At 59.5% G+C, this 57194-nt stretch carries 52 protein-coding genes (1 of these 52 only partly in view); 22 read left to right on the forward strand and 30 right to left on the reverse strand.

Features of this window, described 5'->3' with window-relative positions:
• Positions 1 to 14: 14 nt before the first annotated feature.
• The 4 genes from lptE (at position 15) to FFS64_RS04340 (ending at position 3392) form a co-directional block, all read left to right on the forward strand.
• On the forward strand, positions 15 to 620 hold the full coding sequence (gene lptE, locus FFS64_RS04325) for an LPS assembly lipoprotein LptE (RefSeq protein ID WP_137804374.1): 606 nt from the start codon (positions 15 to 17) through the stop codon (positions 618 to 620).
• A 39-nt stretch (positions 621 to 659) separates the two neighbouring features.
• Entirely contained in the window at positions 660 to 1697 is a 1038-nt protein-coding gene (gene holA / locus FFS64_RS04330; RefSeq protein WP_137804375.1) for a DNA polymerase III subunit delta, read from the forward strand.
• 145 nt (positions 1698 to 1842) lie between these two features.
• Positions 1843 to 2007, forward strand: a complete 165-nt coding sequence (arfA, locus tag FFS64_RS04335; RefSeq protein WP_003176285.1) for an alternative ribosome rescue factor ArfA — start codon at positions 1843 to 1845, stop codon at positions 2005 to 2007.
• A 62-nt stretch (positions 2008 to 2069) separates the two neighbouring features.
• Positions 2070 to 3392: a lytic murein transglycosylase gene (locus FFS64_RS04340; RefSeq protein ID WP_137804376.1), complete on the forward strand. Its 1323-nt coding sequence runs from the start codon at positions 2070 to 2072 to the stop codon at positions 3390 to 3392.
• Between the two features lie 79 nt (positions 3393 to 3471).
• Here FFS64_RS04340 and FFS64_RS04345 read toward each other — a convergent pair whose 3' ends face one another.
• The 13 genes from FFS64_RS04345 to FFS64_RS04405 form a co-directional block, all read right to left on the reverse strand.
• Positions 3472 to 4422, reverse strand: coding sequence for an LD-carboxypeptidase (locus FFS64_RS04345; protein ID WP_137804377.1), 951 nt, complete (start codon positions 4420 to 4422; stop codon positions 3472 to 3474).
• 175 nt (positions 4423 to 4597) lie between these two features.
• Entirely contained in the window at positions 4598 to 5620 is a 1023-nt protein-coding gene (gene lipA, locus FFS64_RS04350) for a lipoyl synthase (RefSeq protein ID WP_095197246.1), read from the reverse strand.
• 1 nt (position 5621) lies between these two features.
• Positions 5622 to 6269, reverse strand: coding sequence for a lipoyl(octanoyl) transferase LipB (gene lipB / locus FFS64_RS04355; RefSeq protein WP_121105787.1), 648 nt, complete (start codon positions 6267 to 6269; stop codon positions 5622 to 5624).
• Complete coding sequence (locus FFS64_RS04360; protein ID WP_077045559.1) at positions 6269 to 6544, reverse strand: DUF493 domain-containing protein; 276 nt, start codon at positions 6542 to 6544, stop codon at positions 6269 to 6271. The genes lipB and FFS64_RS04360 overlap by 1 nt, the downstream gene beginning before the upstream one ends.
• A gap of 84 nt (positions 6545 to 6628) precedes the next feature.
• Positions 6629 to 7786: a D-alanyl-D-alanine carboxypeptidase family protein gene (locus FFS64_RS04365; RefSeq protein WP_095197244.1), complete on the reverse strand. Its 1158-nt coding sequence runs from the start codon at positions 7784 to 7786 to the stop codon at positions 6629 to 6631.
• A 184-nt stretch (positions 7787 to 7970) separates the two neighbouring features.
• Complete coding sequence (locus FFS64_RS04370; RefSeq protein ID WP_137804378.1) at positions 7971 to 8981, reverse strand: septal ring lytic transglycosylase RlpA family protein; 1011 nt, start codon at positions 8979 to 8981, stop codon at positions 7971 to 7973.
• On the reverse strand, positions 8981 to 9991 hold the full coding sequence (gene mltB, locus FFS64_RS04375) for a lytic murein transglycosylase B (RefSeq protein ID WP_137804379.1): 1011 nt from the start codon (positions 9989 to 9991) through the stop codon (positions 8981 to 8983). The genes FFS64_RS04370 and mltB overlap by 1 nt, the downstream gene beginning before the upstream one ends.
• Before the next feature lie 17 nt (positions 9992 to 10008).
• On the reverse strand, positions 10009 to 11112 hold the full coding sequence (rodA, locus tag FFS64_RS04380) for a rod shape-determining protein RodA (protein ID WP_170948762.1): 1104 nt from the start codon (positions 11110 to 11112) through the stop codon (positions 10009 to 10011).
• Positions 11113 to 11143: 31 nt separating this feature from the next.
• Positions 11144 to 13039: a penicillin-binding protein 2 gene (gene mrdA, locus FFS64_RS04385; protein ID WP_095197240.1), complete on the reverse strand. Its 1896-nt coding sequence runs from the start codon at positions 13037 to 13039 to the stop codon at positions 11144 to 11146.
• Between the two features lie 10 nt (positions 13040 to 13049).
• A complete protein-coding gene (rlmH, locus tag FFS64_RS04390; RefSeq protein WP_007937439.1) occupies positions 13050 to 13517 on the reverse strand; it encodes a 23S rRNA (pseudouridine(1915)-N(3))-methyltransferase RlmH in 468 nt (155 codons plus the stop codon).
• A 9-nt stretch (positions 13518 to 13526) separates the two neighbouring features.
• On the reverse strand, positions 13527 to 14021 hold the full coding sequence (gene rsfS, locus FFS64_RS04395; protein WP_008022922.1) for a ribosome silencing factor: 495 nt from the start codon (positions 14019 to 14021) through the stop codon (positions 13527 to 13529).
• 73 nt (positions 14022 to 14094) lie between these two features.
• Entirely contained in the window at positions 14095 to 14817 is a 723-nt protein-coding gene (nadD, locus tag FFS64_RS04400; RefSeq protein ID WP_137804380.1) for a nicotinate-nucleotide adenylyltransferase, read from the reverse strand.
• On the reverse strand, positions 14786 to 16057 hold the full coding sequence (locus FFS64_RS04405) for a glutamate-5-semialdehyde dehydrogenase (RefSeq protein WP_137804381.1): 1272 nt from the start codon (positions 16055 to 16057) through the stop codon (positions 14786 to 14788). The genes nadD and FFS64_RS04405 overlap by 32 nt, the downstream gene beginning before the upstream one ends.
• Before the next feature lie 189 nt (positions 16058 to 16246).
• Between FFS64_RS04405 and FFS64_RS04410 the strand changes: the two genes are divergently transcribed.
• Positions 16247 to 16945, forward strand: a complete 699-nt coding sequence (locus FFS64_RS04410; RefSeq protein ID WP_137804382.1) for a DNA-3-methyladenine glycosylase — start codon at positions 16247 to 16249, stop codon at positions 16943 to 16945.
• Between the two features lie 156 nt (positions 16946 to 17101).
• A complete protein-coding gene (locus FFS64_RS04415) occupies positions 17102 to 18418 on the forward strand; it encodes a bifunctional DedA family/phosphatase PAP2 family protein (protein ID WP_137804383.1) in 1317 nt (438 codons plus the stop codon).
• Between the two features lie 35 nt (positions 18419 to 18453).
• Here the strand turns inward: FFS64_RS04415 and FFS64_RS04420 are convergent, their stop codons facing one another.
• From FFS64_RS04420 to FFS64_RS04430, 3 genes are read right to left on the reverse strand one after another with little or no spacing between them, the layout of a single operon-like run.
• Complete coding sequence (locus FFS64_RS04420) at positions 18454 to 19044, reverse strand: LON peptidase substrate-binding domain-containing protein (RefSeq protein ID WP_137804384.1); 591 nt, start codon at positions 19042 to 19044, stop codon at positions 18454 to 18456.
• A gap of 11 nt (positions 19045 to 19055) precedes the next feature.
• Positions 19056 to 19772, reverse strand: coding sequence for an LrgB family protein (locus FFS64_RS04425; RefSeq protein WP_137804385.1), 717 nt, complete (start codon positions 19770 to 19772; stop codon positions 19056 to 19058).
• Positions 19769 to 20134, reverse strand: a complete 366-nt coding sequence (locus FFS64_RS04430; RefSeq protein WP_137804386.1) for a CidA/LrgA family protein — start codon at positions 20132 to 20134, stop codon at positions 19769 to 19771. Before FFS64_RS04430 ends, FFS64_RS04425 begins: the two co-directional genes overlap by 4 nt.
• Positions 20135 to 20327: 193 nt before the next feature.
• On the opposite strand from FFS64_RS04430, the gene FFS64_RS04435 reads away from it, so the two are divergent.
• The 3 genes from FFS64_RS04435 to FFS64_RS04445 all read left to right on the forward strand — a co-directional run bounded on the left by FFS64_RS04435 (position 20328) and on the right by FFS64_RS04445 (position 23285).
• The gene (locus FFS64_RS04435; protein ID WP_095197232.1) at positions 20328 to 20783 is read left to right on the forward strand and encodes a MaoC family dehydratase; all 456 of its coding nucleotides are present in this window, start codon (positions 20328 to 20330) and stop codon (positions 20781 to 20783) included.
• 115 nt (positions 20784 to 20898) lie between these two features.
• A complete protein-coding gene (locus tag FFS64_RS04440; RefSeq protein ID WP_137804387.1) occupies positions 20899 to 22617 on the forward strand; it encodes a C13 family peptidase in 1719 nt (572 codons plus the stop codon).
• Between the two features lie 26 nt (positions 22618 to 22643).
• Positions 22644 to 23285 (forward strand): oxidoreductase, encoded by a 642-nt coding sequence (locus tag FFS64_RS04445; protein ID WP_137804388.1) that lies wholly within the window; start codon positions 22644 to 22646, stop codon positions 23283 to 23285.
• Between the two features lie 47 nt (positions 23286 to 23332).
• On the opposite strand, the gene FFS64_RS04450 is transcribed toward FFS64_RS04445, so the two are convergent.
• The 4 genes from FFS64_RS04450 to FFS64_RS04465 form a co-directional block, all read right to left on the reverse strand.
• Complete coding sequence (locus FFS64_RS04450) at positions 23333 to 23617, reverse strand: YceK/YidQ family lipoprotein (RefSeq protein WP_137804389.1); 285 nt, start codon at positions 23615 to 23617, stop codon at positions 23333 to 23335.
• Entirely contained in the window at positions 23610 to 24242 is a 633-nt protein-coding gene (gene ubiX, locus FFS64_RS04455; protein WP_095197228.1) for a flavin prenyltransferase UbiX, read from the reverse strand. Before ubiX ends, FFS64_RS04450 begins: the two co-directional genes overlap by 8 nt.
• Complete coding sequence (gene mpl / locus FFS64_RS04460) at positions 24239 to 25588, reverse strand: UDP-N-acetylmuramate:L-alanyl-gamma-D-glutamyl-meso-diaminopimelate ligase (RefSeq protein WP_137804390.1); 1350 nt, start codon at positions 25586 to 25588, stop codon at positions 24239 to 24241. The genes ubiX and mpl overlap by 4 nt, the downstream gene beginning before the upstream one ends.
• Positions 25589 to 25776: 188 nt before the next feature.
• The gene (locus FFS64_RS04465; protein WP_137804391.1) at positions 25777 to 27687 is read right to left on the reverse strand and encodes a sigma-54-dependent Fis family transcriptional regulator; all 1911 of its coding nucleotides are present in this window, start codon (positions 27685 to 27687) and stop codon (positions 25777 to 25779) included.
• A gap of 299 nt (positions 27688 to 27986) precedes the next feature.
• Here FFS64_RS04465 and FFS64_RS04470 point away from each other — a divergent pair, with 299 nt between their 5' ends.
• The 10 genes from FFS64_RS04470 to FFS64_RS04515 all read left to right on the forward strand — a co-directional run bounded on the left by FFS64_RS04470 (position 27987) and on the right by FFS64_RS04515 (position 39777).
• Positions 27987 to 29507, forward strand: a complete 1521-nt coding sequence (locus FFS64_RS04470; protein ID WP_137804392.1) for an aldehyde dehydrogenase family protein — start codon at positions 27987 to 27989, stop codon at positions 29505 to 29507.
• Positions 29508 to 29760: 253 nt separating this feature from the next.
• The gene (gene eat / locus FFS64_RS04475) at positions 29761 to 31131 is read left to right on the forward strand and encodes an ethanolamine permease (RefSeq protein WP_137804393.1); all 1371 of its coding nucleotides are present in this window, start codon (positions 29761 to 29763) and stop codon (positions 31129 to 31131) included.
• Positions 31132 to 31238: 107 nt separating this feature from the next.
• Positions 31239 to 32633, forward strand: a complete 1395-nt coding sequence (locus tag FFS64_RS04480; protein WP_095197223.1) for an ethanolamine ammonia-lyase subunit EutB — start codon at positions 31239 to 31241, stop codon at positions 32631 to 32633.
• An 8-nt stretch (positions 32634 to 32641) separates the two neighbouring features.
• Positions 32642 to 33466, forward strand: a complete 825-nt coding sequence (gene eutC / locus FFS64_RS04485; RefSeq protein ID WP_137804394.1) for an ethanolamine ammonia-lyase subunit EutC — start codon at positions 32642 to 32644, stop codon at positions 33464 to 33466.
• Positions 33467 to 33580: 114 nt separating this feature from the next.
• Positions 33581 to 34042 (forward strand): N-acetyltransferase, encoded by a 462-nt coding sequence (locus tag FFS64_RS04490; RefSeq protein ID WP_095197221.1) that lies wholly within the window; start codon positions 33581 to 33583, stop codon positions 34040 to 34042.
• Positions 34043 to 34339: 297 nt separating this feature from the next.
• Positions 34340 to 34996 (forward strand): DedA family protein, encoded by a 657-nt coding sequence (locus FFS64_RS04495; RefSeq protein ID WP_095197219.1) that lies wholly within the window; start codon positions 34340 to 34342, stop codon positions 34994 to 34996.
• Positions 34997 to 35002: 6 nt separating this feature from the next.
• Positions 35003 to 35815, forward strand: a complete 813-nt coding sequence (locus FFS64_RS04500; RefSeq protein WP_137804395.1) for a zinc-dependent peptidase — start codon at positions 35003 to 35005, stop codon at positions 35813 to 35815.
• Between the two features lie 113 nt (positions 35816 to 35928).
• Entirely contained in the window at positions 35929 to 36456 is a 528-nt protein-coding gene (ppa, locus tag FFS64_RS04505) for an inorganic diphosphatase (RefSeq protein ID WP_007933577.1), read from the forward strand.
• 222 nt (positions 36457 to 36678) lie between these two features.
• Complete coding sequence (locus tag FFS64_RS04510; RefSeq protein WP_137804396.1) at positions 36679 to 37425, forward strand: S24 family peptidase; 747 nt, start codon at positions 36679 to 36681, stop codon at positions 37423 to 37425.
• An 885-nt stretch (positions 37426 to 38310) separates the two neighbouring features.
• Positions 38311 to 39777, forward strand: a complete 1467-nt coding sequence (locus tag FFS64_RS04515) for a DUF726 domain-containing protein (protein WP_137804397.1) — start codon at positions 38311 to 38313, stop codon at positions 39775 to 39777.
• 48 nt (positions 39778 to 39825) lie between these two features.
• On the opposite strand, the gene FFS64_RS04520 is transcribed toward FFS64_RS04515, so the two are convergent.
• The 4 genes from FFS64_RS04520 to FFS64_RS04540 form a co-directional block, all read right to left on the reverse strand.
• On the reverse strand, positions 39826 to 41571 hold the full coding sequence (locus FFS64_RS04520; RefSeq protein ID WP_137804398.1) for a LeoA/HP0731 family dynamin-like GTPase: 1746 nt from the start codon (positions 41569 to 41571) through the stop codon (positions 39826 to 39828).
• The gene (locus tag FFS64_RS04525; protein ID WP_137804399.1) at positions 41558 to 43189 is read right to left on the reverse strand and encodes a GTPase; all 1632 of its coding nucleotides are present in this window, start codon (positions 43187 to 43189) and stop codon (positions 41558 to 41560) included. Before FFS64_RS04525 ends, FFS64_RS04520 begins: the two co-directional genes overlap by 14 nt.
• Positions 43190 to 43241: 52 nt before the next feature.
• Complete coding sequence (locus FFS64_RS04530) at positions 43242 to 44117, reverse strand: hypothetical protein (protein ID WP_137804400.1); 876 nt, start codon at positions 44115 to 44117, stop codon at positions 43242 to 43244.
• A gap of 428 nt (positions 44118 to 44545) precedes the next feature.
• The gene (locus tag FFS64_RS04540) at positions 44546 to 44803 is read right to left on the reverse strand and encodes a hypothetical protein (RefSeq protein WP_137804402.1); all 258 of its coding nucleotides are present in this window, start codon (positions 44801 to 44803) and stop codon (positions 44546 to 44548) included.
• A gap of 119 nt (positions 44804 to 44922) precedes the next feature.
• Between FFS64_RS04540 and FFS64_RS04545 the strand changes: the two genes are divergently transcribed.
• Complete coding sequence (locus FFS64_RS04545) at positions 44923 to 45798, forward strand: WYL domain-containing protein (RefSeq protein WP_137804403.1); 876 nt, start codon at positions 44923 to 44925, stop codon at positions 45796 to 45798.
• Positions 45799 to 45884: 86 nt separating this feature from the next.
• On the opposite strand, the gene FFS64_RS04550 is transcribed toward FFS64_RS04545, so the two are convergent.
• The 6 genes from FFS64_RS04550 to FFS64_RS04575 are packed head-to-tail and all read right to left on the reverse strand — an operon-like array spanning position 45885 to position 56053.
• Positions 45885 to 46694 carry a YfaP family protein gene (locus FFS64_RS04550; protein WP_137804404.1) on the reverse strand — a complete coding sequence of 270 codons (810 nt, stop codon included), beginning with the start codon at positions 46692 to 46694 and terminating at the stop codon, positions 45885 to 45887.
• A 3-nt stretch (positions 46695 to 46697) separates the two neighbouring features.
• Complete coding sequence (locus FFS64_RS04555) at positions 46698 to 48314, reverse strand: DUF2300 domain-containing protein (protein WP_137804405.1); 1617 nt, start codon at positions 48312 to 48314, stop codon at positions 46698 to 46700.
• Position 48315: 1 nt separating this feature from the next.
• Positions 48316 to 52872, reverse strand: coding sequence for an alpha-2-macroglobulin (locus FFS64_RS04560; protein ID WP_137804406.1), 4557 nt, complete (start codon positions 52870 to 52872; stop codon positions 48316 to 48318).
• Positions 52869 to 53534, reverse strand: a complete 666-nt coding sequence (locus tag FFS64_RS04565; RefSeq protein WP_137804407.1) for a DUF1175 domain-containing protein — start codon at positions 53532 to 53534, stop codon at positions 52869 to 52871. The genes FFS64_RS04560 and FFS64_RS04565 overlap by 4 nt, the downstream gene beginning before the upstream one ends.
• Entirely contained in the window at positions 53504 to 55228 is a 1725-nt protein-coding gene (locus tag FFS64_RS04570; protein WP_137804408.1) for a DUF2138 domain-containing protein, read from the reverse strand. The genes FFS64_RS04565 and FFS64_RS04570 overlap by 31 nt, the downstream gene beginning before the upstream one ends.
• Positions 55229 to 55264: 36 nt before the next feature.
• Positions 55265 to 56053, reverse strand: coding sequence for a YfaP family protein (locus FFS64_RS04575; RefSeq protein WP_137804409.1), 789 nt, complete (start codon positions 56051 to 56053; stop codon positions 55265 to 55267).
• Positions 56054 to 56406: 353 nt separating this feature from the next.
• On the opposite strand from FFS64_RS04575, the gene FFS64_RS04580 reads away from it, so the two are divergent.
• Positions 56407 to 56649 carry an exodeoxyribonuclease VII small subunit gene (locus tag FFS64_RS04580; RefSeq protein WP_007894317.1) on the forward strand — a complete coding sequence of 81 codons (243 nt, stop codon included), beginning with the start codon at positions 56407 to 56409 and terminating at the stop codon, positions 56647 to 56649.
• Positions 56646 to 57194 carry the 5' portion of a (2E,6E)-farnesyl diphosphate synthase gene (ispA, locus tag FFS64_RS04585; protein WP_137804410.1) on the forward strand. It continues 339 nt past the right edge of the window, so the window shows 549 of its 888 coding nt (coding positions 1-549); its start codon is at positions 56646 to 56648; the stop codon falls past the right edge of the window. Before FFS64_RS04580 ends, ispA begins: the two co-directional genes overlap by 4 nt.

The raw sequence follows: 57194 nt of genomic DNA on the forward strand, positions 1-57194 counted from the left end.
AGGGGAGCAACACAATGATCAAACGCAACTTGCTGGTGATGGGCCTTGCGGTCCTGTTGAGCGCCTGCGGTTTCCAGCTGCGCGGCACCGGCACCACCGAACTGGCGATCAAGGAACTCGACGTCAGCGCCCGTAACTCCTATGGCGAAACCGTGACGCAACTGCGCCGGGTACTCGATAGCAGCGGCGTCAAGGTCTACACCGGTGCACCGTTCAAGCTTGTGTTAACGGATGAGCAGGAAACCCAGCGCATTCTCAGCTATGCAGGTGCAGGTCGTACCGGCGAATACCAACTGAGCACCGTACTCAGCTACAACATCCTCAGCCAGGGCAACCTGTCCCTGATGGCTGACAAGCTGGAAGTGCAGAAGGTCTTCATCCACGACGGCAACAACCTGGTGGGTTCGGACCAGGAAGCCGACGATGCGCGCAAGGAAATGCGTCGCGAACTGGTGCAACGCATGATGCTGCGCCTGCAGCAGATCTCGCCGACTCAGTTGGAACAGCTGCAACAGACCGCCGAAGCCAAAGCCAAGGCAGAAGCCGCGGCACTGGAAGCGGCGCAGAAGGCTGAAGCGCAAACGCCGCGTCAGTCGCCTATCGAACTGCCGCAGCAGTAAGACTTACGGGGCGTTCAGGCGCCCCGTTCGCCCTCTCTTATGAAACTCGCCCCCGCCCAACTCGCCAAACACCTGCAAGGTGCCCTCGCGCCGGTCTATGTCATCAGTGGCGATGATCCCTTGCTGTGTCAGGAAGCCGCCGATGCCATCCGCGCCGCTGCCCGCCAGCAGGGCTTCGACGAGCGCCAGGTCTTTGCCGCCGACGCCAGTTTCGACTGGGGCACGCTGCTACAGGCCGGGGCCAGCATGTCGTTGTTCGCCGAGAAGCGCCTGCTGGAGCTACGTCTGCCGTCCGGCAAACCCGGTGACAAGGGCGCCGCCGCGCTCATCGAGTACTGTTCACGACCGGCCGAAGACACGGTACTCCTGATCAGCCTGCCGAAGCTCGATGGCAGCGCGCAGAAGACCAAGTGGGGCAAGGCGCTGGTCGAAGGCCAGCAGACTCAGTTCATGCAGATCTGGCCGGTGGACGTCAGCCAGTTGCCGAGCTGGATCCGTCAGCGCTTGTCCCAGGCCGGACTCTCGGCCACCCAGGACGCCGTCGAGTTGATCGCTGCAAGGGTCGAGGGCAACCTGCTGGCCGCCGCCCAGGAAATCGAAAAGCTCAAGCTGATGGCCGAAGAGGGTCAAATCACCGTCGAAACCGTGCAGGCTGCGGTGGCCGACAGTGCGCGTTTCGATGTTTTCGGGCTGACCGATGCGATTCTCAACGGTGAAGCCGCCCACGCCCTGCGCATGCTTGAAGGGTTGCGCGGTGAGGGTGTCGAACCCCCGGTGATTCTCTGGGCCCTGGCCCGGGAGCTGCGCTTGCTGGCCAATATTTCCCTGCAATACAGTCAGGGCACACCGCTGGACAAAGCCTTCAGCCAGGCCCGGCCGCCCGTCTGGGACAAGCGCAAACCGCTGTTGAGCAAAGCCCTGCAGCGCTATTCGGCGCAACGCTGGGCACAGCTGCTGCTCGAAGCACAGCGCATAGACGCGCAGATCAAAGGCCAGGCGGCAGGGTCGCCGTGGATGAGCTTGAGTCGGTTGACGTTGTTGATGGCTGGCCAGCGGTTGTCGCTGCCCGCCGAGTAAGGCTTTCGAGCGCATAACGGCCATTCGCGATCCAACTTGCCCGCGAAGGCATCCGAAAGGTCCTACGCAACGCAGGGACTAGACAGAAGCCTCGCTTGAGCCGATGATTTGCCCCGCAAAATCCACTCACTTGCGAGAGCCCATCATGAGCAAAAAGCCATCCAAACATGGCCCCAACAAGGCCAAATCCATCATCGCCCAGCCCCTGTTCCGCAGCCGTCAGGAACGAGCCGGCAAGGGCAAAGGCAGCTACCGCCGCGAAGCCTTCCAGTCTAATAGCTGGGAGGCTTCTTACTTTCTGGCGGCCTGAAAGGCAAGCATCCGCTCAACATGTTAAGGTCTGCACCTGATCCGTTTTTCCTGGACCCGTGCATGCCCCTTTGTCTTTCCCGTCGTTGGCACCTGCGCCAATTGATTGCTGCCTCCAGCCTCGTTTTGCTCGTCGCCTGCGCGGAAAAACCAACCGCCGCCGACGCACAGCCACTTCAGCCCCTTCCCGTCGCCACCGCCCCGGCGATCATGGCACCCGTGGTGCCTAAAGGTGAAAACCTCGACATCCAGCCGACCCAGACCTTTGCCGAATGGCAGGCCGGTTTCCGCAGGGACGCGTTGGCCGCCGGTATCCGTGCCGATCTGTTTGATCGTGCCTTCGCCAATGTCAGCGTCGACCCCAGCGTGATTCGTGCCGACCGCAGCCAACCGGAATTCACCCGGCCGGTGTGGGAATACCTCGACGGTGCCCTGTCGCCGCTACGGGTACGCAGAGGTCAGGCGCTAGTCAGCGAAAACGCCGCTATCCTGCAAAGCATCGAACAGCGCTACGGCGTTGACCGTGAGGCCCTCGTCGCCGTATGGGGTATGGAAAGTAATTTCGGCCAGTTCCAGGGCAGCAAGTCAGTGATCAACTCGCTGGCCACCCTGGCCTACGAAGGCCGGCGCCCGGGTTTCGCCCACGCGCAATTGATCGCCGCGCTGCAGATTCTGCAACAGGGTGATATCGAACCCGAGAAAATGCTCGGTTCCTGGGCCGGAGCCATGGGCCAGACCCAGTTCATCCCGACCACCTACAACACCCACGCCGTGGACTTCGATGGCGATGGCCGTCGCGATATCTGGGGCAGCTCCACCGATGCCCTGGCCTCGACTGCGCACTACCTGCAAAGCTCCGGCTGGCAGAAAGGCCAGCCGTGGGGCTTTGAAGTGCAATTGCCGGGCGGCTTCAACTATGTGCTGGCCGATGGTGCCATTCGCAAGAGTGTCGCCGAATGGCGGCAACTGGGTGTCACCCTGCCCAATGGCGGCCAGGTTCCAGCAGGTTCCGAGTACTTGTCCGCGGCATTACTGCTGCCGGCCGGTTATCGCGGCCCGGCATTCCTGGTACTCGATAACTTCCGGGCGATCCTCAAGTACAACAACTCCTCTTCCTACGCATTGGCGGTAGGTCTGTTGTCCGAACGCTTCCATGGCGCAGGCCTGATCAGCGGCATGTGGCCCAAGGATGATTTACCGCTCAGCCGCACCGAGCGGATCGAGCTGCAAAATCTGCTGAGTGCCCAGAATTACGACGCGGGCGCCGCGGACGGGATTATCGGCGCCAATACCCGCAAGGCGATCCGCAGCGCGCAGCAGTCGTTTGGTTGGCCGGCGGATGGTTATCCGACGCACAAGTTGCTTGAAGGCCTTCGAAACCGCTAAAAGCTTTCGCGAGCAGGCTCGCTCCCACAGGGGGTACGCGATACCTGCTCGCAAAGGCTGACTATCAGGCGCCAACGATCTATCGCTTGACCACCACATCCTGTTCCAACGCCAACTCCTTGCTCCCCGCATCCAGTCTGACCAGCGCCCCCATGGGCAGTGTCAGGTTCGGATCGCAATGCCCGCTGCGCCACCCGGACAACACCGGAATCCGCAACGGCTCGAATGTCTGTTTGAGCAAACGCTCCAGCGCAGTCACCTCGACCCCCGCCACATCCCCCACCAGCACCCCGCGCAGCTTGCCCAAGGTTCCCGCCAGTCGCAGATGGGTCAGCAACCGGTCAACGCGATACAGCGGCTCGTTGATGTCTTCGATGAACAGAATGACACCCTCGGCATCGATCTCATAAGGCGTACCCATGGTCGCGGCGATTATCGACAGATTGCCCCCCAGCAAGCGCCCGTGGGCGATGCCAGGCTCGATCGTAGTCAACGGATAGGCCACGGGGTGCGCCAATACGCTGCCCGCCTTCACTTGCCCGCGCAGCATGTTGAAAAACGAAGGTTCGGTGGGCTTTTGCTTGTCACCCAGCAGATCCGCATTGAGCAGCGGGCCATGGAAGGTCACGAAGCCCGCATAACGACTGATCGCCAGATGCAGTGCGGTGATGTCGCTGTAACCGATGAACGGCTTGGCGTTGTTACGCAACAGTTCAAAATCGATGCGATCAAGCAACCTCGGCGTACCGTAACCACCGCGCAGGCAAATAATGGCATCGACCTCGGGGTCGGCGAACGCGGTATGCAGGTCATTGAGCCGCACCTCGTCACTTCCGGCCAGATAGCCATCCTTCGCGTAGACTCCGGGAAAAATCTTCAGCGAATAGCCTCGGGCGCGCATCCATTGCACGGCTTTATCGGTGTCCAACGGTGCAGGGCCGGCCGGCGCGATGACGCCGATCACCCCCTGCGACGGCAAGGCCGGAACCGGGGTATGAGGACAAAGGGTGTGGGTCGGTCGAACGGTCATCCATGAATCTCCCTGAGTGGAAACTTCAACACACAGTAGTCAGGAACGGGGACAAACAGAAGAGGGTTCATCGCCCCGCAGGTTGCAGGAAACGGCGGTCATTACTGTAGGCAAGGCAAAAAAACGCCCGCAAGGCTGAAAGCCTTGCGGGCCATTTTTCATGAGGGGTTGTCGATCAGGACGACATCAGCTCAGCCTTGACCAGCTTCGCTTGCTCGTCGGCATGGTACGAGGAACGGACCAGCGGACCGGAAGCGACGTTCTTGAAGCCCATTTTGTAACCTTCCTCGGCGAACCAGGCGAAAGTGTCCGGGTGCACGAAGCGCTGCACCGGCAAGTGGCTACGCGACGGTTGCAGGTACTGGCCCAGGGTCAGCATGTCGATGTCATGCTCGCGCATGCGCTTCATGACTTCGATGACTTCGTCGTCGGTCTCGCCCAGACCCAGCATCAGGCCGGACTTGGTCGGAATGTGCGGCATCATCTGCTTGAAGCGTTGCAGCAGGGTCAGCGACCACTGGTAGTCCGAACCTGGACGCGCAGCCTTGTACAGGCGTGGCACGGTTTCCAGGTTGTGGTTGAACACATCCGGTGGCTCGGCGGCGGTGATTTCCAGGGCGATGTCCATGCGGCCACGGTAGTCCGGCACCAGGGTTTCGAGTTGCACGTTCGGCGACAGCTTGCGGATCTCACGGATGCAGTCGGCAAAGTGCTGGGCACCGCCGTCGCGCAGGTCGTCGCGGTCTACCGAGGTGATCACCACGTACTTCAGGCGCAGGTCGGCAATGGCGATGGCCAGGCTTTCCGGTTCGTTGACGTCCAGTGGTTTCGGACGGCCGTGGCCGACGTCGCAGAACGGGCAGCGACGGGTGCAGATGTCGCCCATGATCATGAAAGTCGCGGTGCCACCGGAGAAGCATTCGCCCAGGTTCGGGCAGGATGCCTCTTCGCAGACGCTGTGCAGCTTGTGTTTGCGCAACAGGGCCTTGATGCGGTCGACTTCCGGAGATACCGGAATGCGCACACGAATCCAGTCAGGCTTTTTCGGCAGCTCGGTGGTCGGGATGATCTTTACCGGGATGCGTGCAACCTTCTCGGCGCCGCGCAGCTTTACGCCGGCTTCAACCTTGGCACGCGGGGCCGGACGCTCGGTGACATCCAGCGTCGGGATCATGGTTTGCACTGCATCAGTAGTCATATCAGTCGATTCCGCCCGTCAGGGTCGTCTGCTCAGCATAGTCGAGGTGTTTGACGAGCTGCGCGCGCAGCCGGGCACTTACCTCGGCAAATTCAATCGATCCTGCGTGATCGCTCAGCTGGGTCATCGCCAGCCCGGCGTAGCCGCAGGGATTAATCCGTCGAAACGGTTCCAGGTTCATGTCCACGTTCAGGGCCAGGCCATGAAAGGAACAACCGTGGCGGATCCGCAGACCCAGGGACGCGATTTTCGCGCCGTTGACATAGACACCCGGTGCATCGGGCTTGGCCGCCGCCGTCACACCGTAGCTGGCGAGCAGCTCGATCAGGCACGACTCCATGCGAGTCACCAGGTCACGCACGCCAAAACCCAGCTTGCGCACGTCCAGCAACAGGTAGGCCACCAGTTGCCCGGGACCGTGATACGTCACCTGGCCACCGCGATCGACCTGCACCACCGGAATGTCTCCCGGCAACAGCAAGTGTTCGGCCTTGCCGGCCTGGCCCTGGGTGAAGACCGGAGGATGCTCTACCAGCCAAATCTCGTCGGCGGCATCGCTGCCTCGCTCATTAGTGAAGCGCTGCATGGCATGCCAGACCGGCTCGTAAGCCATCTGGCCGAGCTCGCGAAAGCCCAGCGTGCCAGACATCACAGCACCATATGCACGAAGCCGGTAGCCCGCAGTTCGCTGTTGATGTTGTACAGCTGGTCCTGATCGGTGGCGACGATGTGCAACTGAATCGTGGTGTATTTACCGTTACTGCTTTGACGCTCATCCACACGCTCATCATTGATCTTTGCGTGTTTTCTGACGATGTCGATGATCTTGTCCTTGTTGCCCACACCCGTGTCGCTGATCACCTTAACCGGGTAATCATTGGCAGGGAATTCGATCTTAGGCGCCTTTACTTCGGTATCGGTCATGGCGTAACGGCCTCGTAAGCGTAAGCCGTGGCGACGGGCATAGCCCCGAGTCGGATCGGCGCGGGGCCATGCAGGTGCACACTATCAGTTGAACAAGCCGTAGAAGAATAGACGGATGCTATCCCACATGCGACGGAAGATACCACCCTCTTCGACGCCATCCAGAGCGATCAGGTCGGCGCTGTGCACCACCTTGTCCTCCAGTTTGACTTCGACTTTACCGATCACATCGCCCTTGGCGATTGGCGCAATCAGTTGCGGGTTCATGGTCATGCTGGCGGCGAGCTTTTTCAGCTGACCTTTAGGCAGGGTCATGGTCAGGTCTTGAGCCAGACCCGCCTTGATCTGGTTGGTGGAACCTTTCCAGACAGGCGCCTGGGCCAGTTCGGTGCCCTTCTGATAGAAGGTCTGGGTTTCGAAGAAACGGAAACCGTAAGTCAGCAGTTTCTGGGTTTCGGCGGCGCGAGCCACTTCGCTGTTGGTGCCGAACACCACGGCGATCAGACGCATGCCATCACGCACAGCCGAAGACACCATGCAGTAGCCCGCTTCATCGGTGTGACCGGTTTTCAGACCGTCGACGGTCTTGTCGCGCCACAGCAGCAGGTTGCGGTTCGGTTGCTTGATACCGTTCCAGAAGAACTCTTTCTGCGAGTAGATCGCGTAGTGAGCCGGGTCTTCGTGGATGATTGCGCGTGCCAGTACCGCCATGTCGTGAGCCGACGAGTAGTGCTCAGGGTTCGGCAGACCGGTCGGGTTCATGAAGTGGGTGTTGGTCATGCCCAGGTCGGCAACGGTTTTGTTCATCACGTCGGCGAACGCGTCTTCGCTGCCGGCGATGTGCTCGGCGAGCGCAACACTGGCGTCGTTGCCCGACTGGATGATGATGCCGTGCAGCAAGTCGCTGACGGTCACCTGCGAGCCGACCTTGATGAACATCCGCGAACCGCCGGTACGCCAGGCGTTTTCGCTGACGGTCACCGGATCGTTTTCACCGATCTGGCCACGACGGATTTCCAGGGTCGCGATGTACGCTGTCATCAGCTTGGTCAGGCTGGCTGGCGGCAGACGCTGGTCACCATTGTTTTCGACCAGCACGTTGCCGCTGCTGGCGTCCATGAGCACGTAGGCCTTGGCGGCCAGTTGCGGTGGCGACGGCATCATCTCGACCGCGAACGCGGCAGGTGAGAGGAGCAGCGGGACTAAAAGGCACAGGCGTTTGGCAAAGGTGGTGATGTTCATCCGTCTCTCGAAATCGCTAATGGAAACTTGCCCGAAGGCAAAAACTAATCAGACAGCTTCTTAAGGGCTGTCGCGTGTTCAGCTGCTCACTCTGTAACCCTTGCCGGGTTTTTGTTCTTAGACGAGCCAACAACCTGGTTCATCCCCCAAAACCGCAGATGAACCGTCAATCAAGTCCTACGTATTACTCAGTCACAACGCTCGGCGAACCCAGATTGGCCAGGCGCACACTGTTCTGCACTTGCTGGATTTCACCCGGCGAACCGATCGGCCCCAGGCGAACCCGATGCAGCGTCTGTTGATTGCGCACGATCGAGCTGATGAACACCGGAGCGCTCACCATCCCGCTGAGCTTCGACCTCAGGAGTTCTGCAGCGTCCGGGTTGGCGAACGCGCCCACCTGCAGATACTGGCCAGAGGCTGGTGCAGAAGCGTTTTTTTTTGCATCGGCAAGTTGTACCGGAACAACGGCGGCGGCGTGTTGCTGTGGCGGTGGCGTCCATTGCTCGACGGTACCGGCCGAAGCCGTAATCACCGGCGCGCTATTCTGCGCGACTTGCGGCTCGTTGAGCATTAAAGGCGCCGGACGGCCTTTGGCTGCCCACCACTGTTGCGGGTCGATACCTTCGACCTTGACGCGCGCGGTGCCGGTTTCGGCGTAGCCGAGCTTCTTGGCGGCCGCGTAGGAGAGGTCGATGATCCGGTCCGAATAGAACGGCCCGCGGTCGTTTACCCGCAGGATCACGGTCTTGTTGTTGTCCAGGTTGGTCACCCGGACGTAACTCGGCAGCGGCAAGGTCTTGTGCGCGGCACTCATGCCATACAAGTCATAGACCTCGCCGTTGGCTGTGTTCTGGCCATGGAACTTGGTGCCGTACCAGGACGCCGTGCCCGACTGCACGTAGGTCTTGGACTCTTGCAACGGAAAATAGGTTTTGCCCAGTACCGAGTAAGGGGCGGCCTTGTACGGGCCGGTGTGCAGGGTTGGTGTGGCGTCCGGGATGCGTGAAACGTCGACATCCCACCAGGGCGCGCCATCCTTGTGGGCACGATTGATGTCCAGCCCCGGCGTCGAGCGCACGGCGGTGGAAGGTTTCTGCGTCGGCGAGCGGCTGGTCGAGCAACTGGCGACCAGCACTGCCAGCGCGGCAAATGCCATCAGCTTCAGGGGTTTATTGATAGGCAATGCCCGCATTACTTGACGCCCCGTGCTTGGACCAGCTGCTCAGACAGTTGATGTACGGCCATGGCGTACATCACGCTGCGGTTATAACGCGTGATTGCGTAAAAATTCTTCAGGCCCATCCAGTATTCGGGGCCATTGTCGCCTTCCAGGCGAAAAGCGGTAACCGGCATATCATCGCGCAGCGCATCATGACTTGACCAGCCCAGGGCCCGCAACTCTCCGACGGCCTTGGTCGGCTCGATACCCGTGGTCAGACCTTCGTCCACCTGATCGCCGCGTACATCGGCCCGACTGACCACAGGTTCCCCGGCGACCCAGCCGTGACGCTTGAAATAACTGGCGACGCTGCCGATGGCATCGTCCGGGTTGTTCCAGATATTGATGTGGCCGTCACCGTCGAAATCCACAGCATAGGCGCGAAAGCTGCTAGGCATGAACTGCGGCAAGCCCATGGCGCCGGCGTAGGACCCCTTGAGGGTCAACGGATCGACCTGCTCTTCCCTGGCCAGCAACAGGAACTCGCGCAACTCCTTGCGGAAAAATTCGGCACGGGGAGGATAGTCGAAACCGAGGGTCGACAACGCATCGATCACACGGAAATTACCGGTGTTGCGACCAAAAAAGGTCTCAACACCGATGATCGAGACGATGACCTGCGCCGGCACGCCATAGTCTTGCTCGGCACGGGCCAGTACCGCCTCGTGCTGACGCCAGAAGTCCACGCCACGGGCGATGCGCGCATCGGTGATGAACATCGGGCGATATTCATTCCACTGCTTGACCCGTTCGGCGGGTTTCGAAATCGCGTCCAGAATCGACTGTTTGCGCTCGGCCTCGCGGAACACCCCCATCAGCTGCTCGCCGGCAAAACCGTAGTCGCGGGTCATTTCACCGACGAATTCAGCCACCTGGGGCGAGCCTTCGTAATCGCCGGCCAACGCTTCCTGCGCAGTGCCAAGGATGCTTACCAGGCCGACCCACGGCGCGTATCGAGTCGCCCAGCCACGCATTGCTTGCATTGAACTCTTCACCTTATTCAAACCTGCGCGATCCACTTGCGATGGGTATGGATCGACATCAAAACCCCAAACGCTGACAGCAGCGTCACCAGCGAAGTTCCTCCGTAGCTAATGAACGGCAACGGCACCCCCACCACCGGCAACAGGCCACTGACCATACCGATGTTGACGAAAACATATACAAAAAACGTCATGGTCAGGGCGCCCGCCAGCAACTTGCCGAACAACGTCTGGGCCTGGGCGGTAATCACCAGTCCACGACCGATCAACAGCAGGTAGATCAGCAACAGTGCGCAAATGCCTACCAGGCCGAACTCTTCGCCCATGACCGCAATAATGAAGTCGGTGTGGCTTTCCGGGAGGAAATCCAGGTGTGACTGGGTACCCAGCAGCCAACCCTTGCCAAATACGCCGCCGGACCCGATGGCAGCCTTGGACTGAATGATGTTCCAGCCGGTGCCCAATGGATCGCTTTCAGGGTCGAGGAACGTCAGCACTCGCTGCTTCTGGTAGTCATGCATGACGAAATACCACATGGCGATCGCCACCGGCACCGTTGCCGCCAGCACGCTGAGAATCCAGCGCCAGCGCAGGCCACCCATGAACAACACGAACGCGCCCCCGGCCAGAATCAGCAGCGAAGTGCCGAGGTCCGGTTGACGCACGATAAGAATGAACGGCACACCAATCAACATAAGGCTGATGCCCACATGCTTGAGCTGTGGCGGCAAGGTACGCTTGGAGAGGTACCAGGCAATGGTCGCCGGCATCAGGATCTTCATGAACTCCGATGGCTGGAAGCGGATGACACCGGGGATGTTGATCCAGCGCGTGGCACCCATGGCGTTGTGGCCCATGACGTCCACCACCACCAGCAACAGCACGCCAATGACATAGCCGACCGGCACCCAACGCGCCATGAAGCGCGGCTCGAACTGGGCAATGACGATCATCGACACCAGGCCAATGCCGAATGAAGTGGCCTGTTTGGCCAACAGATCCCAGCTTTTGCCACTGGCGGAATACAAGACGAACAGGCTGCCGGCAGCCAGTGTCAGGAGCAGGATCAGCAACACGCCATCGATATGCATTCGTTGCAACAGCGTCGCGCGACGCCGCATCACATCCTCGCTGGAGAGCATGCGATCGAAATTATTCTTCACGGGCCGTAGCCTCCGCGCTGATAGGGTTGGCGTACTCGGCCTTGAGGTGGCCATCCTGGTCCAGCAACCAGGCGTCCATGACCTGACGCACCACCGGCGCAGCCACGCCGGAGCCGGATTCGCCGTTCTCGACCATCACCGAGACCACGATCTTCGGGTCGTCGGCCGGTGCGAAGCCGACGAACAAGGCGTGGTCGCGATGGCGTTCCTGCACCTTGGAGCGGTCGTACTTCTCGCCCTGCTTGATCGCGACCACCTGGGCCGTACCACTCTTGCCGGCGATCCGGTATTGCGCACCGATCGAGGCCTTGCGCGCAGTACCACGGGCGCCATGCATGACCTGCTGCATGCCATGGTTCACCCGGGTCCAGTCCGCCGGATCGCGCAGGATGATGTCCGGCATCGGGTTCTGATCCACCGGTTTCTCGCCTTCGATGGTCTTGGCCAGATGCGGACGGTTCCAGATACCTTTGTTGGCCACCAGTGCCGTGGCCTGGGCCAACTGCAAAGGCGTTGACTGCATGTAGCCCTGACCAATCCCGAGAATCAGTGTCTCCCCCGGGAACCACGCCTGACGACGCGTCGCGCGCTTCCATTCCCGGGTCGGCATCAACCCAGGCGACTCTTCGAACATGTCCAGGGAGACTTTCTGACCGATACCGAACTTGGTCATGTAGGCCGACAACCGATCGATCCCCAGCTTGTGCGCCAGGTCATAGAAGTAGGTGTCGTTGGAACGCATGATCGCCGTATCGAGATCAACGAAGCCGTCACCGGTACGGTTCCAGTTGCGATATTTGTGATCGTAGTTGGGCAGCATGTAATAGCCCGGATCGAACACCCGGGACGAGGCCGTCACCACGCCCGCGTCCAGTCCGGCAATCGCCACCGCCGGCTTGATCGTCGAGCCCGGCGGATACAAACCACGCAGCACGCGGTTGAACAGCGGCCGGTCGATGGAGTCACGCAGTTCGGAATAGGCCTTGAAGCTAATGCCGGTGACAAACAGGTTCGGGTCGAAACTCGGCTGGCTGACCATCGCCAGTACCTCACCGGTTTTCGGGTCCAGCGCCACCACCGCGCCGCGGCGACCACCCAGTGCCGCTTCGGCGGCTTCCTGCAATTTGATGTCCAGGCTCAGGACGATGTCCTTGCCGGGGATCGGATCGGTACGCTTGAGTACCCGCAGAACGCGGCCCCGGGCGTTGGTTTCGACTTCCTCGTAACCCACCTGGCCGTGCAGCTCCGGTTCGTAGAACCGCTCAATGCCGGTTTTGCCGATGTGGTGGGTGCCGCTGTAATTGACCGGATCGAGGGACTTCAGCTCTTTCTCGTTGATCCGCCCCATGTACCCCACCGAGTGCGCAAAGTGCGCGCCCTGTGGATAGTGACGAACCAGTTGCGCGACCACTTCCACCCCCGGCAGCCGGAACTGGTTCACGGCGATCCGGGCAATCTGCTCTTCAGTCAGCTCGAACAGGATTGGCACCGGTTCGAACGGCCGGCGTCCCTGACGCATGCGCTTCTCGAATATCACCCGGTCCTCGGGTGTCAGCTCCAGCACCTCGACGATCACGTCGAGCACCTGCTGCCAGTTACCGGAACGCTCGCGGGTCATGCTCAGGCTGAAGCTCGGCCGGTTGTCGGCAATCACCACGCCGTTGCGATCGAAAATCAACCCGCGAGTCGGCGGAATCGGCTGCACATGGACGCGATTGTTTTCCGACAGGGTCGAGTGGTACTCGTACTGGATCACCTGCAGATAATACAGGCGCGCGATCAGCACACCGATCAGTGCCACCACCGCAATTGCCCCGAACACGACGCGGCCACGCACCAGACGGGCGTCTTTTTCGTGGTCCTTGATTCGGATCGGCTGGGACATGAGGGCAGAATTACTTGTGGTAAGGGTGGCCGGACAACACGGTCCAGGCACGATACAGCTGTTCGCCGATCAGAATGCGCACCAGCGGGTGCGGCAACGTCAATGGCGAGAGCGACCAGCGTTGATCGGCACGGGCACAGACTTCAGGCGCCAGCCCTTCGGGACCGCCGACCATGAAATTCACCGTGCGCGAGTCCAGCCGCCAGCGATCGAGCTCGACCGCCAGTTGCTCGGTACTCCAGGGCTTGCCGTGGACTTCGAGGGTGACAACGCGCTCGTTCGGCCCGACCTTGGCCAGCATGGCTTCGCCTTCCTGACGGATGAAGCGTGCCACGTCGGCATTCTTGCCACGGGTGTTGAGCGGTATTTCCACCAGTTCCAGCGCCAGCTCGGACGGAAGACGCTTGGCATATTCATGCCAGCCTTCTTCCACCCATTTGGGCATGCGTGAACCGACGGCGATCAGTCGCAGTCGCACAGCCGTTCCTTATTCCTGGTCTTTGTTGAGCTTGTTGAAATGCTCGTGACCAACTTCAGGGCTGTGGTGTTTGCCATCGGCGGCACGGCTCTGCTCGGCACCTTTCCACAGGCGCTCCAGGTCGTAGAACTGGCGGGCGTTGGAGGTCATCATGTGAACGATCACGTCGTCCATGTCCAGCAACACCCAGTCGCTGTCGCCCTTGCCTTCTTCACCCAGCGGCTTGATACCCAGGGCTTTGACGGCTTCGCGGACCTTGTCCAGCATCGCGCCGATCTGGCGGTTGGAGGTACCGGTGGCGATGATCATGTAGTCGGTGATGCTCTGCTTGTCGCGAACGTCGATGACCAGCACGTCCTGCGCCTTGACGTCTTCCAGGGCCGCGACGGCAATCTTGACCAGTTCGTCGCCTTTTGGCGGCTCGGCAGCGAGGACTTTCTCAGGCAGCGGGGCACTCTTGAACGTGCCTTTGCGCTTAACTTTGTTTACGTCGTTGTTCGTCATATAAAACTCGTTTTGCTCGTATGTTCGGGCGCTTCAATACACGTTGTTGCCACGTGCCTTGAGGCACTCCTCTTCAGTTCGACGCACGGTAAAGTCCGTGCGCATCGATGTAGGCCAGGACCGCGTCGGGCACCAGGAAACGTACCGACTTACCGCTGGCCAGCAGTTGACGGATCTGGGTGGCGGATACCGCGAGCGGTGTCTGCCAGACGAATGCAATCTGTCCGCTCGGCCCTTTGAGGGCCAGCGGGTCGCTCACCGAGCGCGCTGCCAGCAGGTTGCGCAAGGCATCCGGCGGTTCGCTGTCGGCATCCGGGCGTTGCAGCACCAGGATGTGGCAATGCTGGAGTAACTCTTCCCAGCGATGCCAAGTGGGCAGGCCGCAAAACGCGTCCCAGCCCAAAAGCAGAAAAACCTGGTCATCCGCGGCCAGTTCGGCACGCATCAGTTCCAGGGTATCAATGGTGTAGGACGGTTTGTCCCGCTGCAATTCGCGGGCATCCACCACCAACGGCGCCACACCGGCCACCGCGCACTTGACCATCGCCAGACGGTCTTTTGCCGATACTTGCGGCGTGTCCCGATGGGGCGGCCTGGCACTGGGCACCAGACGCAGCTCATCGAGCGCCAGCGATTCGGCGACTTCCAGCGCGCCGCGCAAATGGCCGACGTGCACCGGGTCGAAGGTCCCGCCCAGTACACCGATGCGGCGAGGTCGAGGCACGCTGGCGGTTACCGGGGCTGACGGGTCGAGGTCGCCCAAGTCAGACCGGCTCCTGTCCGCGCAACTGGCCATCACCGACCACGACGTACTTCTCGCAGGTCAAACCTTCGAGACCGACCGGGCCGCGGGCGTGCAGCTTATCAGTAGAAATGCCGATCTCGGCACCCAATCCGTATTCGAAGCCATCGGCGAAGCATGTCGGGGTATTGATCATCACCGAAGACGAGTCGACTTCAGCTACAAAACGCCGGGTGTCGCCCTGGTGTTCGCTGACGATCGAATCGGTGTGGTGAGAGCCGTAATGGTTGATGTGCTCGATGGCCTGCTCCAGTCCGTCGACCACACGGATCGACAGGATCGGCGCCAGGTATTCGGTGCTCCAGTCCTCTTCGGTAGCCGGAAGCGCATCGATGATTGACCGGGTGCGTTCGCAGCCGCGCAGTTCGACACCTTTTTCGCGGAACTGGGCAGCCATCGCCGGCAGGAAATCTTTGGCAACGATTTGATCGACCAGCAGCGTTTCCATCGCACCGCAGATGCCATAGCGGTAAGTCTTGGCATTGAACGCAATGCGCTGGGCTTTGGGCAGGTCGGCGTGGGCACTGACGTATACGTGGCAGATACCGTCCAGATGCTTGATCACCGGCACCCGGGCATCGCGACTGACCCGTTCGATCAGACCGCGACCGCCCCGGGGCACGATGACGTCGACGTATTCAGGCATGCTGATCAGCGCACCAACGGCGGCACGGTCGGTTGTTTCGACCACTTGCACCACGGCAGCCGGCAGATCGGCTTCAGCCAGGCCGCGCTGAATGCAGGCAGCGATGGCACGGTTGGAATGAATGGCTTCGGAGCCACCGCGCAGGATGGTCGCGTTGCCGGACTTCAGGCACAGGCTGGCGGCGTCGATGGTTACGTTCGGCCGCGATTCGTAGATGATGCCGATCACGCCCAGCGGCACACGCATCTTGCCGACCTGAATCCCGGACGGCCGATAGCTCATGTCACGGATGGCGCCGACAGGGTCCGGCAGCGCAGCCACCTGACGCAGTCCCACAATCATGCCGTCGATACGGGCCGGGGTCAGCGCCAGGCGTTCGAGCAGCGCCGGTTCCAGACCATTGGCACGACCGGCTGCCAGGTCCAGCTCATTGGCGGCGGTCAGCTCGGCGCGGGCAGCGTCCAGCGCGTTGGCGGCGGCCTGCAGCGCGCGGTTCTTCTGCGCTGTGCTGGCACGGCCGATGACGCGGGAAGCCTCGCGGGCAGCGCGACCCAGGCGGGTCATGTAGTCAAGAACGGACTCAGTCATGGTCTGGAGTGGTCTTTGATAAGGTCTTGGTAAAGAGTAAAGCGGCAGATTATAGCTGTCGTGCCTCCCGACTAACAGCGGTGACGGGCGGATGGTCGAAATGGAGAGCAATTTGCCGACGTTCAGCCGGGATTAAGCTGCAAATTGTTATCATCACGACTCAATCAGCCCTGATAAACGCCGTTCATCATGTCCAACCTGACTGTTCGAGCGTCCGCCGCGAGCCTGCCAAAGGGCCTCCCGGACGCGTTTTTCGACCGCGACGCACAAGTTCTGGCCCGGGATCTACTGGGTAAAGTCATCCGCCATCGGGTCGGCGACCTCTGGCTCAGCGCCCGAATCATCGAGACCGAAGCCTATTACTGTGCCGAAAAAGGCAGCCACGCCTCCCTGGGCTATACAGAAAAGCGTAAGGCATTGTTTCTGGATGGTGGCCACATCTATATGTATTACGCCCGCGGCGGCGACTCCCTGAATTTCAGCGCCCAAGGCCCGGGCAACGCCGTGCTGATCAAATCCGCCTATCCGTGGGTCGACGAATTGAGCGGGCCGGCGAGCCTGGCGCAAATGCTGTTGAACAACCCCGACGCCCAGGGCCGCCCTCGCCCGTCGCAAAAGTTATGTGCCGGGCAGACTCTGCTGTGCAAATCTCTAGGTTTGAAGGTACCGGTGTGGGATGCCAAGCGCTTCGATCATGAGGTGTTGCTGGTGGAAGACGTCGGCCAGACGCCCGCCCATGTCATCCAGGCCACGCGATTGGGCATTCCCCATGGACGCGACGAACACCTGATGTACCGCTTCGTCGACGCATCCTACGCAGCCTGGTGCACGCGGAACCCGCTGCGACGGGGGCAGGTCGAAGGTCGCGACTATTTTGTGCTGTCCTGACATTGACCCGGATTTGAAGCAAAAGAAATCCCCTGTGGGCGCGAGCCTGCTCGCGAAGAGGCAGCACACGCACCATCTTTGTTGACTGATAGCGCGCATTCACGAGCAGGCTCGTTCCCACAAAAAGGCATTTGAACATTCAATGGAGTTGTATTTATGGGCCCATGGCTCGATAGCGTGACCGGTTGGTTGACGGTCAACCCGCAATGGCTGGCGGCAGCGGTGTTCATCGTGGCCTTCGTCGAATGCCTGGCGATTGCCGGGTTGATCGTTCCCGGCACGGTTTTGCTGTTCGCCGTGGCGGTACTGGCCGGTAGCGGTGCCCTGTCGCTGAGCGAAACGTTATTGCTGGGTTTCCTCGCCGGCGTACTCGGCGATGTGGTTTCTTATTTTCTGGGGCGTCATTTCCATCAGAACATCCGGCGCCTGCCAGGCCTGCGCCATCACCCGGAATGGATCACCGGGGCCGAGGCGTACTTCCAGCGTTACGGTATCGCCAGCTTGCTGGTCGGGCGCTTTATCGGACCTTTGCGCCCCATGCTGCCCATGGTGGCCGGGATGTTCGACATGCCCTTCCCACGCTTCTTTGTCGTCAGCCTGCTGGCCGGCGCAGGGTGGTCAGTAGCGTACCTGCTGCCCGGCTGGGCCACTGGCGCAGCCATTCGCCTGCCGTTGCCTGAGGGCTTCTGGCCACAGGCCGGGATCGTCGCCGGCAGCATTGCGCTGATGGTCGGACTGAGCGCTACCAGTAGCCTGCGCAAGCACCGCAAGGCGACGATGTTCATTACCGGGATGAGCTTTCTGATTCTGGCGGGGCTGTTTATCGGCTTCTCGCACCTGACTGCCCTCGATCAAGGACTGATGACCCTGGTGCAGGAGCATCGCAGCCCAATGCTCGATGAAGTGGCGGTGGTCTTCACGCTGATCGGTGAATTCCGCAACATGCTGATCTTCAGTGCCTTGCTGGTCGTGCTGCTGCTGATCACCCGGCAATGGCGCCACGCGATCTTCGCTTGCAGCACGCTGTTGTTCACCGCGCTGGGCAACACCGCGACCAAACACTTTTTCGCCCGCATGCGCCCGGAAGTGTTGAGCGACCCGCTGACCAGCTACAGCATGCCCAGTGGTCATGCTTCAGGCTCCTTCGCGTTGTTCCTGACCCTCGCCGTTCTCGCCGGTCGCGGACAACCGCCACGGATGCGCTTGACCTGGCTGCTGGTGGGTTGCTTGCCGGCACTGGCGATCGCCCTGTCGCGGGTGTATCTCGGCGCGCATTGGCCGACCGATGTGCTGGCAGGTGCGATGCTCGCAGCCTGTGTCTGCGCGGCAAGCCTGTGGCTGATTCAGCGCCGGACGTCACTCAACGCCATGCCGCCCAGGATCTGGTGGCTGGTGCTGCCTTCGCTGGTGGCACTGTTCGGATTCTTCGTATTGCGGCATTTGCCACATACGATGTTGCGGTATGCCTATTGAAGATCAAAAGATCGCCGCCTGCGATCTTTTGACTGTCAAGCAAACAACTCACCCTGCAACTCATCCAGCAGCGCCTGAATCGCATCCAGCCGCTGCTGCGGATCGTCGAGTTGCAGCAGGTCGATCTTGTCCAGTTCGGCGAACGGCAACAGATACGCCAACTGATTGGCCAGCGATTGTTGCCCGGTCGCTTCGGTGCCCATGTTCAACGCTTCGACCATCGGGTGTTCGGCCAGGGCCTTGAGCAGGGCCACCAGATCGGCATCCTCATCCTGCAATGGTTGCTCGGGTTCTTCGTCCAGCCACTCGACTTCGGCCACGATCAACTGATCGCGCTGCACGTCGGTACGCAGCACGTGGAAGCGTCGACCGCCCTGCACCCGAATGCCCAGCAGGCCATTGTCCTGTTGCTTGAAATCGGTGATCAGCGCTTCGCACCCGACCAATGCGTAACCCGCCGGGGCGATGCCGACCTCTTCGCCTTCAAGGATGCACACCACGCCGAAGCCGCCACCCTGTTTCATGCAGCGACCGATCATGTCCAGGTAACGCGCCTCGAAAATCTGCAGGTCGAGGATGCAGCCTGGAAACAGCACCGTGTTCAGCGGAAAAAGCGGCAGACTCATAGACATTTCCTTCACACCACCATCGACACCGCCAACGGCAGCAACACCGCCGTGGCCACGCCCATCAAACTCATCGCCAGCGCGGCAAAGGCGCCGCACTCGTCATTCTCCTGCATCGCCACCGCCGTGCCTACCGCGTGGGCCGTCATGCCCAGCGCCATACCTCGGGCCTCGGGGCTGCGGACCCCGAGCCGGGTCAACAGGCTCGGGCCGAAGATCGCGCCAATCACGCCAGTGATCAATACGAACACCGCCGCCAGCGCCGCAACACCACCGATCTGCTCGGCCACCAGCATCGCAATAGGCGAAGTCACCGACTTCGGCGCCATGGTCATCAGGATCATATGTTCAGCCCCGAACCACCAGCCCAGCAATACGCCCATGCCTGTGGCAACCACACCGCCTACCACCAGCGTAGTAAATATCGGCCAGAACAACTGCCGAATCCGTCGCAGGTTGAGGTATAGCGGCACGGCCAGTGCGACGGTGGCCGGGCCGAGCAGGATACTGAGGATCTCGGTGCTCTTGCGGTACTCGGCATACGTCAGCCCGCAGCCTACCAACACACCGATCACCAGCAACATGGAGACCAGCACCGGCTGCAAAAAGATCCAGCGGGTTTTCTCGAAAGCTGCCAGCACCAGCTGGTAGGCACCAAGGGTAATGCCGATGCCGAACAACGGATGATGGATCACCGATGTCCAGGCACCCTGCCAGTCAAGGATCATGGGTTGTCCTCACGAGGGTGGCTGTGGCGCTTGATCAGGCGCTGCATCAGCACACCCGCGAACGCCATGGACAGCACCAGCGACAACACCAGCGCCCCGACAATGGCCCAGAAATCCGCTGCGATGTCTTTGGCGTACACCATCACCCCCACCGCCGGCGGCACCAGCAGCAAGGGCAGATAACGCAGCAGGCTGCTGGCCGCCTGGTTCAGCGGCTCACCCACCTGACCCCGGCTGATCAAGTACACCAGTAGAAGCAGCAGGCCAATGATCGGCCCAGGCAACACCGGTAAAAACAAATGATTGATGGCCGTGCCGAGCAATTGGAACAGCACCAGCCAGGTCAAACCTCGTAACAACATCCCTCATCTCCCGCAAACCACCCGCAATGACGGGCCGAGCATTATAAGCACGCCTGCCGTATACATCGGCATTCGCCAAAAGCATGGTCGGTTGACCGGAGCAATTTGCCATGTTGATCTAAAGTGGTAATCCGGGAGGTCAAATCCCCCCACCTCAAAACTATAAAACCGATGAACACCAAGGAGAGTCTCAATGCCCTATGTTCCAGTTGCAGAGCTCAATGATTATGTCGGCAAGGAACTTGGACGTTCCGAATGGCTCACGATCGATCAGGAGCGCATCAACCTGTTCGCCGAAGCCACAGGGGACTATCAGTTCATCCACGTCGATCCTGTCAAAGCGGCGCAAACGCCATTTGGCGGCACCATTGCCCACGGATTCCTGTCGCTCTCGTTGATCCCGAAACTGATGGAAGACATCCTCATCCTTCCAGAAGGTGTGAAGATGGTGGTCAATTACGGCTTGGACAGCGTGCGTTTCATTCAACCGGTCAAGGTCGATTCGAAAGTGCGGCTCAAGGTCGATCTGTCCGAAGTCACCGAGAAGAAACCTGGCCAATGGCTTCTCAAGGCCATCGCCACCCTGGAAATCGAAGGTTCGGACAAACCGGCGTATATCGCTGAATCCTTGTCGCTCTGCTTCGTGTAAACCTTCCCGGATGCGAAACAGCTCATGCTGTTTCGCACCTGCTGCTTTTTTCTACCGACTGTATATGGACACATAGCTGCGGCATACTCGGTCGCCTAATTGCCCGGAACCCGCTATGCGCCTACTTGCACTCCTTGCCCTGACCCTGATGCTCACCGCTTGCGGCGACGGCGAATCACCGCTGCCTCCCGACGCTCGCCTGCCGGACGGCGGACGCTATCGCGGTGACCTGGTCGATGGATTGCTGCAAGGCCAGGGCCGCATCGACTACCCGAACGGCAGCTGGTATGCCGGCGAGTTCGACAAGGGGCAATGGCATGGCCAGGGCGAATGGCACGGCAGCAACGGCGAGGTCTATCGCGGGCAATTCAACAAGGGCCTGTTCGATGGCCAAGGTAGCCTGAGAACGAATGGCAGCAGCTACAACGGTGGCTTCAAGCTTGGCCGGCGCGACGGCGAAGGCACCCTCAAAGAAAATGGCATGACTTACCGTGGCGAGTTCAAGGCCGATCAGTATTCAGGGCTCGGTCGCCTGGAACTCGAAGACGGCAGCGCGTACCAGGGTCAGTTCGCCCACGGTAAACCCAACGGCGAAGGCCAACGCGGCGACGGCAATGGCAATCAGTTCACCGGACACTTCGTCGACGGCCAACTGGAAGGCAACGGGACATTCAACAGCGCTGACGGCGACATCTATGTCGGCGGCTTCAAGAACAATCAACTGCACGGCAAGGGTCGCTACGAAAACGCGGATGGCGATGTCTGGCTGGGTCAATTCAAGGAAGGCTCACTCAACGGCAAGGGCGAGTTGATCGGCGCCGACGGCAGCCATTACATCGGTAACTTCAACGACTGGCGTTTCAGCGGCCAGGGCCGCTTGAACCTGGCCGACGGCAGTTTCTACATCGGCCAGTTCGACAGCGACACCTATTCCGGTCGCGGCACCTTGGTGCTGACGGATGGCTCGGTGCTTAGTGGCACCTGGATCAACGGCCAGCGAGTGCGTGACGCCAATGGCAAGTTGCTGCCGGACACCCTCGAACTCGGACTGCTGGCCCAGGGGCGGCTGCTCGAAGATGCATTAAGCAACGTACCGGCCTCGACCCCGGCGGTCGAGCTGTACACCCTGACCCTGGGCGGCGACGGCAAGCAGAGTGTGTTCCTGCGAGAATCCGACTACGTGGCCAACATGCTCACCAGCCGTTTCGGTGCCTTTGGCCAGATCCGCCTGGTGAACCATCGCGATCACCTCGGCGACCGGCCGATGGCCACCCGGGAAAACCTGCGCCGCGCATCCGTGACCCTGGCCGAACGCAGCGGCCCGGAAGATCTGATATTCATCTACCTGACCAGCCACGGCACCAGCGAACACGAACTGGTACTCGACCAGCCACGCATGGAGCTGGCCGACTTGCCGGCCGACGAACTGGCCGCGGTACTCGCCCCCCTGAAAAACCGCGACAAGGTCATCGTGATTTCAGCCTGCTACTCCGGCGGCTTCATTCCCGCCCTCAAGGACGAACGGACCCTGATCATGACCGCTTCGCGGGCCGACCGCGTATCGTTCGGCTGTTCGGAAGAAGCCAATTTCACCTACTTCGGCGACGCCCTGTTTGCCCAGGCCTTGAACCAGACAGACGATCTGGAACAAGCCTTCAAACTGGCCAAGGCCACCGTCGCCGAGCGCGAACTGGCCGATAACTACGAGGCCTCCGAGCCGCAGATCTGGGCGCCGAAAACCGTATTGTCACACTGGCAATTGTTGCGTAAACAGCAGGCACGCAAAGCGCTGCAAAATGTCTCAATTGACAGCAAGGATACAAAGAACAACTAAGCTGACAGTATCAAGGGAGAAACACTATGTACTTGACGCCTCAGCACGTATTGCTTGCCGGAGCCACTGGTTTGACCGGTGAACATTTGCTCGATCGTCTGCTCAATGAGCCAACGATTTCACGGGTACTGGCACCCTCGCGCCGGCCCCTGGCCGAGCACCCTCATCTTGAAAACCCGGTCGGCGACCCGGCGGTGTTTTTGCCGCAATTGAACGGTCGCGTCGACATCGCCTATTGCTGCCTCGGCACCACCATCAAACAAGCTGGCTCGGAGCAGGCATTTCGCGCGGTGGACCTGGACATGGTGGTGGCATTCGCCAAACGTGCGAGGGAGATGGGCGCACGGCACTTGATCGTGATCAGCGCATTGGGGGCCGACCGCAGATCTCCGATTTTCTACAACCGGGTTAAAGGCGAGATGGAGTACGCATTGCGTGCACAGAACTGGCCACAGCTGACCATTTGCCGTCCTTCGCTACTGCTGGGCGAGCGACTTGAACGACGGGCGGCCGAGCAATTCGTCGGACCGTTGTCCCGATTGATCCCTGGCAAGTACCGCGGTATCGAAGCCTGCCAACTGGCCCGTGCCATGTGGCGTCTGGCGCTGGAAGAGCAGGATGGGGTCAGGATTGTCGAGTCGGATGAGCTGAGAAAGCTGGGCAAGTAATCTGCGGACTTGTGGCGAGGGAGCTTGCTCCCTCGCCACAAACGCCCTTACAACCCGCCCGTCGCCTGAAAGCTCACACCCAACACCGTCAACAACGACAACGGCAAGAGCAACGTGTCGAGCAACGCACTGGCCGGCAGATCAACCCCGGGATAACTCGGAGCTTCGGCACCGAAACGATCCTTCGCGCAACAGCCACCCTTCATCGCATACAGATCCAGCCGCGTCCCCGCATACACCACCGGTGCCCCCGGTTTCGCGGCATCCAGCGTACGGGCCGTGGCGCAGCCGGCCAATTGCAACGCCAGCAACATAATCAGCAGCTTATTCATCACTGCTCAGATGGTGCTCACCCCAACGTGGCAGCATGTCCTGGGGAATACCCAGCAGATTGAGAATCCGCGCCACCACGAAATCGATCAGATCGTCTATGGTTTGCGGCTGATGATAGAAGCCCGGCGATGCCGGCAGAATCGTCACGCCCATGTTCGACAACTTGAGCATGTGCTCCAGGTGAATGCTCGAATACGGCGCCTCGCGCGGCACCAGAATCAGCTGACGGCGCTCCTTCAATGTCACGTCGGCAGCACGTTCGATCAGGTTGTTGCAGGCACCGGTCGCGATGGCCGACAGCGTCCCGGTGGAACACGGTACCACCACCATCGCCGCCGGCGCGCCGGAGCCCGATGCCACCGGTGACATCCAGTCTTCCTTGCCATACACGCGGATCTGCCCGGCGGCAGCGCCGGTGTATTCGGTGAGGAAGGCCTGCATCATTTGCGGTTTGGCCGGCAGCGTGACGTCGGTTTCAGTGGCCATCACCAGTTGCGCGGCCTTGGAAATCAGGAAGTGCACTTCGCGGTCTTCGCGCACCAGGCAGTCGAGCAGGCGCAAGCCGTACTGGGCGCCGGAAGCGCCGGTCATCGCCAGCGTGATGCGATCCGGACCATTGCTCATTTGAGCGCCTCGGCGAGTTTACCGTGCAGGCCGCCGAAGCCGCCGTTGCTCATGATCACCACGTGGGTGCCCGGTTGCGCCTGGCTTTTCACGCGTTCGATGATGCCTTCCAGCGAGTCGCTGACAATCGACGGCACCGTGCACAGCGCGGCGGTGGCTGCCAGGTCCCAACCGAGATTGGCCGGTGCGTACCAGATCACCTGATCGGCATCGACCACACTTTCCGGCAAGCCGTCGCGGTGCGCGCCGAGCTTCATGGAGTTGGAGCGCGGTTCGATGATCGCGATCAACGGCGCATCGCCGATACGCTTGCGCAGGCCATCAAGCGTGGTGGCGATGGCAGTCGGGTGATGCGCGAAGTCGTCATAAATGGTGATGCCACGCACCTCCCCGACTTTCTCCATCCGCCGCTTCACGCTTTTGAAAGCACTCAATGCCGCGATGCCCATGGACGGCACCACACCGACATGCCGCGCGGCTGCCAGGGTGGCCAGTGCGTTGGCAACGTTGTGCTGGCCGGTCATGTCCCACTCGACCACGCCCTGGGAAACACCTTCGAACATCACCTCGAAGGCAGAACCATCTTCACTGAGCAACTTGACCTGCCACTGACCGCCAGCACCGGTGGTTTGCACCGGGGTCCAGCAACCCATTTCGATGACACGCTGCAACGCCGGTTCGGTGGTCGGATGAATCACCAGGCCTTCGCTCGGGATGGTCCGCACCAAGTGGTGGAATTGGCGCTCGATGGCGGGCAGGTCCGGAAAGATATCGGCGTGGTCGAATTCCAGGTTGTTCAGGATCGCCGTGCGCGGGCGGTAGTGGACGAACTTGGAGCGCTTGTCGAAAAAGGCGCTGTCGTATTCATCAGCTTCGATCACGAAAAACGGTGTACCGCCCAGACGTGCTGACACCGAGAAGTTCTGGGGCACGCCACCAATCAGGAAGCCCGGGCTCATGCCTGCGTACTCCAGCACCCAGGCAAGCATGCTGCTGGTGGTGGTCTTGCCATGTGTACCGGCAACCGCCAGCACCCAGCGACCTTGCAGTACATGGTCGGCCAGCCATTGCGGGCCGGAGACATAAGGCAGGCCTTTGTTCAGCACATACTCCACCGCCGGGTTGCCGCGCGACATGGCGTTGCCGATCACCACCAGGTCGGGGGCCGGATCGAGTTGGGCCGGGTCGTAGCCTTGGGTCAACTCGATGCCCTGAGCCTCAAGCTGAGTGCTCATGGGCGGGTAGACGTTGGCATCGGAGCCCGTCACGTGATGGCCCAGCTCTTTGGCCAGAACCGCCATCGAACCCATGAAAGTGCCGCAGATACCAAGAATATGAATGTGCATAGTCGACCTCGTAAAACATGGCCGCAGGTTAGCGTAGGGAGGGGAAAATCGCACCTTGTGTTTCTGACTTGGGGACGCCATTCGCGAGCAAGCCCGCTCCCACAGTGGATTGGCAGTGCTCACAAATATTGTCTTCGCTGAAGACCAAATGTGGGAGCGGGCTTGCTCGCGAATGGCCGCGACTCGGTTTAGCGAGCTATCCCGTGCTTGCGCAGCTTTCTATAGAGCGTGTTACGACTGACACCCAGCTGTTCCGCCGTATGCGTCATATGCCAACGCGTCTGCTCCAGCGCATTCAACAACGCCAGCCGCTCGGCATCCTCCAGCGGATGGTCGGACTCTTCAGCTGACTGCGCGACCACCGGTCGTGCCTGTCGGATCATTGCCGGCAAATCCTCCAAACCGATCCGCCCACCGTCACACAGCGCCGCCAATGTGCGCAGTACGTTGCGCAACTGCCGAACGTTGCCCGGCCAGGCAAACCCGAGCAACGCTTCCCTCGCCGGCCGATCAATCAGCACCGCTTCCCCGCCCGCCTCTTCGGCCAGTAAAAAGTCGAGCAACTGCGACTTGTCACTGCGATCGCGCAATGCCGGCAGCGCCACTTCCAGGCCGTTGAGTCGGTAATACAGGTCCTCGCGAAAACTGCCGTCCTGCACCCGCTCCAGCAAGTTACGGTGCGTGGCGCTGATGATCCGCACGTTGATCGCCTCGGGCTCGCCACCGATCGGCACCACCTGACGATCTTCGAGCACCCTCAATAGCCGCGTCTGCAAGGCCAGGGGCATGTCCCCGATTTCGTCGAGGAACAAGGTTCCGCCATCGGCCTGCTGCAACTTGCCGCGCATGCCTTCCTTGCGCGCACCGGTGAAACTGCCACCGCGATAGCCGAACAGTTCGCTCTCGATCAGGCTTTCGGGAATGGCCGCGCAGTTGAGGGCGACGAAGGCTTTCGCAGCCCGTTGGCTGGCCTGATGGACGGCTTTGGCAAAGGCCTCTTTGCCCGACCCGGTTTCACCGTTGATCAGCAGCGGCACATCGCGCTCGTACACACGCAGGGCCTTGCGGAAATCTTCTTGCAATGCAACATCGCCCAGACAGATGCCCGACAGCTGTGCACGCTCTTCAATGACCGGGCTGGGGACCAGCGGCACCGGCACACGGCGCGGTTGGCCGCGCAACACGGCAAACAGGCTGCGCCCGTCGCGGGTACGCAGCGGCCAACTGGCAGTGGCATTGACGCTCGCGCGGCCGAGCAGATCATCGAGTGCACAGTCGAAAAACGCTTCCACCGGCTTGCCCAGCAAACCACCGCGCACATGCCCCAAAAGGTTCAGTGCGCTCTGATTGACCGCGCAGATCCGCCCTTCCCCATCGAACGCCAACAAGCCTTCACTGAACAGCCCGACGGACTCGGCCTGCAGATGAAAACGCAGCAGCCATTGGTTGTCGAAATAACGCAGGAAATAGCAGCTCTCGATCATCTTCGCCGAAAGATTGACCAGGGCCATGGTGTGGAACTGGCTCTGGCGCGATACGTCGTGGCGCGCCGAAGACACATCGAGCACCGCCAGCAGTTCACCATGAGGGTCGAACACCGGGCTCGCCGAGCAGGTCAGGCCGGTATGGCGGCCGCGAAAATGTTCGTCCTGATGGATCGTCAGCGCCTGACGCTCCACCAGGCAGGTGCCGATGCCGTTTGTGCCTTCGCAGGCCTCGCTCCAGTCAGCGCCAAGCCAAAGCCCGGCGCGCTCGAAAATCTTCCGCTCGGCAGGGGCCGTCACGCAGTTGAGGATCACGCCACGCGCGTCGGTCAGCAGCACCGCGTGCCCGGAACCGGAGAGCTGTTGATGCAGACTGGTCATTTCATTGCCGGCAATGTGCAGCACTTGCTGCAGGCGTTCGCGGCTTTCGAGTACGCGTCCATGCTCCAGTACCGTCGGTGCGATGGTCAGGGCCGGATCCAGGTGATAGTCCTCAAGACAGCGCAGCCACGAGCGGGCGATGGACGGATCGCTGCCCGGACCGTGCAGGTGGGTTTTGCCCTGCGTCACGGTCAACACTTGTTGGGCATGGCGACTCAAATGATTGTCGTGCATTTCTTATTGTTCTCCCCGGGGCTCGGCGACCCGTGCATGAGGTGATGCCGAGCATCCTCCAGCCTAGCCTGCAATGCAATGCTGGCAAGACCGGGCAGTCACAAGCTGTGCCATGAACGGTACAAAGTGTCACGGGGCCTGTACCGAAAGCGTCACAGTCGCGGCCCACCTGTCCGACAAAAACCGCTCAAGGCCTTGATTTAATTGAGCTGCAGGGCAGTGGCCCGACCTTTGCTCTACGCTTATACAAGCGCACATGCGCGCCTCCCTATAAGCACAAAAGCAAGGAGAGAACCATCATGCGTTACGCTCACCCCGGTACTGAAGGCGCTATCGTTTCGTTCAAGGCCAAATACGGTAACTACATCGGCGGCGAGTTCGTCGCGCCTGTCAAAGGTCAGTACTTCACCAATACCTCGCCAGTGAATGGCCAACCGATTGCCGAATTCCCCCGTTCCACGGCCGAAGACATCGACAAGGCCCTGGACGCTGCCCACGCGGCGGCCGATGCCTGGGGCGCCACGTCCGCCCAGGCTCGCTCGCTGGTGCTGCTGAAAATCGCCGACCGCATCGAACAAAACCTCGAACTGCTGGCAATCACCGAATCCTGGGACAACGGCAAAGCCGTGCGGGAAACCCTCAACGCCGACATTCCGCTGGCCGCCGACCACTTCCGCTACTTCGCCGGCTGCATCCGCGCCCAGGAAGGCAGCGCTGCCGAAATCGACGGCAACACCGTGGCCTATCACATCCATGAACCTCTGGGCGTGGTCGGGCAGATCATCCCGTGGAACTTCCCGATCCTGATGGCCGCCTGGAAACTTGCCCCGGCCCTGGCTGCCGGTAACTGCGTGGTGCTCAAGCCTGCCGAGCAAACCCCGCTGGGCATTACCGTCCTGGTCGAGCTGATTGGCGATCTGCTGCCGCCTGGCGTGCTGAACATCGTGCAAGGCTTCGGTAAAGAAGCCGGCGAAGCCCTGGCCACCAGCAAGCGCATCGCCAAAATCGCCTTTACCGGCTCGACCCCGGTCGGCTCGCACATCATGAAATGCGCGGCCGAAAACATCATTCCGTCCACCGTGGAGCTGGGTGGCAAATCGCCGAACATTTTCTTTGAAGACATCATGCAAGCCGAACCGTCTTTCATCGAGAAAGCGGCGGAAGGCCTGGTACTGGCATTCTTCAACCAGGGCGAAGTCTGCACCTGCCCTTCCCGCGCACTGGTGCAGGAATCGATCTACGACGACTTCATGAAAGAGGTGATGAAAAAAGTCCTGTCGATCAAGCGCGGCGACCCGCTGGACACTGACACCATGGTCGGCGCCCAGGCATCCGAGCAGCAATTCGACAAAATCCTTTCGTACCTGGAAATCGCCAAGGGCGAAGGCGCCGAGCTGCTGACCGGCGGCAAGGTGGAAAAACTCGAAGGCAATCTGGCAAGCGGGTATTACATCCAGCCGACCCTGCTCAAGGGCACCAACAAAATGCGCGTGTTCCAGGAAGAAATCTTTGGCCCGGTGGTGAGCATCACCACGTTCAAGGACGAAGCCGAAGCCCTGGCCATCGCCAACGACACCGAGTTCGGCCTGGGTGCCGGCCTCTGGACCCGCGACATCAACCGCGCCTACCGCATGGGCCGCGCCATCAAGGCCGGTCGTGTGTGGACCAACTGCTACCACCTGTACCCGGCGCATGCCGCGTTCGGCGGTTACAAAAAGTCCGGTGTCGGCCGTGAAACCCACAAAATGATGCTCGATCACTATCAGCAGACCAAAAACCTGCTGGTGAGCTACGACATCAATCCGCTGGGCTTCTTCTAAAAACCGGGGGCGATGCGGATATTTCTGCGTCGCCCTTTCCACCGCTTTCGCGAGCAAGTCGAATCGTCATACCGCCGCTCCCACATTTGAAATGCACTCCCCTGTGGGAGCGGGCTTGCTCGCGAAGGCGTCCTCAATGACACACCCAACATCGCCTGGCCGCTCTGGCACGGGCTTTGCGTACCCGCATCAAACGCAAATGCAGTTCCCGAAAGTCCAAAAGATCGAACAATAAAAAAGGCAGCGAGGACTTATGACAACTACCACACAGCTCAAACCCACCCTCGGCACCCTGCATTTATGGGGCATTGCCGTCGGCCTGGTGATTTCCGGCGAATACTTTGGCTGGAGTTACGGCTGGGGCACCGCAGGGACCCTGGGTTTCCTCGTCACCGCCTTGATGGTGGCGACGATGTACACCTGTTTCATTTTCAGTTTCACCGAATTGACCACTGCCATTCCCCACGCTGGCGGGCCCTTTGCCTACAGCCGGCGGGCCTTTGGCGAGAAAGGTGGATTGATCGCCGGCATTGCCACGCTGATCGAATTTGTCTTTGCGCCACCGGCAATCGCCATGGCCATCGGCGCCTACCTCAACGTGCAATACCCGGAACTGGACCCGAAAATCGCCGCGGTAGGCGCCTATTTCGTGTTCATGACCCTCAATATTCTCGGGGTCAGCATCGCCGCCACCTTCGAACTGGTGGTCACCGTGCTGGCGGTCGCCGAACTGCTGGTGTTCATGGGTGTGGTGGCGCCGGGCTTCAGCTTCAGTAATTTCGTACTCAACGGTTGGTCAGGTTCCAACGAATTCACAATGGGCTCTATTCCCGGCATTTTCGCCGCCATTCCCTTCGCGATCTGGTTCTTTCTCGCCATTGAAGGCGCGGCCATGGCGGCTGAAGAAGCCAAGGACCCGAAACGTACGATTCCCAAGGCCTATGTCAGCGGCATTCTGACCCTGGTGTTTCTGGCCATTGGTGTGATGGTGATGGCCGGCGGCGTGGGCGACTGGCGTCAACTCTCCAACATCAACGACCCACTGCCCCAGGCCATGAAAGCGGTGGTGGGTAACAATTCGACCTGGATGCACATGCTGGTCTGGATCGGTCTGTTCGGCCTGGTGGCCAGTTTCCACGGGATCATCCTGGGCTATTCACGGCAGTTCTTCGCCCTGGCTCGCGCAGGTTACCTGCCGCGCGGCCTGGCAAAACTCTCGCGTTTCCAGACCCCGCACCGTGCCATTCTGGCGGGTGGCGTGATCGGCATCGCGGCGATCTACAGCGATGGCCTGATCAACCTGCAAGGCATGAGCCTGACCGCAGCGATGATCACCATGTCGGTGTTCGGCGCCATCGTGATGTACATCATCAGCATGCTGAGCCTGTTCAAGCTGCGTAAGACCGAGCCGAACCTGGAACGCACCTTCCGCGCCCCGGGCTATCCAATCGTGCCGGGGATCGCGCTGTTTCTGGCCCTGGTGTGCCTGGTGGCGATGGCCTGGTTCAACACCTTGATCGGCCTGATCTTCCTCGGTTTCATGGTCGCCGGTTACCTGTATTTCCAATTGACCGCCCGGCAACGCTCCGAGGCGCCAGCGGACGCTATGCTCGAAGGTGCATGAGTTGCACCGGCGCCGGGCCGAAAGCCTGGCGCCTGCTTTATTGAAGTGCACACTGTTCCCACAAGAGTTGCCGGTGTATTTGTGTCTTATCAGAATCAGGAGCCCTCATGGCCGTATTTGCCCATTCCGTCGGCGCCCAGACCTATCGCTTCGACAGCCTCAAGGAAGTGATGGCCAAGGCCAGCCCGGCGCGTTCCGGGGATTTTCTGGCCGGTGTCGCCGCCCTTAACGATGGCGAGCGCGTTGCCGCGCAAATGGCGTTGGCCGACATTCCCCTGAGCTACTTCCTGCAGGAAGCACTGATTCCCTACGAAGCCGATGAAGTCACTCGCCTGATCATCGACACCCACGACAAACAGGCCTTCGCGGTCGTCAGCCACCTCACGGTCGGCGGGTTTCGCGATTGGCTGTTGAGCGATGCCGCCGACGAGCAGGTCCTGCGCGCGCTCGCCCCCGGTCTGACCCCGGAAATGGTGGCCGCCGTCTCGAAAATCATGCGCGTGCAGGATCTGGTCCTGGTGGCGCAGAAAGTTCGTGTGGTCACGCAGTTCCGTGGCACCCTCGGTCTGCGCGGCCGCCTGTCCACCCGCCTGCAACCCAACCACCCCACCGACGAACCGGCCGGTATCGCCGCGAGCATTCTCGACGGCCTGCTGCACGGTAACGGCGATGCCATGATCGGTATCAATCCGGCCACCGACAGCATCGCGTCGATCTGCGCCATGCTGGAAATGCTCGACGCGATCATCCAGCGCTACGAGATTCCGACCCAGGCTTGCGTGCTGACCCATGTCACCACCTCGATTGAAGCGGTCAATCGCGGCGTACCACTGGACCTGGTGTTCCAGTCGATCGCCGGCACCGAGGCGGCCAACGCCAGTTTCGGTATCAATCTGAACGTACTCAAGGAAGGTTACGACGCCGGATTGAGCCTCAATCGCGGCACGCTCGGACAAAACCTGATGTATTTCGAAACCGGCCAGGGCAGCGCCCTGTCAGCCAATGCCCACCATGGCGTCGACCAACAGACCTGCGAAACCCGGGCCTACGCCGTCGCGCGACATTTCAACCCATTCCTGGTGAACACCGTCGTAGGCTTCATCGGACCGGAATACCTCTACAACGGCAAACAGATCATTCGCGCCGGCCTCGAAGACCACTTTTGCGGCAAGCTGCTGGGCGTGCCGATGGGCTGCGACATCTGTTACACCAACCATGCCGAGGCCGACCAGGACGACATGGACACCTTGCTGACCCTGCTGAGCGTGGCCGGGATCAACTTCATCATGGGCATTCCCGGCTCCGACGACATCATGCTCAACTACCAGACCACTTCGTTCCACGATGCGCTCTATGCCCGGCAGACGCTGGGGCTCAAACCGGCACCGGAATTCGAACAGTGGCTGGCAAAAATGGGCATCTTTACCCAGGCGGACGGCAAGGTTCTCTTCGGCAACAGCCTGCCACCGGCCTTTCGCCAGGCCCTGGCGCAATTGGGATGAGTGTTGATATGGAAAAACTACCCTTCGATCCGCACAACCCATGGCTGGAACTGAGGCGCCTGACCCCGGCGCGGATTGCCTTGGGCCGTACCGGCACCAGCATGCCCACCCGTGCACAGCTGGACTTTCAATACGCTCATGCCCAGGCGCGGGATGCGGTGCATTTGCCATTCGATCATGGGACTTTGCGCTCGCAATTGGCTGAACGCGGGCATGACAGTGTTTTATTGCATAGCGCGGCGATAGACCGGAACAGTTACTTGCAACGCCCCGATCTGGGGCGAAAGTTGAGCACCGAGTCAGCACAGGCGTTACGCGATTATGCCTCGGCCCATCCAGGGGGCGTCGATCTGGTCATCGTGGTCGCCGATGGTTTGTCAGCATTGGCTGTCCACCGCCATACGCTGCCATTGCTGGCGCGACTGGAAGAACAGATCCGCAATGAAAACTGGTCGGTGGCGCCAGTGGTCCTGGTGGAACAGGGTCGTGTCGCGGTGGCCGACGAAATCGGCGAGCTGCTGGGCGCCAAAATGACGGTGATCCTGATCGGTGAACGCCCTGGCCTCAGCTCGCCAGACAGCCTGGGGTTATATTTCACCTACAATCCAAAGGTCGGCCTGACGGATGCCTACCGCAACTGCATCTCCAACGTGCGCCTTGAAGGCTTGAGTTACGGTATGGCGGCACACCGTTTGCTTTATCTGATGCGCGAAGCCTGTCGGCGGCAGCTATCGGGAGTCAATCTGAAGGACGAAGCGCAGATTCAGACGCTGGAGTCGGACGCTGGAGCGGATATGAAAGGAAATTTCCTGCTAAGCCCGCCGCAAACCTGAATCGCTTCCGCATTGCACTATCGTTCCGATTTCAGGCAGGATCGACGCACGGCCGCCAGGGTTTCCCGTCGCCGTCAAAGCAAGCAAGACAGCCACTTGAAGACGAGACCTACCATGCGGATTATTCAAGCGACCCTCGAACACCTGGATTTGCTGACCCCGTTGTTCGTCAAATATCGCGAGTTTTATGGTTCCCTGCCGTATCCGGACTCGTCCCGGGCGTTTCTCGAGAAACGCCTGCGTCGCAAGGAATCGGTGATCTACCTGGCGCTGTCCGATGAGGACGACAACAAGCTGATGGGGTTTTGTCAGCTGTATCCAAGCTTTTCTTCGCTGTCGCTGAAACGCGTGTGGATCCTCAACGACATCTATGTCGCGGAAGACGCCCGTCGCCAGTTGGTGGCCGATCACTTGATCCGCACCGCGAAGAAAATGGCCAAGGACACCAATGCCGTGCGCATGCGTGTATCCACCAGCAGCAACAACGAAGTCGCGCAGAAAACCTACGAATCCATCGGATTCAAGGAAGACACCGAGTTCAAGAACTACATACTGCCTATCAGCGACGAGCTGTAGGACGACAATTAATAACGCTGTAGGAGCAAGCCTGTTCGCGATGATTGTGGACGATAACGCGTCAAACCAGATACCCAGTCGCGCCATTGGTTATTTTCGCGAGCAATCGAGCCTCGACCGGCTGCTCCTACAGTCGCCCCCCGAAATCCCCGGCTACAATCTCGACGCGCTTTTCACCTCCCAAATCGTATAATGCCGACCTTTCCAGTCTGTAAGAAAAATTACTCCCGTCTGTAGCCTTGCGCGCAGTCATCCGCACAGGCCTGCCGAGTCGGGCCGTCATCACAGGTGCCCTCCATGGATTTCAACCCGCTCGATCTAGTCCTGCATCTCGATGTTTACCTCGATTTGCTGGTCACCAACTACGGGCCATGGATCTACGCCATTCTGTTTATGGTGATTTTTTGTGAAACCGGCCTGGTGGTCATGCCCTTCCTGCCGGGTGACTCGCTGTTGTTCATCGCTGGCGCCGTAGCGGCCGGCGGCGGCATGGACCCTGTACTGCTCGGCGGTTTACTGATGCTCGCGGCGATTCTCGGCGACAGCACCAACTACATCATTGGACGCACGGCCGGCGAGCGATTGTTCAGTAATCCGAACTCGAAGATCTTCCGTCGCGACTACTTGCAACAAACCCACGATTTCTATGACAAGCACGGTGGTAAAACCGTGACCCTGGCGCGTTTCCTGCCGATCATCCGCACCTTTGCCCCCTTCGTCGCGGGCGTCGCCAAAATGCCTTACCCACGTTTTTTCGCCTTCAGCGTGCTGGGCACGATTCTTTGGGTCGGTGGCCTGGTTACCCTCGGCTTCTTCTTCGGTAACGTACCGTTTATCAAATCCAACCTGTCGTTGCTGGTGGTCGGAATCATCCTGCTATCGCTGGTGCCGATGATCATCGGCGTGATCCGCAGCCGCTTCGGCAATGCTGCGTCAAAAGCCCATCCGCGCTGATTCACGATGTGGTCCCTGAGCGCCTGGCGTCGCCGGCGCATCCTGGCCCGGCACCCGATTGCCGACGACATGTGGCAACGGGTGCGCCATCACCTGAGTTTTCTTGACGGCATCAGCGCCGCCGAAGACCAGTGGCTGCGCGAGGCCTGCGTGATATTCCTGCAAGACAAACATCTGACCGCGCTGCCCGGTGTCGAACTGCATCAGGAGCAACGCCTGCTGCTTGCCGCCCAGGCCCAACTCCCGCTGCTGCACCTGGGCGACCTGAACTGGTATCAGGGTTTTCACGAGATCATTCTCTACCCCGACGACTTTCTCAGTCCTCAGCGTCATCGTGATGCCAGCGGTGTCGAGCACGAATGGGACGGCGAACACAGCGGCGAAGCCTGGCAGCAAGGGCCGGTCATCCTCGCGTGGCCCGGCGTCATGGCCAGCGGCGGCTGGGAAGGCTACAACCTGGTGATCCACGAGCTGGCACACAAACTCGACATGCTCAACGGCAACGCCAACGGCTTACCGCCGCTGCACGCCGACATGCGGGTCAGCGAGTGGGCCAAGGTCATGCAAGAGGCCTACGACGACCTAGACCGGCAACTGGAGCGCAATCCGGGCGCCGAAACCGCCATCGATCCGTATGCCGCCGAAAATCCCGCCGAGTTCTTTGCCGTCACCAGCGAATATTTTTTCAGCGCCCCGGATTTGCTGCACGAGGCTTATCCACAGGTGTATGCGCAGCTGAAGCTTTTCTACCGGCAAGATCCACTGGGCCGACTGAGGCAACTTCAGACCACGAACCCTGTCTATCAGGCACACGACTAAGGTCTACACGATCTCTGGTACGTGGCGTCGACCCAGGAATATGCCTATAATCGCCGCCACTTTTTGGTCAATCCGGCCAAGTGTTTTTGGTCAACTAACGGGGGCAACGCCCAATGAGCTACAGCAAGATTCCGGCTGGCAAAGACCTGCCGAACGACATCTATGTCGCGATCGAGATCCCGGCCAACCACGCGCCGATCAAATACGAAATCGACAAAGACAGCGATTGCCTGTTCGTTGACCGTTTCATGGCCACCCCAATGTTCTACCCGGCCAACTACGGTTACATCCCGAACACCCTGGCTGACGACGGTGATCCTCTGGACGTGCTGGTCGTGACCCCTTACCCGGTTGCTCCAGGTTCCGTGATCCGCGCTCGTCCGGTCGGCATCCTGAACATGACCGACGACGGCGGCGGCGATGCCAAAGTCATCGCTGTTCCACACGACAAGCTGTCCCAGCTGTACGTGGACGTGAAGGAATACACCGATCTGCCAGCCCTGCTGATTCAGCAGATCGAGCACTTCTTCGCGAACTACAAAGATCTCGAAAAAGGCAAATGGGTGAAGATCGAAGGCTGGGACGGCGCAGACGCCGCCCGCGCTGCGATCACCAAGTCGGTTGCTGCCTACAAAGGTTAAGAGCGGCTTCCAGCTTCACGCCTCAAGAAAAACCCCGGTGATCCGGGGTTTTTTGTGGGCGCTTGAAAAGCACCACTTAAACGGTTCGTTTAAAACGACTTCCCTTGGTGTTTTTTTGTTTAATTTTCCTCAAGAACGTCTTACATCCGGTCGTAAATTTCCCTCGAAATTTGAACAGCTCGTTTATTCAAAGCCTTATGCCGCGCCAGTAGACTCGTGTTTATGAAAAAGAACACTAGCGGCCCTCGCTTCAAAGCACTCCTTGGATTAGCCAACATCACGACAACCGGGTTTGCCGAATTCCTGAACACGGCCCCGCAAAATGTCCATAACTGGTACACCCGCGGTGTGCCCGCCCACTGCATGGAAGAAGTCGCCAGAAAGCTGTCCGTCAACAGTGAATGGCTGAAAACAGGCGATGGCCCGAAAGACGCCACGCACCTGCGCCTGCACGACGACTCCGGCAATACCTTCGACGCACAGGCCATTCGCGGCGTCTACACGGTTATCGAGCCCACCGACGTCGAACTCCCCCTCTACAAGGAAACCCCCACAGCCCCTGGCTCCAGCAAAACCCACGTCGTCGAAGACCCCGACCAAAGCATCCGACTACCCCGCAGCCACCTCGACTCCCTGGAAATCAACCACGTCGATGCGATCTGCATCCACATGATTGGCAACAGCATGGCCGAACGCATAGAAGACGGCTCGACCCTGGCCATCGACCGCGGCCTGACGCAGATTGTGGATGGCGAGATCTATGCCATCGAACACGACGGCATGCTGCGAATCAGATACCTGCACCGAATGCCGGGAAACTCGCTGCGAATGCGCAGCCATAACCGCGCAGAGCATCCCGATGAAATCTTCAGGCCCGCGCAAATCGAAGAGCAGAACATCAGGGTACTGGGCTGGGTGTTTTGGTGGTCGACACTAAACAAACGCAGACCACCGGTGCCGTTTCTGTGATGCTGAGCAGCAAGCCACGCGTTGTAGGAGCGAGGCTTGCCCGCGAATGCGATGGAACATTCACCGGACAATGCCAATCCTATTGTCAGACCTGAGCAATCCCAACGCTCTAATCCGCATACCAAGCTGGGAATTCCCCAAAAAAATCAGTATGCTGCGCCCCACATTTGCGCATCGACCCTTTCTTGAGGCTCAGATCGCACCGACAAGGCAGATGACTTTCTCGCCAAGTCCCACAGCCGGACGCAAGATCCGGGTGTACGTTTTGAAGGCTGGCGCGGTTTACCAAAAATGAACCAAGCCAGTCCCCGAGAAGCCGGCCACAAGCCGGCTTTTTAATGTCCGAAATAAAGTAGACCCTGTAGTGGTCAACTAATCCCGGACACGATGTAAAGTTTTTCCTCGGCCTGAGTTCACGTCGATCACCGCTAATTTTTTTGGGGCTACTGCCTATTGGATTGTCCTGGGCACGATGAACCAATGCTCAGCTTGAGCTGGCCGCGCTTACAAGAGAGGCTTTGAGGGACACTGCCGATAGTTCGGAGCGCGAGATGCCATCCTTGGAAAACAGCGGTCTACCTGAAATTTGATGGTTGTCACAATATCCAGCACATAGAGCACGATAAAGGCAAAGTGCCTTGACCCGTGACAAATCCCCATTTCCTCGACGATTGGTCAGTAAATCTCCCAGCACTCATTAGAACGGTTGGTCTTAGATTGTCTTTTCCCTCTAAAAGCTTGCTCGTTCATCTCCACAAAAATGTTTCAGTCGGCCACTTACGGATGGACATCTCGCCCTTCCCGCCTGTTTAGCAAATCCGTTTACACGCAATGAGCACAATGCCATCATCCTTTGATACCTTACAGCCCATACAAGGACGTTGAGTGAGCACTCAGTTCAAATTCCTGACTCTTCCCCAGCGCTCGGGAACCGTGGCAAATGTATTCATCCACGGCTACTCCGCCGGCCACGATATGGAAGATCGTTGTACGCTAAGCAAATACATTCCTTCGTCTTTGCACAACTGCATCAACATCTTTGCCTTTTGGCCATCGGGTCATTGGAGCCAGTTCGACGAATTGTCCAGCAAAGCCATTCTGGCGGCCGGCCGATTCCACCTACTTGCCGGCGCTGGTGCCGCAGCCGCCGACCGCGCTCTTCATTTCAACACCAGTCGCAAACGCGCAACCGATATGGGCAAGACGCTGCTCAGGCAACTCGAAGCCTACATCCTCAAGCATCACCCCTATGTGGAAAGCGTCAACCTGGTCGGGCATTCGCTCGGTGGGCGTGTGGTAGTCAGCGCACTGCGCGAATTGCTAAGTAACCCGGCTCATGACGGCTTGGAAGTCGGTGACGTGCTGTTGATGGCTGCCGCCGTTGAACTCTCGGGGGATGAGGCTTGCGCAATCGGCAAACGCATCAATGGCAAACTGTTCAATGCATTTTCCAGTTCCGACAAAATCCTGCTATTGAACGTTGGCGAAACCAGTGCAGGTCGCAACCGGGTTGATCATTGCAAGAACATCGAGATGCTGGGATTTGACCATACGGACTATTGGCCGCGCCTGGAGAAAGTGTTGCGGGCATCCTGTTTCCATGGCTATCAAAGCGGTTTGCCAGCGTCAACTCAGGCGCAGCCAATCGTTAAGAATCCCGACCCCGTGGTAAGCGACCATTTGCTTTATGACCTGCTCGAACTGACCAGCGATCGCGTCCGCAGCCAAGTCACCAAGCACCTGCGCTCCAGCAGCTGGTCAAGCCTTGAAACGGACAATTCGTTGTACCCGCTGACCAAGGAACTCCAACTGCTGGGCGGGCATTGCCTGGTCAATCTGGCTCGAGGTCGAGGGCTCAAGTATGTGCAGATCCTGCTTATGCTCGCCGAGCATTATGAGCTGGTGAATGAGTCGCACCAATGTGCGCAAGTGATCGAACTTGAGGCGCTGCTGGTCAGCCAGTTCTTCAAGTCATCCTTTGGCGAGAAACACGTGTTTGCTTCGAATATGGAGATCGTGCGGCAAGTTGGCGCCATGCCCGAGACAGGCTATTTCGAACAGGTGGATGCCTTGGCAGCCAACCTGACAGTGACGTCCTACTTCTCCACATCCGAAGCGCCTGCTCCGGTGTATCGGGAGAAAGGCTCAGTGCCGCCCAATACAAACAAAGAACTGGCGTTGGCGTCCGCATCGATACTGCCCTCGTTTGGCGCACTGATATCAACCGGGCGTATCAAGGCAGCGGTCACCAACTTAAAAAGCGCGGTCAAACCCGGCTACTCAGCATTGATTCCAGCTGTCGCTATTCTCTTCTATGCGCGTCTGAAGCTAAATAACGAAGGGCTGCTCTAAAGCACACGCAGGTAGGCTTGGCCAGCAACGCTGGCCAAGCGCACGCGATCAGACCACCCGATATTCCCCTTCAATCACCGCTTGCGCACCAAACGCCTGGCTCAAGTGTGTCTCCAGCTCCGCCAGTTGCGTTTGACGGTTACGCAGGTTACCCAAGCTTTCTTCTTGCTCGATCAGGATCTTCTCAAACGCCTTGATCTGCGGCGCGAAAATCTCCATCACTTTATCGTGATCTTTCAGCAGCTTCATTGGTTCGGCAAAATGGCTCTTGACCACTTCGGCGAGATCATTCTGCAGCTGTTTGAGTTCCGTCTCCGCACGCTGCTGCTGGGCAACGCTGATGACGTCGGTAAGCACCTGGATACCCGCGCCGATGGGCCCGGCCCAGCGGCTGATATTGGCCGCCAGTTTGGTGGCTTCCCAAGGCTTGAACTTGTAGACGTAGCCGGTGAGGTTTTTCAAGGTCTCTCGGGCCAGGAATACGCCGTTCTTGATACTTTCGACGGGAATTTTCGACACCGCACTCAACGCCCTGCTTGAGGCCGACAATGCAGAAGCAGTGATGCTGTCAGCAAAGTCAGACGAAGAGTCCAGTTGATGCTCGATGCTGGCGCTAATGCCATTCATGATGGTTGAGGACTGGTTGAACGCCGTGCTGAACAGATAGTCGATACGAAAACGCAACTTCTCGCCGATGTCGTTGTTGGTGAACCCGATTTCCGCCTCAAGGAAGGCATGAACCTGGTCGCGGGGCAAGGTGCGAATGCTGTTGAGCAGGTCTTTTTCCAGGTTGGTGAGTTCCTGGTAGAGATTACCGACGGTAGCAAGAATCTTGCGCTTGCCTTCGTCTATGTCTTCCTGGATGCGCGCCGAGTCGCGGCGCTGGTTAGCCGCAAGAAGCTCGAACTTGATCAATTCATCCTTGGCCACGGCGATCTTCTTGCCCAGCACGTCGCGCACGACATCAATACCGGTCTTCTTGATCAGGGTTTCGCGACCACTACCATCGAGCACCTGTTGGGTGACCTGTTTGAGCTCGCTGATGCGCGAACGCTGGTCATACAAATCCTTTTGCTCAAGCCAGAATTCCAGCCCGCGGCTGTTGGGGTTGGAGGCTACGCAAACAACATTGATCACTTCGCGTTCGGCCGGTGTCAGGTCAACAAAGCGCTGCAGTTTGTCCAGCAGGTTGTTCTTCTTGATCGTGCTTTGTTGCTCGAACTCTTCGGCGTCGCGCAGGTCGGCCACTTCATCCATCTTATTGATAACAAAGATGGTCGAGCTGAGCTTGTTGAGATCGCGCAGCACCCAGCGAACGATGTCCTGATGGCTTTCCTTGAGCGGGTTGGTAGCGTCGACAACGTAGAAGATCAGATGCGCTTCGGAAATGTAGTTCTTGGTGATATCGCCGTACTGAACCAGGGCGCCGTTTTCGGCGGTTTTTTCCTTGTCACCGAAAAGACCGGGAGTATCGACGATTTCACAGCGGTCCTGAAGGTTGTCAGGCCGGTAGATCGCCAATGCGTCCGAGGACTCGTTGGTGTCGATCTTCATGTCCTTCATCACCTGGCCCAGCCAGCCGGCAACCACACTAGTTTTGCCATCGGAGAACGCGCCGAGCAGGGCGATACGCAACGCATCAGCCTGAACATCACTAATAGCCTTTTTGATTTTGTCGATGTCCTGGGTCACGTCCAGCCCAAGCTTTTCAAGCGCACCCACCAGGTTCTGGAGGTTGTCCAGTGCCTTGACGACCTCGGTCTTGCTGGCGTTGAACTGCTTAAATTGTTCCATAGGGTTTGGCTTCCACTTGTTTTTTCAGCGCCTGGATAGAGGCAATCTTTTCATCGAACAACTTAGTGACGTCGGCCATTTTGTCGCGCTCGCCTTCCAACTGGCTCAGGGTCGAGTTCTCAATCTGCTCTTTGATTTTCGCCAGCATGACCAGAGTGTCCTGCTCGAACGACTTCTCGCTGGCAACGCGTTCTTTCTTGATAGCCTCGGTGACATTGGCTTGCGCCTCAGCGATCTTTTTGTTGCGCCCGCCGAAGAGGTAGCTCAACCCCGCGGCAAGTAGTCCAACTACGCCGCCGATAACCGCGCCGATAATGTTACCCACCCCCGGAATGACCGACCCGATCGCGAAACCACTCATGGCATATCCACCAACACTCAGCAACAAGCCACCGACATCGGAAAAATTGAAGCTGATTGCATCCATAGCACTGGAAAGCGAGAGAGAATTGCTGGCCGCTGCACTCAAGCGCTGTTGAAAATTGACCCGCTCGGCGTTTTCTTGCAGTCGCTTGAGCGCCCGTTCAATACTTTGCGACAGTTGCTCAAGCAATTGTTCCTGGCTCGCTGCCAGGTTTTTGGCGAGCTTCTCTTGGCCAGTACTGACGTGCTCCTGGATCACTCGTTCAACATCATCTTTATCACTGAAGTGCTCTTCGATAGCCGCCCGTGCCGCACTGCTCAGTTCATTGAAAAAGATACCAAGGGCGTTGCTGCGCTGTTTGGTGAAACTGTTTTTCAGTTCCTCAAAACTGAGCCGAATGGCTTTCTGACACTCCAGAATCTCCGCGCCAATCTTGTCGGAAAACGCCTGATGTTCGTCCCGCTGCTTCTTCAGATCATTGACGGTGTCTTGTAGCAGGCGCAGTACTTTGCGCTTGTTGCTTTCGACGATGTCGATTTCGAAGTTGGCGCAGCCACTACCAATGACCTGATGCAACTGGTCCAGTTGGCTGAAGCTGCGCATGGCTTGCTGGCTGACAAAGTCCTGTTTGTAGGCACGTTGCGACTTCAGCAGGTCAACCCGGCCGGGGTGAATACTGGTCAGACCTCGCTCGTCGAACGCCACACCGGTAAAGCCCAGCAACCCTTGCAGGCTTTGGCAACCACTAACCAGTTCGGCACCGAGAATATCTTCCAGCACTTCACGGGTCTGATCGCGAATGGCGCTCGCGTCTTTATGGGTTCGATCAAGCGATTCGCGGTCCTTGTCGAACTCGTAGGAGTCCGCCTTGCCGCGCAGGTTGCAGATGGCATAAACCCTGGCATCACGGTTGAGGTAATGCTTTATCTTCTGCGCGGTCTCAGCCTCCGGTTTCTTGTTGGTGCCGTTTACATAAAACACCAGGTGGGCCTTGGCGATGGCAGCCTGGACCATCGTTTCATACTTGGATTCGTTACCCTCGATACCGGGAACATCGATCAGTTGAAAGCTCTTGCCCAGATGACTGAATTCGTAGATCACATTGTCCTGGGTGAAGTCCGCCTGGCCGGTGCCGACAATTTCACCATCGACTTGTCCTGAGCAGCGCTGCAGGCGCTCCAGTTCTTTCTGTTGTTTCAGCAGGGTTGGCAGCCTGTCGCTGACCAACTCACTCAAGGAATGTTGTTCGCGCATAGGTGAGTCCGTTCGACTAAAGAGAGATTAGTGCTGGGCGAAAAACCTTGGCTCACAGCAACTGGGCATAGCCTAGAGCTCCCGCGATGACACCGATCGTGGTTCCCACTATCAGCCCGAGCACCCATTTCATCTTCGCCCGCTGATCCAGCGAGATGCGCATCGCCTCGCCCTCACGCTGGCACTCTATCAATTGCGATTGGCAAGCTTGCAGCTGAGCGCCCTGCTCCGTCAGCTGCTGCTGACTATGCTGAAAGTCGCTGCGCACACTTTGCAGCTGCAATCCGACCTGCTGCAATTCACCCTGCACCTGGCTGAGATTTTTTTGGCTTTCAACCAGGCGAGATTCCGTACCCTGAAGCGACTGGCGAGCGGAATCCAGTTCACTCAAGGTATGGCTCAAGCGTTCCTTGCAATAGCTGTATTCCTGCTGAGTGTTTTCCAGCTTCTGCCGGGTGCTTTGCAGATCGCGCTGGGTCTGGTTGACCAGAGCCCCGATGTCATCGCCCAATGCCGCAATGTCCTCGCAGAAGCTGACATAACGGGTGCTGAGCTCGTCGATAAGCTCATCGCTTTTCTTCGAAAACACCGCTTGGATATCGCTAACAGTGGCCTGGTTTTTTTTGATAAGTGCCTGGCGCTTCTTTTCTTCAAACAGAATACGCAGGCTTTCGATGATCGTACTTTTCCCAGCATTGGTTTCGCCGAAAAAGGCAATGGTGAAGTTATCCCATTCGGCATGCTTCTCAAGATAAGAAATCTCGCTGTCAAAACGGGACTTTATTTCGCCGAGCTTATCCTTGACGTTGGCAAGATGCGCATTTCCCTTGTCATTACTCACATCCAGTCTGGAGACATCATCCAGTGCCGTGGCGATATCACTTGCCACCCTAGCGTACAGTTTGGAGAAATCCTGAGCCTTACTCATACCGTTCCTTATTAGTTCCCAACTGCACCGAATACCAAGTGGCTAAATTGCATTTTGCCACTATGGCTGTCAAGTTCATCGGCGGCATACTTCACAATCAGAACCGACGTCGCGCCAGAAACTCTGCTATCGCGCTCTCAAACCAACCTGCAGCCCGCATTTTCAGCGCTTTGCTCCCACAATTCGGACACTGGTCAAACCACTCCCCCGGCCTTAAGGCGTCACTGCGCGGCGCTACTGTTTTCGTCCACTTGCACTCTTCACATACATATGTGAAGGGCCTCGGTTTCATTGGCATTTCTGCTCTCCTGAGTAATTATTCATATCTGCTGCCATCGGCCTCTCAACTATCGGGATAGGCCTGTTCGATCTGCTGATCGAACTCCCGTCATACCCACAATACGATCCATTTAGGTCTGCTCGTACCCCTATTCCTGAGCCGGGATTAACTCCTGCAAAATCACGAGCTTTCTTTGCAGCTGCTCGATGTGCGCTTTCTCAGCGCGCAGCGCCGAGCGCAGTTCCCGATTCTCCATCTCCCAGATCCGTGCCCAGTTCGCGCTCTTTCGACAAACAAGGGCCATTTTCCAGAGTTCACGCAACCTCAGGTACTGCGCCAGAAGAATCAGCAAAATTAATCCCATGATCGACAACGCCCCTGTCGAAATCATTTCCGACGTACTCATATACACTTCCTTTCGCGAGTTCGATTTGCCTTAAAGACAGACACACGATATGTAGTGATTTACGACAGGTCTAGAATGTAGACTTATACAGGTAAACAAAACGAACACATGGAGAGGGCATGAAACGCAAGCAATCCATTGAGCAGGTTCGCTGGGATCTGGCACTTCGCTATCGCTTGATTGAGACCGTTGCCTGGTGGGAAGGCCGGCTGACCACGGGACACCTGATCCAGAGCTTCGGCATCAGCCGGCAGCAGGCGTCGAAGGACATCAATACCTACATCACCGAACATGCGCCCAAAAACCTTACATATGACAAACAATTAAAGGGCTACGTACCGAGCAAGGCATTCAAACCGCTGTTCATTGACGACAGCGCCAGTGCTTATCTGCATCTGCTGTATCAAAACAACGCCCGTGCGCCACATGTCGAAGGCTTGGCGCTGGCCTATGCCCACACCAAGGTACTTGAAGTACCGGATCGCTCAATCAAGGCTGAGGTTCTACGCCCGCTGCTCAAGGCTTGTCGCGACCATCTGCGACTGGACATCGACTACGTATCACTCAACAGCCCGGAACCAGAAGGTCGCACAATCGCACCGCATACATTGGTCTACACCGGCATGCGCTGGCACGTACGCGCCTATTGTGAGAAGAACCGCGAGTACCGCGACTTCGTTCTGAGCAGGCTACGTGGCGTGCCCGACTTCAGGAGTGAGTCGACCGACAATGGCATTGACGGGGATGATGTCTGGAACACCGAGGTGGCAATCATCATCAAGCCCGACGAGCGCCTGGATAAAGCACAGAGGGCGATCATTGAAATCGACTTCGGCATGGCAGAGGGTCAACTGATTGTCCCAAGTCGCAGAGCACTGGTGAAGTATGTTTTGCAACGCTTTCAAATCGATCCCAAGAATCTGAACCCGAATCCTGAAGCACAGCAGATTGTGGTCGCCAATTTAAGAGAGCTGAAACCATGGCTCTATGATTGATACATCCGGACATCCTTTTTGAGCCAGCTTTGATGTTGCGCACAACATTTACTCCAGCACACATCAAAGCGAAACTCGATCAGGCCTCACGGATAACTAAACCCCTTCACCAACGTCAACTCCCCCACCGCCCGCATCGGCACCAGAAACGTTTCCATCTTTTCGCTCGGTGTTCCCTCCTCCGTAATCACCGTCACCTGCGCCGTCGTCAGCGGTTGCACCGCATCCTCCTGTCCTTCGTCATCACTGCGATAGCCCCCACCGAAGTAGTTCACATACACCAGATATTGCCCCTTGATCGGCGCCGGCATGGCGAAGATTTCCGGGCCGTAGCCGGTGGTGACGTCGACATCGAGTGCCGCGCCGTTGGGTACGACGCGGTCGCCGTACCAGATGTGGGCGCCGTCGGGGGTGATGAGGTGCAGGTCGAGGTCGGTGCCGTCGCTGTCCCAGGCCAGCAACACGCGCAATTTGGCGGGCGTCGCTCCACCACTGGCGTTCAGGAACTGCGTGCGCTGGCGATGTTGATCGTCGGGGCTGCGGACTTCGACGCTGTTGCTGCCGTTGGGGAACGAGAACGGGCGATCGAAGCGGCCGGCGGGATCGATTTTCAATGGCATGCTGACGCCGTTGACGATCAGCCGACCGGGCTCGTTGGTCTTGGGTGTGGCGTTGATCTGGCCACTGATGCGTGCGGTGTTGGCTTGCCCTGGCGGCGTGTTCACCGAAGAGGCCGGGTAGTTGACGGTCTGGCGGAAGCTTTCGCCTTCACCTTCAGGGGCGCCGGTTCGCCAGCCACCAGCTGGAGTATCGAGTTTGACGCCTTGCGCCATTGCCAGCGGCAAAACCGCCAATGAACAGAGCAACAGCAAGACCTGTGGAAAGCGGAGTGTCATGGTCTATTCCAGCAAAAGGTGGCGGGCGAGCCCTTCGATGTAGGTTTCATCCTGGCCATTGGGGTGTGCTTCGAAGGCCAGGTGCAGGTATTCGTGGGTCAGATCGAGGCGGTCCTGCAGCGAGAGCACACCGCGCACGTAAATACGCTGGCATTCGCGGTCGACGTAGGGTCGGCCGAAGGTCAGGCGGCAGACGGCGAAGGTGCTGACTTCGTTGTAGCCGGTTTCGCTTTCCAGCCTCGGGCGCCAGCCGCGCCGCTGCTTCTGCAGCCAGTCCTGTGCGGCGGGCAACGCTTCGCAGGAGGCGACCGGATTGTCCCAACGGCTGAGGCTGGCGCGCGGGTAGGCGTGCAGAAGGATGGCGTCGTAACGCTGGCCGGCGTTGGCCTGTTCGACGGCTTGCTGCCAGGACAACTTGTCCGGGCCGGGTTGGTCGGAGTGGTAGGTAACGGTACTCCCGGCCAATACCAGATCGCTGGTCCATGCGGCGATTTTGCGCGACTCGACGGAGGCCGGACGCGGGGCGACCCGCTGGCGCTGGCTGCTGTCCTCGATGCTCAGGCAATCGCCATGGCGCGCGGCGTTTTGCAGCAGGTAGGTGCGGATGGCCACGGCCAGGGCTTTGGCGGCTTCGACGGGTTCGGGCGTGGCTTCGCGCTGAAGCACGCGGGCGACGTACTCTTCGCGGTCCAGGCGGGCAACAAGCTTGTTCTTGAGTAGAAACAGCTCGCCGTCGCTGTGGATAGCGAGTTGATTGCCATTGCTGAATTCGACGCGGTAATCCCCTAACAGCTGCCCCGAGTGCACTTCGCTGTTGCCCGACAGCACCCGTTCAAGTGGATAACGGGAGAACAGGCCGACTTCAACGCAACGCCCCGCATCGGAGGGCCACCCAACAGGCACAACTGCCGACAACGCCTCAGCGTAATCACGCAATACACGCTGACTGGTTCCGCGACCACCGGCCCAGATCGGCGCACCATCCGTTGTCCAGCCAGCGAATCCACCCTGGCGCGAGGCAGCATCCTGATCCCCCAACCAGCTCCAGGTTTTCACCCGCAAACGGCTGCCGAATTCGCCCACGACGTTCCCGTCAGCGGCATTCAAGACCACATCGAGCAGCACTCGTCGCGCCTGCTCCTGCGCCGGCATCACCGCCAACACGCGCAGCAATTCGGCCACCGACACCCGGGTGGCAGGCTGTAATAACGGCAAGTTCAGCAGCCACTCTGGTGCCTGTCGCGCTTGCCAATACGCTCGCCAGTCCGGGCCAGAAATGCCCAATCGCCCCGGCTCGAAATACAAGCCGCAGGATTTCACCAACGCCTGATCGCGCTCGATCTTGCCGCCCGCGGTGCAGCAATACACTTCCTCTTTGGATTGCCCGCGACATTCATACGCCGGCTCACGGGCATCGGTGTCCACCAGCCAGCCGTACACAAACAGCTTCCAAACACTGCCCAATGGCGTCTGCAACGTATCGGGCAACGGCTCGCGCGCCAGCAGCTGAGTCTTGTTCAACGACAACAATTCGCCCCTGAACGCCAGACGCAATGGTTCGTCCTGCGCCAGGGTCAGCGCAGGAATCAAACACACCAAACAGACCAGAAGCCGGAACATGTCAGTGGACCGTGACCTGACCGAGCGCCGGTTTCTGTTCCTGGGCCCGATGCTGCGGTGCATACACCTGGGTGAAACGCACGGGTGGCAGGTAGAACTGCCCCTTCTGCGAAAATCGCACCAAATGCCGCAGACGCAGTTCCCCGCTCAACGCATCCACCGGCACCGCATAGGCCAGCTGGCCCGGTTCGAAGCGGGCTTTCTCCAGCGCCGTCGGTTCGGTGCCGGCCTTGCCCATGAGTTTGATGCCCCACGTCGTGCGCTCGACATCCGCACCCGGTGGCAACGGCACTTCGAGCAAGCCATAACGCAACGGTTTCGCGGCCTTACTGGTAAGGATCACTTCGTCCAGGTACAGGCTGTCGCTGGACAACGGCGCGGTGCCGACCGGTTCGAGCTTGAAGGTGAAGGCTTCGTCCCCCGGCACCAGTCGCGACAGGCGTCGGGTGATGCTCACGTCCATTGGATCAACTTGCGGTTGCCGGGTCTGGAAACTCAAGGCAGCACGCAGCGGACGTTCTTGCGCACCGGTCAGCGACAACAGGGTGGGTACCTGAACACCCTGCCACTGCCAGTACACCTCACCGGTCACGCCTCGCGCCTGCTTCCAGCTTTCACCCGGAGTGAGTGCCACGGCGGGTGACGCCTGTTCGATGCTACGTTGCAGCCAGGTCAGGGCGAGTGCCCGCTCCAGGGTTGATTGTTGCGGCAACAAACGTTGCAGCAACGCTGTCGCGCGGACCTGATCGAAGGGTTGCAGCGACAGGTTCAAGGCTTCGGCAAACGGCTGGGAGCTGACGGCCAATCGCTGTTGTGCGTCGCCCAGTTGTCGGTTGAAAGCGTCCGGCAGAGCGACCTTCGATTGCTTGGCCAGCGAGGCCGTCATTACCCGGGCAGCCGCCAGACCAAGCGCCGAATCCGGATCGCTCATGACGAGGCTGTCGTCCCCCGCATCCATCATGTTCGCGGCGTTGCCCTCGCCGGCTTGCGCCAGATCCTCCATCAAGCCGGCGAGCAAGGTACTCACCGGTAACTGCATCTGTCTAGCGAACGACAGGATCAACGCACGCTGTAACAGCGGCGTGTTTTTCGCCTGCTTGGCGTAGACCTCCAGCACCCGCTGCCAATGTTCCGGCGGCAGATTCAGTTCCAGCACTTGGCTGGCGTGCCAGTCGGCGTAATAGGCGTAGGCGGTGAGGAATGCATCGGGTTCACCGTCCATGCCCCACCAGGTGAAGCTCGCCGACGGCCCGGCCATTTGCACCAGGCGCAAGCGGCTGTTCTGCATGATCAGGCGCAGGCGATCACGAATCTGCGGATTCGACGACAGGGTTGGATAAGCGATACTCAGCGGCAGCAAGCGACTGGCGGTCTGCTCGACGCCGCCGTACGGATAGCTCAGCAGATCATCAAGGGCCGAACGGAACAGCGCTTGCGGACTGTCATCCAGACGCAGGCGGATATCCGTGGCGTCCGCCGGCAAGGTCAGCGGTGTGTCACCACTGGCGACGTCCAGGCTTTGGCTTTGCGTGACCGGCCAACCTTCGCTGCTCGCGGTCAGGCGCACGGCCAGGGCATCGGCGGTTTTACCGTCCTGCACAAGCTCGGCGGTCCACTCGCCACTGGCCAATTCGAACGCCGGCAGCGCAATGTAGTTAATGCCGCTATTGAGCGTGACCGGAACGCGTTTTTCGCTGCCCGCATAATGAGTCACCAGCTCAGCCTTGACCGGGTTTTCGGCCTGACTGAAGGCGAACACGCCAAGATCCGGCTTGTCGCCCGCACGGAATTTATTCGGCCCGCTCCACTTCATGTACAGCGGTTTCTCCGAATGCACGAACCGCTTCCTCTGCCCGACCTGACCGTCATCGGCGATGGCCCGGGCGGTGATGCGCCAGCGGGTCAGGGAGTCGGGCATCTTGAAGGTGAACCGGGTCTTGCCGTTGGCATCGGTCACCAGCTCGGGTTGCCACGCAGCGGTGTCGACGTCTTCACGACGCGGCCGCTCCAGCACTTTCACCCCGCGCTCACTGCGGTTGGCCTTGCCCGGTGCACCTGGGCTACCCGGTAGCGCGACGTCGTAGCTGATGAACGACAGGCTGGCGCTGGTTCGCACGTTGTTACGCCGTGGATGGTAGAAAAACTGGTCGATGCTCGGCGCCACTTCCGGTTGCAGCGCGTAGACCATTTCGTCGACTACGCTGACGGTCAAATGCGCCGGGACCGGCTTGCCGGCAAACTGCGTGGTCAGATCCACCGACACAGTGTCGCCGGGCTGATAGGTGTCCTTGTCGGTGGCGATGGCCACGTCGATCTGCGGCACGATCACCTTGATCCCGGCATTCTGGAAGCTGTACTGACCGCCCTTGGTGTACAGCACCGAGAACGTCAGGTTCGGCGTGAAGCTGTCCATCACCGGGATGCGGGCGCGGTACTGGGTGTCGCTGAGTTTTTCCATCTTCAGCCAGTCACCACCCTTGGAGAGCAACGCGGTAGCCTCGACCTTGTCGCGTTCCAGCGACAGCAGTGCATCGCTGATCGGCTCAGGGAAGGTGATCAGCGCCAACGCTTCATCGCCCGCCTTGTACTCGGGCTTGTCGAGGACGATTTCCACGGTGCCGGGTACCGCTTTGACTCCGTCGCCGGTGACTGAATGCCCGGTAGCGCCGAGGGTTCGGCCGTGGTCATCCCTGAGGGTCAGGTTGTAAGTACCCGGACGCTCGAAGGCCAGGGTGAAACCTTTATCGGTGGCCGTCAGTTTGCCTTCGCCGGTGCTCTGATCCTCCAGTCGTACCCAGCCGTAACTGCTCGGCGCAACCGATTGGGCTTGCTCACTTTCATTGGCATAACTGAACGTCACCTTGTCGCCCACCGCGCTGAAGCGCTGCGGTGCACTCAAGCGGAAATTCGCTGCACCGCGATCGATGAGGATTTCCTTGGTGGTCTTGACCCGATACGCCGCGCCATCGCTGGCGAACACGGTGAGCATGTAGCGGCTCGGTTTCTCGGCGGCGGGCAAGTCGAGGGTGGCGTTGCCCTTGGCATCGGTGGTCAGCTCGGTGCTGGTCAGTTCCACCGGGAACTGCCCGAGATACTGAAGCTCGTTGTCGACCATCGACAATTGCTGGGCGCGCAGGCTCAGACTCAATTTGGCGTTGGCCACCGGTTTGCCGTCCGGGTACAGCAGCACCAGGCTGCCCTTGACCGGTTCACCGGTGCGGTAATCCTGCTTGGCCAGATTCAGCGAAATCTCGAAATGCGGCTTGATGTATTCGGCCACGCGGAAGGCGCTGCTGTAGGCCTGATCCTTGTAGTTGAACCGCAGCTCATAACCACCGGCCACGGCATTGTCGGGCAACTGGAAACGGCCTTGGGTGCCGGCCTTGGAATCGAGCTTCAAATCCAGGGACTGCAGCGCCGTGCCGGTCGCATCAAGCACCGTCACGTTGACGTCGGCCGCCGTCGGCAACACCGAGTCCCGGGCATTCTTGAACTCGCGTCCAACGATTTTCAGCGACACCCAATCCCCCGGCCGATACAGCGGTCGGTCAGTGAATGCATAGAGCTTGGTGTCGTAGATCTCGCTGTCGTAGTAGAAGTTTTCCGAGACAAAAACACCGCCCTCCTCGTCCTCGCCGATCACAAATGAACGTTCCGGGCTGACGTGTTTCAGGCGCAACAATCCGTCGGTATCGGTGGTGCCGCTGCTCATCACGCCCAGGCCATCGGTCCACAGCACATTGACCTTGGGCACCGAACTGCCTTCGTGTTTGCGCGCGGCCCATACCAGCAATTCATCGCCGGCAATCTTGCTCACCGCCACGGTGTTGGAGACGAAGACCATGGTGGTCGCGCGGTACTTGCCGATCAGCGCTTCCACCAGATACAGACCCGGCTTCAGGTTGCCCAGCGGGATATAGACATTGCCGGGCGCGACGCTGACGAACTCACTGGAGGACCCGGCCAGAGTCACACCGGCCGGAGGCTGGATCGGCTTGGCTTGCCACAAGGGATAACGAAATTGACTGACCACCGGCAGACCCGGAATCAACGCGAATTGCGGCTGCGCGTCGTAGGGCGTTGGCGCGGCCATGGCGGCGCCCATTTTCAGCTCCGGCACTTCCTCGGTGACTTGTTTACGCGACTCGTAGGAAAACGCCCGCTGCATCAACCGACGGGATTTGCGGTACCAGTTGTCCCACAAGTACGCCAGGGTGTTTGACAGGCCTTCGCCCTTGAACTGGCCATCGCTGACCACGCGGTGCAGGTTCTTCTGGCGCTTGAGGAAGTCCAGCGGCTTGTCGATCCGATACACCCGAATGTCCGCACCGCCGTAAGGCTCCATGCGGAACCGGCGATAGTCGCGACCGGGCGCTTCGAGGCGCACCATCGCCTGTTCATCACTGGCAAAACTGCTGTCGGCCAGCAGGAAAAAACTTTCACCGGCCACCGGCGTATAACCGCTCGGCTCGACGGTGTCTTCGGCCTGCACCGCCGAAAAAGGCAGCGCCATAACCAACAGCAGAGGCAGAAAACGCAGCATGCGCGCACCGATCATTGGGAGAGAAAATTCAGTCGATAGACGCCGATGAAGTTGGGGTTGGCGGCATCGGGTATCCATCGGGTGTCCTTCCATGTCATGAGTTGTTGCAGGCTTGCCGAGCGCATGCCGTTGTCGGTGGGGGTGGTGGTGCCGGTGTGATAGGCGATGTAGCGGCCCATCCAGATCATCAGGTGCTGGTCGTCGCCCTGATCGAAAAACATCAGGTCACCGGGGCGGGCCTGGGCCACGTCACGACCGACCAGATGACTGTTGAACTGGATCAGCTTGATCGCGTTAACGTACGGCCCGACCTTGCCGCCGCCCTGTTGCCATTGCTGCGCGAGGCCACGCTGGGCATCGCTCAGTTGCAACTCCGGCGGCAGGTAGCGATTGGACAGACCGTTGCTGCGCAGCCATTTGTCGTCGTGGACTTTCAGCGCTTCGTTGGCGGCAAAGCGCACCAGCCCGGCGCAGTCTTGCTGATACCAGCGCGGGCTCGGGCCTTGAGTCAGTTGCTCCTGAGCGATGCGCACGAACCAGGCGCGGAACACCTGGGATTGCTGCACATCCAGCGCCGGGGTTTCGGTGGCCAATACTTGCCCCGTCAGCAACAGCGCCAACAGGCCGAAGCTTCGGATCAGTCCAGTCACAGCGCTTTCCACTCCAGCGGCAGCCATTGCCAGTGGCCGTCGGGTTCGCTGCCTTCGGGCAGGGTCAGGGCGTACTTGCCGTAACCGCCGAGCGTGCGCAGTTTCGGGATCAGGTAGGTTTGCGCGGCGTTATAGAACACCGGTTCCATGTCCTGGGGCAGGCTATCGAGGGTTTCCTGTTGCATCAGTTGCGCCATGGAATCCGGGCCGAAATAGACCGGTATCAGCAGGTCTTTCGGCACCACATCTGCCATGGGCGGGAAGCGTTTGTCGAGGGTGCCGAGCGCCTTGTCCACCAGTTTGTCGTCGAGGGAAAACAGCAGCGTCGAACCATGCCGCGCCAGGCTCACGCGCATGAACGCCTTGCCGCTGATTGCGTCTGGCTGCTCGGCGTCCTTGGCGGCATACGGGCCGAAATTGGAGCTGACCTGGCGCTGCCATTGATGGGTTGTGCCTTCCTGTTTCTCGACGACCGGGAACGCATGTTCTTCGACCTTGCCTTCATAAGCGCCCACCATCGAACCGAACAGTTTGCCCAAATCACCATCGAGTCTGGCGCTGTCTTCATCCTTGAGGCTGGCCACCAGCAACGGCGTGTACAGCCGCGAATCGGCGTACCAGCACAGGCCCGCGGCACCAGCCATGTGTTCGATCAACGCTTGGGCTGTGTTCTCTTCGGCGCCAAGTTTCACCAGCAACGGCTTCTGGTGTTCGACCGCGAGCGGCAAAGCCACGCAGGCGCTGGCGCCCATGGGCATGGCTTGCCAGATCGGTTTGAAATCGAAATCCGGCTGGTTGTCCAGTTCGTCCATGGCGAGGAAGCTGTGCCAGCCTTTGTCGTCCATGTCGAACCGCAGGCCGGCGAAGTTCGGAATAAAACGCTGGTACCCCATGGCCAACACACTGGCATTGACCGATAGCCGCTGCTTGACCTCCGGTGCCCGGGGTTGCAGACCGAAGGCTTCAGGGAACAGTTTGTCGCCGTTGAGCAGCGCGGCAATGGCTTGGGTAGACACACTGCCCGACTCTTGCGTGATCCCGCTTTGTGGATCGTAGAGCTTGGTCGGATTCGACATCACCACCAGTTTGTCGCCATGGGATGCAAACAGCAGCGCCTTGCTGGCGTTGTAGGTGAGCTGATAAAGCACTACGTCATCGGCGCCGACTTTCACGTCAGCGATCTTGCTCAGTTGCGAATCATCCAGCGCCACTTTCGCCAGGGGCTCGAGCACCTTGGCCAGGCCGCCGCGATCCATCACCAGCAGGAAATCCCTGAGCCGCCCGTCCGCCCCACGCCACAGCGCCACATCGGCCGGCTGATCGAAGAGCTGCTCGATCAACGAGTCCTGCAACTTCAAGTCGTGTTCGTAAATGATCCGCCGCAGACTGCCGATCAGCCCGAGGCGGTCGGCGTGGGTTTCGTAATAGAAGACGAAATCTTCGGTCAGGGTTGCCTTGAGGAACGGCACTGCCAGCAAGTCTTTGGGCAGTTGGCTCAGGGAGCGGGTTTCCAGCAAGCCATCGGGACGGCTCATGCCGAGTTTTTCAGCCGCCAGTTGCGGGGCCGGGGCTTTGCTTTTTTGCATCAACCAGCCCATGCCGGCGGCCACGCCCGCGACCAGACACGCACCGACCACAATGGCCGGCCAACGGCGTGACGGTTTGACGCTCGGTGTTTCGGCGGCCGGGGCAGCTGACGGTAAATCATTGCTGTCGCTCATGTTTACAAAGCCCAATTCATCCGTGGTGCGGGATGCTTAATAGTTGAAAGTCTTGACCAGCAGCAGGTCACCGATCGCGCGCAGAGGCACGATGAAGGTCTCGCGTTTCTCGTCGATGGTGTTTTCGTTGAGCACCAGATTGATCTGCGAGGTGATCACCTCGTTCTGGTTGCCGGCCTCATCGAAGTTATAGCCGCCGCTGCCGAAGTTGCCCCAATAGTTCACGTAAACCAGATAGGTGCCATGCAGCGGCGCGGTCATGGTGAACATTTCCGGGCCGGGGCCATCGACGCCATCCGGGTCGAGGCCACCGCCGTTGCTCATCGCCGGACGAGCCCAGAACGCATGTTGACCGTCGGGGGTAACGATGTGCAGGTCGAGTTCGGCTTTCGGATCGTCCCAACCCAGCACCACGCGAATCCGCGCAGGCGTGCGCAGGTTGTTGGCTTCATAGAATTGAACGCGCTTGAGCGACTGGCCTTCGACGCTACGCACTTCGACGCTGTTGGAACCGGCACCGAACGCATAGGGCCGGGCGAAACGCCCCTGATCGTCGGTGTAAAGATTCAGTGGGTTGCCGTTGACCGCCAGAGTATGGGGACCGCGTTGCGTGCCGATGGCCTTGAGCTGGCCTTCGATCATCGTGCGGTTACGCTGCACGCCCCGGTCAATGGGTGGCGTGGGATAGGCGACTTGCGGGTTTTCCGTACGATCCAGCAAGCCATTGAAGCGCCAGCCGCCCACCGGCTCCGACAACTCGGCACTCGGTGCGGCCAAGGCCGGCGCGCAGGCCAGCCCGATCAGCAGCAAAAGGAATGAACGCATGTGACGCCTCCTGCCATGCATGACGGAACCTTGCGCCTGATCCTCGGCGCGTTACAGAGGTAGATACTGCGTTTCGTCTGAAAGACCCGGGAATAGAGGGTCTGATATGGCACGAAGGTTAGACGGGCAGGTATTTTTTAACAATCGGATGCGTCTGGATTTGCGGGAGGAATCACGGTGAGCCGATTAGCGTTCCTATTCGGCTCACAAAATGAGCCGAATAATTGTAGAGTTGAGTCGCCACAGGACTGGTTCAACCCAGGAAACGATGGCGCAAATCCCCCGCTCATTTGCCCATAAACCCCCTATCTGCTAGTGTCGCGCCGGTTTAACGTCAACCGGAAATCGCCGCCATGGCCCGCAAAAAAGCTGCACTGGATTTCGAACAGTCCCTCGCCGACCTGCAAACGCTGGTGGAGCGTCTGGAGAACGGTGAATTGTCGCTGGAAGACTCGTTGACCGCTTTCGAGCAAGGCATCGGGCTGACCCGCGATTGCCAGGCGGCGCTGGCCCAGGCCGAGCAAAAGGTTCAGGTGCTGCTCGAGCGCGATGGCGAGTTGGCCGAGGAACCCTTCGACGCGGATCAACCAGAATGATTGCAGCGTATTCGGCGACCAGCCAGGCCCGTGTCAACGCGGCCCTGGAAACCCTGTTCACCGCGCCGGGCCCGGAGCTGGCGCGTTTGTACGAAGCCATGCGCTACAGCGTGATGAACGGTGGCAAGCGCGTGCGTCCACTGTTGGCCTACGCCGCGTGCGAAGCACTGGGCGGCAAGGCCGAGCAAGCCAACGGCGCGGCCTGTGCGGTGGAGTTGATCCACGCTTACTCGCTGGTGCATGACGATTTGCCGGCGATGGACGATGACGATTTGCGTCGCGGCCAGCCAACCACTCACAAGAAATTCGATGAAGCCTGCGCGATCCTCGCCGGCGACGGTTTGCAGAGCCTGGCCTTCAGCGCCCTGCTTGACCCGCGCCTGAGCGACGCCGACGCCGAGATTCGTCTGCAAATGGTCAGCGCCCTGGCGCAGGCCGCAGGCCCGGCGGGCATGGTCGGCGGTCAAGCCATCGACCTCGGCTCGGTCGGCCTGAAACTCGATCAGAAAGCCCTCGAATACATGCACCGGCACAAGACCGGCGCG

Origin of the sequence: Pseudomonas sp. G(2018), assembly GCF_005502415.1 — a bacterium.
Taxonomy (GTDB): Bacteria; Pseudomonadota; Gammaproteobacteria; order Pseudomonadales; family Pseudomonadaceae; genus Aquipseudomonas.

What these genes read in the sequence shown, in the direction of transcription:
- lptE (WP_137804374.1), top strand. Translation starts at nt 15, where the DNA reads ATGATCAAACGCAACTTGCTGGTGATGGGCCTTGCGGTCCTGTTGAGC.
- holA (WP_137804375.1), top strand. Translation starts at nt 660, where the DNA reads ATGAAACTCGCCCCCGCCCAACTCGCCAAACACCTGCAAGGTGCCCTC.
- arfA (WP_003176285.1), top strand. Translation starts at nt 1,843, where the DNA reads ATGAGCAAAAAGCCATCCAAACATGGCCCCAACAAGGCCAAATCCATC.
- FFS64_RS04340 (WP_137804376.1), top strand. Translation starts at nt 2,070, where the DNA reads ATGCCCCTTTGTCTTTCCCGTCGTTGGCACCTGCGCCAATTGATTGCT.
- FFS64_RS04345 (WP_137804377.1), bottom strand. Translation starts at nt 4,422, where the DNA reads ATGACCGTTCGACCGACCCACACCCTTTGTCCTCATACCCCGGTTCCG.
- lipA (WP_095197246.1), bottom strand. Translation starts at nt 5,620, where the DNA reads ATGACTACTGATGCAGTGCAAACCATGATCCCGACGCTGGATGTCACC.
- lipB (WP_121105787.1), bottom strand. Translation starts at nt 6,269, where the DNA reads ATGTCTGGCACGCTGGGCTTTCGCGAGCTCGGCCAGATGGCTTACGAG.
- FFS64_RS04360 (WP_077045559.1), bottom strand. Translation starts at nt 6,544, where the DNA reads ATGACCGATACCGAAGTAAAGGCGCCTAAGATCGAATTCCCTGCCAAT.
- FFS64_RS04365 (WP_095197244.1), bottom strand. Translation starts at nt 7,786, where the DNA reads ATGAACATCACCACCTTTGCCAAACGCCTGTGCCTTTTAGTCCCGCTG.
- FFS64_RS04370 (WP_137804378.1), bottom strand. Translation starts at nt 8,981, where the DNA reads ATGCGGGCATTGCCTATCAATAAACCCCTGAAGCTGATGGCATTTGCC.
- mltB (WP_137804379.1), bottom strand. Translation starts at nt 9,991, where the DNA reads ATGCAAGCAATGCGTGGCTGGGCGACTCGATACGCGCCGTGGGTCGGC.
- rodA (WP_170948762.1), bottom strand. Translation starts at nt 11,112, where the DNA reads ATGCGGCGTCGCGCGACGCTGTTGCAACGAATGCATATCGATGGCGTG.
- mrdA (WP_095197240.1), bottom strand. Translation starts at nt 13,039, where the DNA reads ATGTCCCAGCCGATCCGAATCAAGGACCACGAAAAAGACGCCCGTCTG.
- rsfS (WP_008022922.1), bottom strand. Translation starts at nt 14,021, where the DNA reads ATGACGAACAACGACGTAAACAAAGTTAAGCGCAAAGGCACGTTCAAG.
- nadD (WP_137804380.1), bottom strand. Translation starts at nt 14,817, where the DNA reads ATGGCCAGTTGCGCGGACAGGAGCCGGTCTGACTTGGGCGACCTCGAC.
- FFS64_RS04405 (WP_137804381.1), bottom strand. Translation starts at nt 16,057, where the DNA reads ATGACTGAGTCCGTTCTTGACTACATGACCCGCCTGGGTCGCGCTGCC.
- FFS64_RS04410 (WP_137804382.1), top strand. Translation starts at nt 16,247, where the DNA reads ATGTCCAACCTGACTGTTCGAGCGTCCGCCGCGAGCCTGCCAAAGGGC.
- FFS64_RS04415 (WP_137804383.1), top strand. Translation starts at nt 17,102, where the DNA reads ATGGGCCCATGGCTCGATAGCGTGACCGGTTGGTTGACGGTCAACCCG.
- FFS64_RS04420 (WP_137804384.1), bottom strand. Translation starts at nt 19,044, where the DNA reads ATGAGTCTGCCGCTTTTTCCGCTGAACACGGTGCTGTTTCCAGGCTGC.
- FFS64_RS04425 (WP_137804385.1), bottom strand. Translation starts at nt 19,772, where the DNA reads ATGATCCTTGACTGGCAGGGTGCCTGGACATCGGTGATCCATCATCCG.
- FFS64_RS04430 (WP_137804386.1), bottom strand. Translation starts at nt 20,134, where the DNA reads ATGTTGTTACGAGGTTTGACCTGGCTGGTGCTGTTCCAATTGCTCGGC.
- FFS64_RS04435 (WP_095197232.1), top strand. Translation starts at nt 20,328, where the DNA reads ATGCCCTATGTTCCAGTTGCAGAGCTCAATGATTATGTCGGCAAGGAA.
- FFS64_RS04440 (WP_137804387.1), top strand. Translation starts at nt 20,899, where the DNA reads ATGCGCCTACTTGCACTCCTTGCCCTGACCCTGATGCTCACCGCTTGC.
- FFS64_RS04445 (WP_137804388.1), top strand. Translation starts at nt 22,644, where the DNA reads ATGTACTTGACGCCTCAGCACGTATTGCTTGCCGGAGCCACTGGTTTG.
- FFS64_RS04450 (WP_137804389.1), bottom strand. Translation starts at nt 23,617, where the DNA reads ATGAATAAGCTGCTGATTATGTTGCTGGCGTTGCAATTGGCCGGCTGC.
- ubiX (WP_095197228.1), bottom strand. Translation starts at nt 24,242, where the DNA reads ATGAGCAATGGTCCGGATCGCATCACGCTGGCGATGACCGGCGCTTCC.
- mpl (WP_137804390.1), bottom strand. Translation starts at nt 25,588, where the DNA reads ATGCACATTCATATTCTTGGTATCTGCGGCACTTTCATGGGTTCGATG.
- FFS64_RS04465 (WP_137804391.1), bottom strand. Translation starts at nt 27,687, where the DNA reads ATGCACGACAATCATTTGAGTCGCCATGCCCAACAAGTGTTGACCGTG.
- FFS64_RS04470 (WP_137804392.1), top strand. Translation starts at nt 27,987, where the DNA reads ATGCGTTACGCTCACCCCGGTACTGAAGGCGCTATCGTTTCGTTCAAG.
- eat (WP_137804393.1), top strand. Translation starts at nt 29,761, where the DNA reads ATGACAACTACCACACAGCTCAAACCCACCCTCGGCACCCTGCATTTA.
- FFS64_RS04480 (WP_095197223.1), top strand. Translation starts at nt 31,239, where the DNA reads ATGGCCGTATTTGCCCATTCCGTCGGCGCCCAGACCTATCGCTTCGAC.
- eutC (WP_137804394.1), top strand. Translation starts at nt 32,642, where the DNA reads ATGGAAAAACTACCCTTCGATCCGCACAACCCATGGCTGGAACTGAGG.
- FFS64_RS04490 (WP_095197221.1), top strand. Translation starts at nt 33,581, where the DNA reads ATGCGGATTATTCAAGCGACCCTCGAACACCTGGATTTGCTGACCCCG.
- FFS64_RS04495 (WP_095197219.1), top strand. Translation starts at nt 34,340, where the DNA reads ATGGATTTCAACCCGCTCGATCTAGTCCTGCATCTCGATGTTTACCTC.
- FFS64_RS04500 (WP_137804395.1), top strand. Translation starts at nt 35,003, where the DNA reads ATGTGGTCCCTGAGCGCCTGGCGTCGCCGGCGCATCCTGGCCCGGCAC.
- ppa (WP_007933577.1), top strand. Translation starts at nt 35,929, where the DNA reads ATGAGCTACAGCAAGATTCCGGCTGGCAAAGACCTGCCGAACGACATC.
- FFS64_RS04510 (WP_137804396.1), top strand. Translation starts at nt 36,679, where the DNA reads ATGAAAAAGAACACTAGCGGCCCTCGCTTCAAAGCACTCCTTGGATTA.
- FFS64_RS04520 (WP_137804398.1), bottom strand. Translation starts at nt 41,571, where the DNA reads ATGGAACAATTTAAGCAGTTCAACGCCAGCAAGACCGAGGTCGTCAAG.
- FFS64_RS04525 (WP_137804399.1), bottom strand. Translation starts at nt 43,189, where the DNA reads ATGCGCGAACAACATTCCTTGAGTGAGTTGGTCAGCGACAGGCTGCCA.
- FFS64_RS04530 (WP_137804400.1), bottom strand. Translation starts at nt 44,117, where the DNA reads ATGAGTAAGGCTCAGGATTTCTCCAAACTGTACGCTAGGGTGGCAAGT.
- FFS64_RS04540 (WP_137804402.1), bottom strand. Translation starts at nt 44,803, where the DNA reads ATGAGTACGTCGGAAATGATTTCGACAGGGGCGTTGTCGATCATGGGA.
- FFS64_RS04545 (WP_137804403.1), top strand. Translation starts at nt 44,923, where the DNA reads ATGAAACGCAAGCAATCCATTGAGCAGGTTCGCTGGGATCTGGCACTT.
- FFS64_RS04550 (WP_137804404.1), bottom strand. Translation starts at nt 46,694, where the DNA reads ATGACACTCCGCTTTCCACAGGTCTTGCTGTTGCTCTGTTCATTGGCG.
- FFS64_RS04555 (WP_137804405.1), bottom strand. Translation starts at nt 48,314, where the DNA reads ATGTTCCGGCTTCTGGTCTGTTTGGTGTGTTTGATTCCTGCGCTGACC.
- FFS64_RS04560 (WP_137804406.1), bottom strand. Translation starts at nt 52,872, where the DNA reads ATGATCGGTGCGCGCATGCTGCGTTTTCTGCCTCTGCTGTTGGTTATG.
- FFS64_RS04565 (WP_137804407.1), bottom strand. Translation starts at nt 53,534, where the DNA reads ATGGCTGCCGCTGGAGTGGAAAGCGCTGTGACTGGACTGATCCGAAGC.
- FFS64_RS04570 (WP_137804408.1), bottom strand. Translation starts at nt 55,228, where the DNA reads ATGAGCGACAGCAATGATTTACCGTCAGCTGCCCCGGCCGCCGAAACA.
- FFS64_RS04575 (WP_137804409.1), bottom strand. Translation starts at nt 56,053, where the DNA reads ATGCGTTCATTCCTTTTGCTGCTGATCGGGCTGGCCTGCGCGCCGGCC.
- FFS64_RS04580 (WP_007894317.1), top strand. Translation starts at nt 56,407, where the DNA reads ATGGCCCGCAAAAAAGCTGCACTGGATTTCGAACAGTCCCTCGCCGAC.